General features: G+C 37.5%; 56 protein-coding genes. 10 read left to right on the top strand and 46 right to left on the bottom strand.

What is annotated here, in order from left to right; all coding sequences use genetic code 11:
• Positions 1 to 124: 124 nt before the first annotated feature.
• The 14 genes from H5S41_RS11950 to H5S41_RS04945 form a co-directional block, all read right to left on the bottom strand.
• Positions 125 to 259, bottom strand: a complete 135-nt coding sequence (locus H5S41_RS11950) for a hypothetical protein (RefSeq protein WP_259395079.1) — start codon at positions 257 to 259, stop codon at positions 125 to 127.
• Between the two features lie 189 nt (positions 260 to 448).
• Entirely contained in the window at positions 449 to 1,474 is a 1,026-nt protein-coding gene (locus tag H5S41_RS05005) for a sugar kinase (RefSeq protein WP_182602561.1), read from the bottom strand.
• A gap of 18 nt (positions 1,475 to 1,492) precedes the next feature.
• Positions 1,493 to 2,998, bottom strand: a complete 1,506-nt coding sequence (locus H5S41_RS05000) for a UxaA family hydrolase (protein WP_182602560.1) — start codon at positions 2,996 to 2,998, stop codon at positions 1,493 to 1,495.
• A 40-nt stretch (positions 2,999 to 3,038) separates the two neighbouring features.
• Positions 3,039 to 3,695, bottom strand: a complete 657-nt coding sequence (locus H5S41_RS04995) for a bifunctional 2-keto-4-hydroxyglutarate aldolase/2-keto-3-deoxy-6-phosphogluconate aldolase (RefSeq protein ID WP_182602559.1) — start codon at positions 3,693 to 3,695, stop codon at positions 3,039 to 3,041.
• 18 nt (positions 3,696 to 3,713) lie between these two features.
• Positions 3,714 to 4,595, bottom strand: a complete 882-nt coding sequence (locus H5S41_RS04990) for an aldose 1-epimerase family protein (protein ID WP_182602558.1) — start codon at positions 4,593 to 4,595, stop codon at positions 3,714 to 3,716.
• Between the two features lie 13 nt (positions 4,596 to 4,608).
• Positions 4,609 to 6,093 carry a UxaA family hydrolase gene (locus H5S41_RS04985; protein ID WP_182602557.1) on the bottom strand — a complete coding sequence of 495 codons (1,485 nt, stop codon included), beginning with the start codon at positions 6,091 to 6,093 and terminating at the stop codon, positions 4,609 to 4,611.
• 5 nt (positions 6,094 to 6,098) lie between these two features.
• Entirely contained in the window at positions 6,099 to 7,520 is a 1,422-nt protein-coding gene (locus H5S41_RS04980; protein ID WP_182598225.1) for a tagaturonate reductase, read from the bottom strand.
• Positions 7,521 to 7,806: 286 nt separating this feature from the next.
• A complete protein-coding gene (locus H5S41_RS04975; protein WP_153709614.1) occupies positions 7,807 to 7,986 on the bottom strand; it encodes a hypothetical protein in 180 nt (59 codons plus the stop codon).
• Positions 7,987 to 8,286: 300 nt separating this feature from the next.
• The gene (locus H5S41_RS04970) at positions 8,287 to 9,498 is read right to left on the bottom strand and encodes a condensation domain-containing protein (RefSeq protein ID WP_182602556.1); all 1,212 of its coding nucleotides are present in this window, start codon (positions 9,496 to 9,498) and stop codon (positions 8,287 to 8,289) included.
• A gap of 69 nt (positions 9,499 to 9,567) precedes the next feature.
• On the bottom strand, positions 9,568 to 11,037 hold the full coding sequence (uxaC, locus tag H5S41_RS04965) for a glucuronate isomerase (protein WP_153709616.1): 1,470 nt from the start codon (positions 11,035 to 11,037) through the stop codon (positions 9,568 to 9,570).
• A 45-nt stretch (positions 11,038 to 11,082) separates the two neighbouring features.
• Entirely contained in the window at positions 11,083 to 12,561 is a 1,479-nt protein-coding gene (locus tag H5S41_RS04960) for a glycoside-pentoside-hexuronide (GPH):cation symporter (protein WP_153709617.1), read from the bottom strand.
• 225 nt (positions 12,562 to 12,786) lie between these two features.
• Complete coding sequence (locus tag H5S41_RS04955) at positions 12,787 to 13,797, bottom strand: LacI family DNA-binding transcriptional regulator (RefSeq protein ID WP_182602555.1); 1,011 nt, start codon at positions 13,795 to 13,797, stop codon at positions 12,787 to 12,789.
• Positions 13,798 to 13,939: 142 nt separating this feature from the next.
• Positions 13,940 to 14,863, bottom strand: coding sequence for a pectinesterase family protein (locus H5S41_RS04950; RefSeq protein ID WP_182602554.1), 924 nt, complete (start codon positions 14,861 to 14,863; stop codon positions 13,940 to 13,942).
• 70 nt (positions 14,864 to 14,933) lie between these two features.
• Positions 14,934 to 16,493: an MFS transporter gene (locus H5S41_RS04945; RefSeq protein ID WP_182602553.1), complete on the bottom strand. Its 1,560-nt coding sequence runs from the start codon at positions 16,491 to 16,493 to the stop codon at positions 14,934 to 14,936.
• A gap of 318 nt (positions 16,494 to 16,811) precedes the next feature.
• Here H5S41_RS04945 and H5S41_RS04940 point away from each other — a divergent pair, with 318 nt between their 5' ends.
• From H5S41_RS04940 to H5S41_RS04920, 5 genes are all read left to right on the top strand, one after another.
• Positions 16,812 to 18,071, top strand: coding sequence for a glycoside hydrolase family 28 protein (locus tag H5S41_RS04940; RefSeq protein ID WP_182602552.1), 1,260 nt, complete (start codon positions 16,812 to 16,814; stop codon positions 18,069 to 18,071).
• Between the two features lie 39 nt (positions 18,072 to 18,110).
• The gene (locus H5S41_RS04935) at positions 18,111 to 19,232 is read left to right on the top strand and encodes a glycoside hydrolase family 88/105 protein (protein WP_182602551.1); all 1,122 of its coding nucleotides are present in this window, start codon (positions 18,111 to 18,113) and stop codon (positions 19,230 to 19,232) included.
• A gap of 102 nt (positions 19,233 to 19,334) precedes the next feature.
• A complete protein-coding gene (locus H5S41_RS04930) occupies positions 19,335 to 20,225 on the top strand; it encodes an aldo/keto reductase (RefSeq protein WP_182602550.1) in 891 nt (296 codons plus the stop codon).
• Between the two features lie 150 nt (positions 20,226 to 20,375).
• Entirely contained in the window at positions 20,376 to 20,642 is a 267-nt protein-coding gene (locus H5S41_RS04925; RefSeq protein WP_182602549.1) for an ACT domain-containing protein, read from the top strand.
• 18 nt (positions 20,643 to 20,660) lie between these two features.
• Entirely contained in the window at positions 20,661 to 22,004 is a 1,344-nt protein-coding gene (locus H5S41_RS04920; RefSeq protein WP_182602548.1) for a PFL family protein, read from the top strand.
• A 44-nt stretch (positions 22,005 to 22,048) separates the two neighbouring features.
• Here the strand turns inward: H5S41_RS04920 and H5S41_RS04915 are convergent, their stop codons facing one another.
• The gene (locus H5S41_RS04915) at positions 22,049 to 22,573 is read right to left on the bottom strand and encodes a GNAT family N-acetyltransferase (protein WP_153709622.1); all 525 of its coding nucleotides are present in this window, start codon (positions 22,571 to 22,573) and stop codon (positions 22,049 to 22,051) included.
• Positions 22,574 to 22,731: 158 nt separating this feature from the next.
• Here H5S41_RS04915 and H5S41_RS04910 point away from each other — a divergent pair, with 158 nt between their 5' ends.
• The 3 genes from H5S41_RS04910 (at position 22,732) to H5S41_RS04900 (ending at position 25,345) form a co-directional block, all read left to right on the top strand.
• On the top strand, positions 22,732 to 23,580 hold the full coding sequence (locus H5S41_RS04910; RefSeq protein WP_182602547.1) for an alpha/beta hydrolase: 849 nt from the start codon (positions 22,732 to 22,734) through the stop codon (positions 23,578 to 23,580).
• Between the two features lies 1 nt (position 23,581).
• On the top strand, positions 23,582 to 24,226 hold the full coding sequence (locus tag H5S41_RS04905; protein ID WP_182602546.1) for an endonuclease III domain-containing protein: 645 nt from the start codon (positions 23,582 to 23,584) through the stop codon (positions 24,224 to 24,226).
• A gap of 189 nt (positions 24,227 to 24,415) precedes the next feature.
• The gene (locus H5S41_RS04900; protein WP_220483228.1) at positions 24,416 to 25,345 is read left to right on the top strand and encodes a hypothetical protein; all 930 of its coding nucleotides are present in this window, start codon (positions 24,416 to 24,418) and stop codon (positions 25,343 to 25,345) included.
• A gap of 58 nt (positions 25,346 to 25,403) precedes the next feature.
• Here H5S41_RS04900 and H5S41_RS04895 read toward each other — a convergent pair whose 3' ends face one another.
• Positions 25,404 to 26,222 (bottom strand): glycosyltransferase family 8 protein, encoded by an 819-nt coding sequence (locus tag H5S41_RS04895; RefSeq protein ID WP_182598300.1) that lies wholly within the window; start codon positions 26,220 to 26,222, stop codon positions 25,404 to 25,406.
• A 150-nt stretch (positions 26,223 to 26,372) separates the two neighbouring features.
• On the opposite strand from H5S41_RS04895, the gene H5S41_RS04890 reads away from it, so the two are divergent.
• A complete protein-coding gene (locus H5S41_RS04890) occupies positions 26,373 to 27,029 on the top strand; it encodes an HD domain-containing protein (RefSeq protein WP_182598301.1) in 657 nt (218 codons plus the stop codon).
• A gap of 91 nt (positions 27,030 to 27,120) precedes the next feature.
• Here the strand turns inward: H5S41_RS04890 and H5S41_RS04885 are convergent, their stop codons facing one another.
• Positions 27,121 to 27,762, bottom strand: a complete 642-nt coding sequence (locus H5S41_RS04885) for a hypothetical protein (RefSeq protein ID WP_182598302.1) — start codon at positions 27,760 to 27,762, stop codon at positions 27,121 to 27,123.
• Positions 27,759 to 28,637: a fatty acid kinase binding subunit FakB gene (gene fakB / locus H5S41_RS04880; RefSeq protein WP_182598303.1), complete on the bottom strand. Its 879-nt coding sequence runs from the start codon at positions 28,635 to 28,637 to the stop codon at positions 27,759 to 27,761. The genes H5S41_RS04885 and fakB overlap by 4 nt, the downstream gene beginning before the upstream one ends.
• A gap of 216 nt (positions 28,638 to 28,853) precedes the next feature.
• On the opposite strand from fakB, the gene H5S41_RS04875 reads away from it, so the two are divergent.
• On the top strand, positions 28,854 to 30,539 hold the full coding sequence (locus H5S41_RS04875; RefSeq protein ID WP_182602545.1) for an NFACT RNA binding domain-containing protein: 1,686 nt from the start codon (positions 28,854 to 28,856) through the stop codon (positions 30,537 to 30,539).
• 165 nt (positions 30,540 to 30,704) lie between these two features.
• On the opposite strand, the gene H5S41_RS04870 is transcribed toward H5S41_RS04875, so the two are convergent.
• From H5S41_RS04870 to H5S41_RS04735, 28 genes are all read right to left on the bottom strand, one after another.
• Positions 30,705 to 31,472: a hypothetical protein gene (locus H5S41_RS04870; protein ID WP_182602544.1), complete on the bottom strand. Its 768-nt coding sequence runs from the start codon at positions 31,470 to 31,472 to the stop codon at positions 30,705 to 30,707.
• Positions 31,473 to 31,631: 159 nt separating this feature from the next.
• Positions 31,632 to 33,068, bottom strand: coding sequence for a GH25 family lysozyme (locus tag H5S41_RS04865; RefSeq protein WP_182602543.1), 1,437 nt, complete (start codon positions 33,066 to 33,068; stop codon positions 31,632 to 31,634).
• Entirely contained in the window at positions 33,061 to 33,519 is a 459-nt protein-coding gene (locus tag H5S41_RS04860; protein WP_182602542.1) for a phage holin, LLH family, read from the bottom strand. The genes H5S41_RS04865 and H5S41_RS04860 overlap by 8 nt, the downstream gene beginning before the upstream one ends.
• A complete protein-coding gene (locus H5S41_RS04855; RefSeq protein ID WP_182602541.1) occupies positions 33,506 to 33,775 on the bottom strand; it encodes a hypothetical protein in 270 nt (89 codons plus the stop codon). Before H5S41_RS04855 ends, H5S41_RS04860 begins: the two co-directional genes overlap by 14 nt.
• A 14-nt stretch (positions 33,776 to 33,789) precedes the next feature.
• Positions 33,790 to 34,260, bottom strand: coding sequence for a hypothetical protein (locus tag H5S41_RS04850; protein WP_182602540.1), 471 nt, complete (start codon positions 34,258 to 34,260; stop codon positions 33,790 to 33,792).
• 12 nt (positions 34,261 to 34,272) lie between these two features.
• Positions 34,273 to 34,458 (bottom strand): hypothetical protein, encoded by a 186-nt coding sequence (locus H5S41_RS04845; protein WP_182602539.1) that lies wholly within the window; start codon positions 34,456 to 34,458, stop codon positions 34,273 to 34,275.
• A 12-nt stretch (positions 34,459 to 34,470) separates the two neighbouring features.
• Positions 34,471 to 34,938: an alpha-amylase gene (locus H5S41_RS04840; RefSeq protein WP_182602538.1), complete on the bottom strand. Its 468-nt coding sequence runs from the start codon at positions 34,936 to 34,938 to the stop codon at positions 34,471 to 34,473.
• A gap of 10 nt (positions 34,939 to 34,948) precedes the next feature.
• The gene (locus tag H5S41_RS04835) at positions 34,949 to 35,212 is read right to left on the bottom strand and encodes a hypothetical protein (protein WP_182602537.1); all 264 of its coding nucleotides are present in this window, start codon (positions 35,210 to 35,212) and stop codon (positions 34,949 to 34,951) included.
• Between the two features lie 13 nt (positions 35,213 to 35,225).
• A complete protein-coding gene (locus H5S41_RS04830) occupies positions 35,226 to 35,396 on the bottom strand; it encodes a hypothetical protein (RefSeq protein WP_182602536.1) in 171 nt (56 codons plus the stop codon).
• Positions 35,397 to 35,428: 32 nt separating this feature from the next.
• Complete coding sequence (locus tag H5S41_RS04825; protein WP_182602535.1) at positions 35,429 to 39,421, bottom strand: hypothetical protein; 3,993 nt, start codon at positions 39,419 to 39,421, stop codon at positions 35,429 to 35,431.
• 1 nt (position 39,422) lies between these two features.
• Positions 39,423 to 42,080, bottom strand: coding sequence for an NlpC/P60 family protein (locus H5S41_RS12100; RefSeq protein WP_182602534.1), 2,658 nt, complete (start codon positions 42,078 to 42,080; stop codon positions 39,423 to 39,425).
• A 20-nt stretch (positions 42,081 to 42,100) separates the two neighbouring features.
• Positions 42,101 to 42,976: a phage tail domain-containing protein gene (locus H5S41_RS04815; protein WP_182602533.1), complete on the bottom strand. Its 876-nt coding sequence runs from the start codon at positions 42,974 to 42,976 to the stop codon at positions 42,101 to 42,103.
• Between the two features lie 14 nt (positions 42,977 to 42,990).
• Positions 42,991 to 47,553: a tape measure protein gene (locus H5S41_RS04810; RefSeq protein ID WP_182602532.1), complete on the bottom strand. Its 4,563-nt coding sequence runs from the start codon at positions 47,551 to 47,553 to the stop codon at positions 42,991 to 42,993.
• The gene (locus H5S41_RS04805; protein ID WP_182602531.1) at positions 47,546 to 47,761 is read right to left on the bottom strand and encodes a hypothetical protein; all 216 of its coding nucleotides are present in this window, start codon (positions 47,759 to 47,761) and stop codon (positions 47,546 to 47,548) included. The genes H5S41_RS04810 and H5S41_RS04805 overlap by 8 nt, the downstream gene beginning before the upstream one ends.
• Before the next feature lie 23 nt (positions 47,762 to 47,784).
• Positions 47,785 to 48,141 carry a phage tail tube assembly chaperone gene (locus H5S41_RS04800; RefSeq protein WP_182602530.1) on the bottom strand — a complete coding sequence of 119 codons (357 nt, stop codon included), beginning with the start codon at positions 48,139 to 48,141 and terminating at the stop codon, positions 47,785 to 47,787.
• 98 nt (positions 48,142 to 48,239) lie between these two features.
• Positions 48,240 to 48,866 (bottom strand): phage tail protein, encoded by a 627-nt coding sequence (locus H5S41_RS04795; RefSeq protein ID WP_094536771.1) that lies wholly within the window; start codon positions 48,864 to 48,866, stop codon positions 48,240 to 48,242.
• 17 nt (positions 48,867 to 48,883) lie between these two features.
• Entirely contained in the window at positions 48,884 to 49,255 is a 372-nt protein-coding gene (locus H5S41_RS04790; protein WP_182602529.1) for a DUF806 family protein, read from the bottom strand.
• Positions 49,255 to 49,692 carry a hypothetical protein gene (locus H5S41_RS04785; RefSeq protein WP_182602528.1) on the bottom strand — a complete coding sequence of 146 codons (438 nt, stop codon included), beginning with the start codon at positions 49,690 to 49,692 and terminating at the stop codon, positions 49,255 to 49,257. Before H5S41_RS04785 ends, H5S41_RS04790 begins: the two co-directional genes overlap by 1 nt.
• Positions 49,676 to 50,056, bottom strand: coding sequence for a phage head closure protein (locus H5S41_RS04780; protein WP_182602527.1), 381 nt, complete (start codon positions 50,054 to 50,056; stop codon positions 49,676 to 49,678). Before H5S41_RS04780 ends, H5S41_RS04785 begins: the two co-directional genes overlap by 17 nt.
• Complete coding sequence (locus H5S41_RS04775) at positions 50,043 to 50,393, bottom strand: head-tail connector protein (protein WP_182602526.1); 351 nt, start codon at positions 50,391 to 50,393, stop codon at positions 50,043 to 50,045. The genes H5S41_RS04780 and H5S41_RS04775 overlap by 14 nt, the downstream gene beginning before the upstream one ends.
• A gap of 19 nt (positions 50,394 to 50,412) precedes the next feature.
• A complete protein-coding gene (locus tag H5S41_RS04770) occupies positions 50,413 to 51,630 on the bottom strand; it encodes a phage major capsid protein (RefSeq protein ID WP_182602625.1) in 1,218 nt (405 codons plus the stop codon).
• The gene (locus H5S41_RS04765; RefSeq protein WP_182602525.1) at positions 51,608 to 52,360 is read right to left on the bottom strand and encodes a head maturation protease, ClpP-related; all 753 of its coding nucleotides are present in this window, start codon (positions 52,358 to 52,360) and stop codon (positions 51,608 to 51,610) included. The genes H5S41_RS04770 and H5S41_RS04765 overlap by 23 nt, the downstream gene beginning before the upstream one ends.
• Positions 52,344 to 53,534 carry a phage portal protein gene (locus H5S41_RS04760; protein WP_182602524.1) on the bottom strand — a complete coding sequence of 397 codons (1,191 nt, stop codon included), beginning with the start codon at positions 53,532 to 53,534 and terminating at the stop codon, positions 52,344 to 52,346. The genes H5S41_RS04765 and H5S41_RS04760 overlap by 17 nt, the downstream gene beginning before the upstream one ends.
• A 17-nt stretch (positions 53,535 to 53,551) precedes the next feature.
• Complete coding sequence (locus H5S41_RS12155; protein WP_375139019.1) at positions 53,552 to 53,731, bottom strand: DUF1056 family protein; 180 nt, start codon at positions 53,729 to 53,731, stop codon at positions 53,552 to 53,554.
• Complete coding sequence (locus tag H5S41_RS04750; protein ID WP_182602522.1) at positions 53,724 to 55,598, bottom strand: terminase large subunit; 1,875 nt, start codon at positions 55,596 to 55,598, stop codon at positions 53,724 to 53,726. Before H5S41_RS04750 ends, H5S41_RS12155 begins: the two co-directional genes overlap by 8 nt.
• Positions 55,595 to 56,050 carry a phage terminase small subunit P27 family gene (locus H5S41_RS04745; RefSeq protein WP_182602521.1) on the bottom strand — a complete coding sequence of 152 codons (456 nt, stop codon included), beginning with the start codon at positions 56,048 to 56,050 and terminating at the stop codon, positions 55,595 to 55,597. The genes H5S41_RS04750 and H5S41_RS04745 overlap by 4 nt, the downstream gene beginning before the upstream one ends.
• 125 nt (positions 56,051 to 56,175) lie before the next feature.
• The gene (locus H5S41_RS04740) at positions 56,176 to 56,712 is read right to left on the bottom strand and encodes an HNH endonuclease (RefSeq protein WP_182602520.1); all 537 of its coding nucleotides are present in this window, start codon (positions 56,710 to 56,712) and stop codon (positions 56,176 to 56,178) included.
• A 295-nt stretch (positions 56,713 to 57,007) separates the two neighbouring features.
• Entirely contained in the window at positions 57,008 to 57,178 is a 171-nt protein-coding gene (locus tag H5S41_RS04735) for a hypothetical protein (protein ID WP_182602519.1), read from the bottom strand.
• Between the last annotated feature and the right edge of the window lie 493 nt (positions 57,179 to 57,671).

Raw genomic sequence — 57,671 nt, 5'->3', positions numbered from 1 at the left:
TTTAGTTAATAAGTTGTCATTGGTGAAATGATCCGTTTTTACGGTTACTGTTTTCCGTGCCTACAGTATCAGTATTCGGTTCTCCACTAACCTGAACATTGATAACTTTGGGTGCTTGTGGATCTTATTGCTTATCAGCTTGAGTAACTGGTGTTAAAGTCTGCGATGTTGTAACGTCTGCACTAATCGCCTGATTGTACAATGTAAGTCCCGCCAACACTGAGGTACTAATAAGTATCTTACTTTTCATTTTGGTCATAGCTAAGATTCCTCTCGGTTTTAGTTGTGGCTAAAATATCAATCGATAAATTTTCCAAATAAAGATTATAAAGAATTTCAAAAATAGTGTAAATAGTTTTGTGAAAATATTAATTTAAAAAAGGCAACAAGTAATAACCTAAAATAGATAATTACTTGTTGCCTTAGTTATTCTAAAAATATTTTTCTTTTACCTTGCAACCCTTGTACCGGCGCCACCTTGCATAACTGCTTCAACATCCTCTTTAGTAGAGATATTCAGGTCGCCAAGAACAGTTAGCTTAAGCACACTCGCCGCAATTGCATAGTCAATCGTTTCTTGTGGGTCATGATCATTCAAAATCCCGTGCATTAATCCTGCACCAAAGGCATCCCCACCAGCAACACCTTCAAGAACATCAATCTTATATGCTGGGCTTTCATAAATCTGTCCATCTTTTAACATCAAAGCCATCCACGTCGACTTATCAACCGATTGAATGTTTCTTAATACACTTGCAACAACCTTCACATTGGGGTACTGCTTAACAATTTCTTTCATTCCATGAATAAAGGTGTCTTTTTGATCAATTCCACGAGCCATGTCGCCATCAAAAGCATAAATGCCGAGACTTTGTTCAAAATCTTCGTCATTTACTAAGCAAACAGTAAGATACGGCATTATTTTCCGCATATATGCTTGTGCTTCTGCTGGGGTCCAAAGCTTACCCCTGAAGTTTAAATCACAGGCTACTTTAATTCCATGTTCTTTGCAATATTCGCAAGCCGTTAAAATTGTCTTACGCATTTCATCAGAGAGGGCTGCTGTGATCCCACTGAAGTAAAAATAATCTGCGCCCTTTAGCAATGTCGCCCAATCATATTCGTCAGCCTTTGACGTTGCAAAAGAACTGCCCGCTCGATCATAGGTAACCTTGGTTGAACGTACACTAGCCCCTTTTTCAAAAAAGTAAATTCCAAGACGTGGGCCACCATATTGCAGTAATGAGGTGTCCACACCATATTCACGTAATTTATCAGTGGCAGCTTTTCCTAATACATTTTCAGGGAACTTTGATGCAAAAGCTACTTGGTCGCCAAATAAACTTAATGAAACCGCAACATTAGCTTCCGAACCACCATAATTTGCATCGAACCTGTCTGCTTGCAGCATCCGTTTCTTGTCGGTTGGTTTGAGCCGCATCATCATTTCGCCAAAAGTTACAATTTTACTCATCACATATCACCCCTTTTACTATTCAGTAACACCAGTCTTGAAAATTGCGATACCGTGAACATTATATTTTTCATTATTAGTTTTTTTACCACTTGCGACATCAATGATAAATTGGATAAATTCATCCGCCAAATCATCCATTGATTCATTCATTAATCGTCCTGCGTCAAAATCAATCCACCGTGGTTTTAAGTTAGCAATATAAGAATTAGAAGATACTTTTACTGTTGGGACATAAGTAGCAAATGGTGTTCCCCGTCCAGTCGTAAATAGAACCATTTGACAGTCCGCCGATGCTTCGGCTGAAGAAGAAACGAGGTCGTTGCCGGGTGCCTGCAATAGGTTTAATCCCCTTGTCTTCAACTTATCACCATATTGCAGGACATCATTAACTGCTGATGAGCCTGATTTTTGTGTGCATCCCAATGACTTATCTTTAAGTGTAGAAATTCCGCCAGCTTTATTACCTGGTGAAGGATTTTCATAGATTGGCTGGTGAAAACTCTCAAAGTAGGCCTTGAAGTTATTAATCAGATTCACAATCTTGTCAAACGTCTCTTTATTCTGCGCTCGTGACATTAAAATCTGTTCTGCCCCAAACATTTCTGGTACTTCTGATAAAACGGTTGTTCCTCCCTGAGCATCAACAAAATCAGAGAGTCGTCCTAGCAATGGATTAGCAGTAACACCAGATAAACCGTCTGAACCGCCGCACTTCAAGCCGATTTTTAATTCGCTAAGTGGCTGCGGTGTTCGCTGATCGTCTGCTACCACGTTATTTAATTCTTCCAGCATCGCCAATCCATCAGTAAGTTCATCATCGCTATCAGCAGATGAAAGGAACTTGATTCGTTGGGTATTAATCGGTCCGTCTGCTTCAACTAGTGCCTGTTTCATTTTTTCTAATTCACTATCATCGGCACAATCTAATCCGCAAATAAGTACCGCACCAGCATTGGGTTGGCGGGCAGCATCAACAAGAATCTTACGAGCATGTTCATAATTATCTTCAGGCGTGTCAAAACCGTATGTGTGCTTTAACGGAATTACATTATCAAAATTACCATTATCAGGGTGTAAGGCTTTAAACTGCTCAACTAGCGGATCAAGGGTTTCGCTAATAGAACCTACAACCGGAATAATATATAAATCATTCCGAATGCCAACCTTACCATTCGGGCGCTTATAGCCCATAAAAGTCCGTTTATCTTTTTTTACTTTAGACTCTATTTCAATTGGATTATAGTGATACTGTAATTCACCGGATAAATTGGTTGCAATATTGTGAACGTGAACATGACTGCCACGCTTAATAGGTTCTGTTGCATGACCAATCGGATACCCGTATTTAATAATGTCTTCACCTTCAGCAATATTTTCAAGGGCAATCTTATGACCACGAGTAATATCTTCTAAAACGATTACGTCTCCATGCAGTTTTGTCTTCAGAACAGACCCTTTTTTGATGTCTTGGAGAGCAACGGCGACAGTGTCATGATCGTTCAGAATAATGAAATTGTTCACTAGTATCAAGCTCCTTTTTTATTGAAGCAAAGGTTATTTGTTACTTTGCTTCTTGTTGAATCCGTTCAAACTCTGCATGAAACTTTTGTGCGTTTTCCTTTACTTTAGAGTAATCACCATCGGCACCAGGACCAACTAAACTACCACCAGCACCAACAACAAATGCACCAGCCTTAAACCATTCAGCCATATTGTCCAGAGAAACGCCGCCACTAGGCATAATATTTGCTTGAGGGAATGGTCCTTGCAGTTCTGGAATCATCTTTTGGGTAGCAATTGCACCAGGAAAGATCTTAATAACATCAGCACCGGTACTTAGTGCTTTTTGAACTTCGCTTGGTGTAAAGCAGCCGGGCATATACGGAACGCAGTAGAGGTTACATAATTCTGCAACTTCTTCATTATAAGAAGGACTAACGATAAATTTTGCGCCGGCAATCATTGCCATTCGCGCCGTTGATGGGTCAAGAACAGTCCCCGCGCCAACGACTACCGATGGATCATCAGCATATTCTTCGCTTAAACGTTTGATCGTAACGTCAGCATTTGGCGAGGTGAAAGCTAATTCAATTGCCTTAACGCCCCCTTCAATACTTGCTTTTGAAATCTTGTAAGAATTTTCTTCGCTACGACCACGAACGACCGCTACAACACCTGCATTTTTGACGGCTTCTAATGCTTCAAATTTTGGTAACATAATTAAATAATCTCCTTTTTATGATAAATGAATTTCATATTGATATACTTGTGAACTACTTGGCTGCAAGAACAAATTGCCTTCTTTATCTAGCCAATCAACTGGGGCACCAAGTACATCAGGTAAGCCATTAAATGGTTCAATACATAGGAATGAACAATCTTCATCTTCTTTTGTCCATAAGCAAATATTATTAAACTGGTCAACATCTAATTGAATTTGGTGACTAGTTAGGGGTGAGAAGAGGCGAACACTTTTGACTCCTGAATTAGTAATGATTCGCAATCCTGGTTTAAACGTTTCATAGTTAAGTTCAAATAGGTTACCGTTTGAATTAGTTAACGATTCCTCTTTCCCCGTCCGATATGGAGCAGGTGTTTTTACAATTTCATAAACATTTAACGGATCTTCTGTACCATTAAATTCCACTCGGTAATTATCAAACTTACCAACACCATTAATTGGTACATTAAATGCGGGGTGAGAGCCAAGTGAAAATGGCATGACCTCCTCCGAATGATTACTAACATCGAAACTAAGCGAAAGACCCGTGCTAAGGAGCGTAAACGTAATCTTTAGTTCAAAATCAAATGGATACATTTCTTTAGTTTTATCATCCGCACGAAGACCTAAAGTAAGAATATTAGGCTCATGTGAAATAACCGAAAAGTCTTCATCTGCCACGAAACCATGTTGCGGCATAGAATAAGTATGCCCATTCAATACATATTCGTCTTTATTCGAGCGTCCAATTGCCGGAAAGAGAACTGGAGCATGTTTCCCCCATTCTTTTCCATTCCAAATATAGTCGAAATCAGCCGTTTTATTAATGAGGTGGGTTAATTGTGCACCATGTTCATCAATCTCAGCCCGAAATTCTTTATTTTCAATAACCTGCATTTTGATCCCCCGCTTATTCGGTGACACCAATCTTGAAAATAGCCAACCCATGAAGCCCGGCTTTTTCATTACTTGTCCTGGTACCATTAGCAACATCAATAATATAGTTAATAAATCTTTCAATCCCCGTTGGATCATTTACGGCTTTCTCACCATCAAAATCAATCCAGCGGTTCTTCTTTTCTGCAAGCGCTGAATTAGAAGAAACCTTAATTGTCGGGACATAGGTTGAATATGGCGTCCCTTTACCTGTGCTGACAATAACCATTTGACAGTCAGCAGACGCTTCTGCCGAAGAATCGATAAGGTCATTATCAGGGCTTTCAATTAGGTTAATCCCGTTCCTTGTTAATTTATGCCCATACGGTAAAGCGTCATTCACTTCACCATTACCAGCAAGGCGAAGGGTCATTAACGCTCGTTCTTCAGCAGTTGAAATACCAATTTTATCTTCTGCATCACTTGGTACTTTGTTCATTTGAGCATCAAAATGAGCATAATAATGCTTAAAGTTATCAAAAACTTTAGTCACATGCTCGGCAGCTTCTCCATCCGATGCACGCACAATGATTTCCTGCTCTGCTCCAGACAGCAAAGGAATCCCGGTTAATGCAACCGTCCCGTCATTAGCAGTAATATAGCTAGCCGCATCAGCAATTAAGCGGTCAGCGGTAATTGCACTTAGCCCATCAGGACGAACATTTTGCAATCCTACTTTCAGTTCGCTCAATGGTACCGGCGTCCGCTTATCATTAGCTGCTACCGTATTTAACTCCTCTAGTAGCTGCTGAGCATTCGCAAATTCATCTTTTACTTCCTGGGCAACAAGGAATTTCATTCTTTGGCTGTCAATTCCTGCCATTTTTTCAATTTCAGCTTTCATTCCGTCCATTTGGTTGTTCTCACAGCCAAGGCCAAATACTAGTACACCACCAACATTAGGATGTAAAGCCGCGTCACAAAGAATATGACGAGTTTGTTCAAAATCATCACCTAGTTGCGAACAACCATATGGGTGCTTAAGCAAAATGATATTATCGAATGCTCCATTATCAGGATGTTTTGCTTTAAACTGTTGCACCATCACATCCATTAAAGGCGTAATACAACCAACTGTTGGCACAATATAGAGGTCATTGCGGATTCCAACTTTGCCATTTTGCCGACGATAACCCATAAAAGTTTTTTGATCTATATCGGGAAAATCAACTTTTATGTTGGGGATCTTAATTTCGTTATTATTTTGGTTTGTTACAAGATTTTGTTTACTAATCATTGCACCAGCAGTCACGCTTGATGTTAAGTGCCCAATCGGTTGCCCGAATTTAATAATATCAGTCCCGCTATTTAAATCAGTCAGCGCAATCTTATTGCCAACGGGGATATTATCACTGATAACAATCTTTTTGCCATTAACTTCAACGGCTGTTTGTGCAGGAAGATCAACGGTCGCAACGGCCACGTTATCATTAGGGTTTAAGATAAGTAGCTTTTCCATAAAACTTACTCCTCCACGTTAATTTCTTGAACGATCTCACGTGTTCCCTTTTTGCCAATTTCGTTATAATACTTGGTTACTAAGTCCTCGAGTCCGGGAATCTTAGTTAAATCTTCACCCCAGAAATCAGGATTAGAAAGAGCCGCATGAATGTAATCATCTGTACCCTTAATCTTTGCAAAACCATCAACAATATCAGCGGTGTCGTTAATCTCAAATTCAGATTTGCCGTTATAGATCCAAAGGTAAGCTGCTAGGGCAAGGGTCATCCGTTTAGGAAGCTTGCCATATTTTTCATAATAGCGCTTGTAATTTGGTAATAACCGTGCACGGTACTTTGAAATACTATTGAGGGCCAAAGCGCTTAATTGGTGCTTAACATATGGGTTTTCAAACCGTTCTTGAATTCCCTTAGCGTAACTTTCCAATTCTTCTTTTGGCAACGGTACAACAGGAATAATTTCTTTATGCATTTCATCATCAATAAACTTATAAAAGTCCTTATCAGCCATTACCTGTCCGACTGTTTGCAGACCGGCTAAACGGCCTATTGGCGACATCGTGGTATGAGGTCCGTTAAGAATTGATACTTTCCGATTACGGTATGGTTGCATATCGTCAGTTACGACAAGGTTAATGCCTGCTTCTTTAAGCGGTAATACTTTTTCGATATCCTTATCGCCTTCAATTACAAAGATTAAAAATGGTTCTGTTTTTACCATGTTCTGGTCTTTATAGCCCCATTCCTGTTCAAGGTCTGCTGCTCGATCACGTGGATAACCTGGTACAATGCGATCAACTAATGTGGAATAGAATTTATTATCTTTGTTAATCCAGTCAACAAAGTCTTGTCCTAAATTCCAAAGATCCGCATATTGTAAAATAGTCTTCTTCAATGTATCACCGTTATGGTTGATTAATTCACACGGGATAATATGAAATCCCTTCTTGCCAAGTTCAAATCGATGGTAAAGTAAAGCAGTTAGTTTAGCAGGATATGAACTCTTTTCACCATTTTTAATTTTCTCAAGAGTATCGTTTTTATCAAAAGCGATTCCTGCCTCGGTCGTGTTAGAAAAGATAACTTCAATATTGTCATCTTCAGCTAAGGCCATGTACTTATCATATTCGGTGTAAGGATTAACAGTTCCATTAACCGATTCAATAATTTCATGACTTTGGATTTTCTTGCCATCTAAAATTCCTTCAAGCAATACTGTATACAAGTCATCTTGTTCATCAAGATCTTTTACCCGACCAGTCGGCAATGGTTGGACAATTTGTACCCCGCCTTTAAATAGACCTTGCTTATTCATTTGCTGAATTTGCCAATCAATGAATGCACGTAAGAAATTTCCTTCACCGAACTGAATAACCTTATTTGGATATTGTGGCAACTTACGAAAACTATTATTTAGACTCTCCATCCTAAAAACCTCCAAATCAAATTAACTACTGTGCGCCCGGTTTGATTTGCTAAATTTAACCGCATCTGTGAGAGGATGATGTGCAATAACTTGCAAACTAAGCCGATATATTGAATACGTAGTCATATGTGCAACTACAGCAATTAATGAATGCGCTATCAATCTATTTGTATTATAAAATGTTAACGTGAAAATTTCAATAGGATTAAATAGATTGTTTAGGATTGATCAAGTCATTTTAAAATTAAGAGACCAACACAAACTGCCGGTCTGCTAACGGTTTGCATTACTTATTCATTTGATAGTCAACTGTTTCCTTATTCTTTGTTACAATATTTGTCATCTGGTAACTTAGATTATGACTATTCATATTTTGCTTGCTAGTATAAATTGAACTGGCACTAACACCACCTGCTAAAAGAATACTAGCAATAATAACAACAATAATGCTTTTAATTAGGTTCATTAAAAGTCTCTCCTCTCACTCTTTTTAATTTTCATGTTCACGTGAACAAGAGATTAGCCAAACAGTATTTTACTACAACTTTACTGAGATGCAAGGAGAGTAATTGAAAAGACCTTTTAGCAGTCATACTGACAAATGTTTGTAAAAACAATATGCCAGCTGGCTGGAGTACCATCTTCTTCCATTTATTAGTAACTGATGTATTAGTATATTAGAATTGTAATCGCTTTTAACTAATTAGTCAATATCAACTAACCTTGAAAATATAAAAAACGGCCACTAAATAGCCGCTTTAAGTTACTAATTAAATCTTAAGAAATATTCACGCAATAGGTCCCGCATGGTTAACACTACTGCCCTGGCCATTCGTTCTTCCGCATCACTACCGATCATTGCAAAAGATAGGTTAATCTGTCCGCAATAAGTGCTAATTGCCACTTGAAACATTGGGTATTTCCGATATGTTCCCAGCATTGAAAAATCTGTAATTGCACAATCAGCAAAAGTAAAGCGTTGCGGATCAATAATACCAAAATTTGTATATGAAATATTGCGAACATGATAATTATCCTCCACAATCTGCTGTAGTTCAGCAAGCGGATACTGGTCATACTTATCAATTAATTCTTTAATTGACTGAAAGCATTGAAATTTCTGCTTGTTGTTTGCCATTGTTTGATGGACTGCCTTGACGACCGTTTCAAATGGTTGTCGCAAATCTGATTTGATTGCAATATTATACCGTGAAGTATGATTAGCAATTCGTAGCTGTTCAGCTCCTGGAATAAATTGCCGCATATCAGTGGGACATGCTAAAGCTATTTCATCAGTGTCGGCATAACGCTGAACTGCCTGCCCAAACGCAGCCATAAAGAGGTCATTTAACGTTACGTGCTTATGATGAGCGGCTTGACACAATTGCTTTGTTTCGTCTTTGCTTAATCTAACTGTTAGCGTTCTTCGCTTTTTTCCTTGACCATCAGCGAGAGCAGGCATTGTTAATGGCTTTGCAGGGTGATCTACCTGCCGATTAGTCTTAACCGGATGTTCTTTAAGCAATTGTCGTAACCAATCAATATCCTGATGGTTCACCTCATCAATTTTTTCTGTATTATATGCTGATGCCAATAAATATAAAAACTGTTTACCACCGGCTCCATCGGTCAAAATATGGCTAAGGTAAATAGTAATCTTATAACCGTCTTTTGCTTCATTTAAATAAATTCGTAATTGAGGGTCTGCAAACAAATCCCAGCGTTCACTGTCAATATCGGGATCAAGTCCCATAAATAAGACCCCTTCCAAATCATCGGTTACCGGAATAAATGAATTATCTTCAAGCACATACTTTGAAAAAAGCTCTGGAACAACCTCATTGCATTGTATTATTGCTTTTTTAAAGCGCTCCACATCAAATTGATCATCAACCGAAAAGCTGATTCGGATAAGCGGATATAATTCTTTTAGTCCGATTGTATGCAAAATGTTTAATGGCTCGCCTGGATATTTCATTATCAGATTTCTCCTTTACCAAAAAGGAGTCATGACCTCTCTGCCATCACTCCTCGTATTACTTAAATTTTAATATTGAAATGGATTTTCATGCTTAGTAAATAATTCGTCAGGAGTGGCATCATTAAAGAAGCCAAAGTATTCATAAGCATTGTTGTAAGCAATATCTTGGACAATCTTACCAAGGTATTCTTTATCTTCAGGTGCCCGCCCTTGTTCAACCAAGCTACCAATAAAGTTACATAATACCCGTCGGAAGTACTCATGACGTGGGTATGAAAGAAAACTCCGCGAATCGGTTAGCATCCCGACAAAGTTTGGCAAAAGGCTTTGTTGAGCAAAATCACGTAGCTGCGTAGTCATTCCCTCAGCAGTATCATTGAACCACCAAGCAGCACCTAATTGCATCCGTTGCTTACCACCTTCAAGGAAGCAGCCCATTAATGTAACTAGCTGCATCCAGTCATTTGGATTTAATGAGTAGAAGATGGTCTTTGGAATATCATTTGTATCACGCATCTTAGTGTAAAGCTTTTGCATATGAGAAACAATATCGGGTTGAGTTCCCATTGCATCATAACCAGTGTCTTGACCAAGCTGTTCAAACATTGGGTGATTAAGATCCCGAATTGAATTAATGTGGAATTGCATTGTCCAATTGTATTTAGTATTTAACTTCATCATTTCTTCAAGGAACATCGTAAGCCATTTATCATATTCAATTCCTGTCACTTCTTCATTTGCTTCTGCCTTCTTCATAATGGCATCAAGTTCATCATCAGTAGCTTCTGCATAATGGTAAGTAAGAAGTGAATGGTCAGAGAGACGACCACCCATATCATTGAAGTATTGGAAACGTTGATCCATTGCCTTGATCAAATCACGGAAAGAGTTAATTTCGACACCGGAAACTTTACCTAGCTTCTTAAGGTATTCGGCAAAAGTTGGCTTATTAATTTGAATTAGATTGTCAGGCCGCATTGCTGGTAATGTTCTAAAACCGTTTTCCCGTTCATCTTTCTTCAACAGTTTATGATAATGAAGGTCTGATGCCGGATCATCGGTTGTGCAGACAGCCTTAACATTGGAAAGCTTAATCAGGTTACGTGGTTTAAAATCATCCGTTTGAAGGAGGGCATTAGCTTTCTTCCAAACTTCTGGAGCATTCTTCCGTGTCAAGGGTTTATCGATCCCGAAGAAACGCCGTAACTCAAGATGGGTCCATTCATAAACCGGATTACCAACAGCTTTTTCAATCGTTCCTGCCCATGCTAAGAACTTTTCGTAATCATCAGCGTCTCCAGTAATTAATTCTTCCGGTACACCATTTGCCCGCATCAAGCGCCACTTGTAATGGTCGCCATAGTGATCTTCGTTGATCCACACCCTAGTAATGTTTGCATAATTTTTGTTCTCATAAATCTCTTCTGGGTTCAGATGACAGTGAAAGTCAATGATTGGCATATCTTTAGCATAGTCAAAGAATAACTTTTTACCCCATTCGTTAGTTAGTAAGAAATCTCTATCAAGTAATGTCATGATTATTCCTCCTATAATCTTTATCTTACATCAAAACCAATCAGTTTAGTCCTTAACGTCTTCATCACCAATGACACCGTGCTCCCACTTACCATTATCAAGGTCGGTCGCAATTTGTTTAAATTTCTTATCACTAATCTTGTATAAGAAACCAATAATAATTGCAGCCATGATCAAACAAAAGCCAGGATAAAGGGTCATTGCGGCCTTGATTCCTTGCAATGTACGGGCAGTCTGATGAGCATTAGCAACATAACCGGTAACTGCTAATACACCAGCACTAACCAGCGCGGCAATTGATTGCGCAATCTTTCGCGAGAAGTTAAAGGCAGCGTATGTAATACCTTCCTTCCGCATTCCAGTGTGCCATTCACCGTAATCAATGGCGTTAGAAACCATAGCCCATGTAATCCCGTTTGGAATAGCCAAAGCAGTATAACCAATTGTTACGAGCACAATAAAAGTGATTACATTGCTTGGTAAGAAGAAGTTTAAGATATTAGCAATTGCACCAACAACAAATGACCACATTGCAGTTCGCTTTTGGCCAAAACGTTTAGTCAATGCTGGAATCATGAATACCCCAACAATTGAGCAACCCATCATTACAGCATTGATAACTGGCTGTAACCCAATGTTTCCTAAATTATATTGAGCATAAAAGACCATCATTTGATTATTCGTATTCATGGCTGAAATCGTGAACAATGTCATCAAAATTAACGCCCCAAGCGGTCCGTTAGTAAAGACAACTTTAATATAGTCCTTAAATCCTTCACGCTTAGCATTTTTATCACGGTGAACCTTAACATTTTCTTTTGTTCCAAAATAACAAACCGCAAACATAGCAACACCAATGACAGCAAACACAGCAGCTGCAAAGAAGTAACCATGAAGCTGGTCCTTACTGCTCATTCCACCGCCGACAAGCTCCATTAATGGAATAAACGCAACCCCAGCAATAAATTGGGCACCAACAGAACCAACTTGACGAGTAGTTGCCATAAAGCTTCGATCTTGCGGGTTCCGCGACATAACCGATGCTAGTGACCCATATGGATCGTTAGTAAATGAGTACACAACGCCCCAAATCATATAAACAGCATAAGCGTAGATAATCTTTTGTGTTGTTGTTAACCCCATTGGCATCGTAAACGTGATAACTGTCATAATACCAAGAATAATTGCTGAAATCATCATTACTGGACGGAACTTTCCCCGTTTACCAATGTTTTTCCGCCCATCAACAAAGGAACCAGCAATCGGATCCATGAAGGCATCAAAAATCTTAGTAAAAGCGAAAATTCCTGCAACTGCACCAGCACCAATTCCAGCTGCATCAATCCAGAATTTTGTCAAATAAGCTTGACCCAAATCAAACATAAAACCATTTCCAAAATCACCAAAGCCATAAAAAATCTTTTGATGAGTAGGAATCTTTTTATTAAAGTTATCCGTTTTCGTTACCGTGGTATCTTTCGCTGATCCATTTCCAGTATTGTCTTTAACAGATGTGGTATCCAACGGTATGACCTCCCTTAATATCTAAAGAGCAAGAAAACGCACACGTGAACATTTATCTATAAAATTAAAAGTTGCTCTTTCACAACTTCTTAACAGTAACTACTGTGAATGATTGCAATCGCTAAGGATAGTTCTATCATTTCATTTGATTGAAAGCGATTTCCTTAACAATTGTATAATACCACATATTTTTGAAAACGTTAACAATTTTTGTGAAAAAAATAACTAATTTATTTTTTTCACTGATTCCCGAACGACTAAAGAAGGTTTTATATTCATTGCTTGAACTGTTTCTGGACTTTCATTATTAATTAGGCTATTTAATGTTTTAATTCCATTGTTAGTAATTTCACGCACCGGCTTTCGAATGGTCGTTAGTCGCGGAATACAGTAATTTGAATATGCACTATCGTCAAATCCCATAAACGAAATTTGTTCTGGAATACTAAAGCCGTAATCTTCGCAAGCGCGCATTGCCCCCATTGCCATGTCATCATTTGACACAAACATACAAGTAGGAAGGTCACCGGAATTTAAGATTTTCTCCATTGCATTATAGCCGGACTGCACACTGTAATCACCAGTTGCAACCCAGTTATCATTACGAGTAATATTATGCTTTTGTAATGTATCCAGAAAACCCGCTAACCGATTTTGAGAGGACGTAAACTCCTCTTTACCGGAAATAATCCCTAGCTTGCGATGCCCCATTCGCAACAAGTATTCAATTGCCGTAACGGTTCCTGAATAATCATCAGAGGCATAGTTAAAAAGATCATCACGATCAATTTTTCTATTCAAGACTACTACCGGTTTTCCCGTTTTTGCTAACTGGTCAATATATAGGTCATCACTCACAGACTGACTGACAACTAACGCCCCATCAAATCGTAAATTAATTGATTGATTTGCCTGACGCAATCCGGCAAAACTATCTACTGCTATCTCATACCCAGCTGGTAACATTTCTTTTATTTGATGGAGCATTTCTGACATGAAGCTAGGAGATGTCCCACTATTTAGATCAGTAAAGTAAACGGCGATAATGAACGATCGATGCTCAACTAACGCCTTAGCATTTAAGTTAGGCGAATAATTTAGTCTTTCTGCAATATCCCTGATTTCCTTTTTAGTTTTCTCTTTAACCAAAGGACTATCATTTAAGGCTCGTGATACGGTGGTGTGAGAAACATTTGCAATCTTTGCAATTGTTTTTATCGTAACTTTATCGTTCATTAGATACTAATCTCCTTCAACCAAATGATTCGTTAGTGTAAATAATAGCAAAGACTGACGTAAGTAATCAATAATAACGACCAATTTTTATAGGATAATTTCAGTAGCACCATAATGTTCACGTGAATATAATTTATAAATATTAAAGACTAATATTAAAATATCTTTGTAATGAATCAATTAATTTGTCTTCAACAGAATCAGAAATCAATGTCCATTGTTGACATACCATCTTACCATTAGGCTGATAGACCCTGAAATCGGCTTTTTTCACTGAGACAGGATCATTCCCCCAATAATGCCAGCCCTTTTTAAGCAGATTTGACGACATCTTACAACTAATAAAATAAGCTTTGGCAAATTCTCGCCATGGCCGCCCTAAATAATTGGCTTGTTGGTTTCCTTTACTATTAATCATGCAATGGTAGAATATAAAGCCATACTTTCTACCATGATTAGTACAAGGCGCACAGATATAACTCTCACCCTCATTACTAAAAACACTATTTATCTTGCAGTTAAAAAAGAGTGCACTTCCTCCACCAAAAATGTAATCAATATTTCCCTGAACAGTACATCTGCGAAAAACATATCTAGCTTTTTTTAACTGGTGGTTCTTTACTGGGGTGCTGGTAATTGTTTTATCTCTATTCACTTGAATTACTGGACCTAAGCATAAAGTATCTTGGTAAGAAAGCATTATACAATCGTTCAAGTAAAACTTATCGCCATTTAAATATAATGCGATGCTTTGACCAACCTTATCACCCAAACCAGCATTATTAATAATAATCAAATTAGTTATTTCAATATTTTCTCCTTCACATAAAAAAGTAGCTGTATGAAATGTTTGATTATGTCCTATCTGCTTAGCTCCCAAACTGTTACTAATAACGACTATTCCCTGGCCTAAGATTTTAATATTACGTCCAATGACATGAACACGCTGGTTATAAATGCCTGCATGAATGATAATAACTGTTTTTTCAACTGCTTCAATGTCTTTTTGGTACTTATCTAAAACACTTTGAATGTTTTGATTAGGAAATATATTAATTATTGGCATAGTTCCACCTCAACTATAAAAAAAGCTGAGTTTTCTTTCAAACTCAACTTCTACTGTTCTAACATTTAAATTAGTGGGTCGTAGAAACCCGCTTAGCATGATCTGTTTTCTCATGATACCCAACATTATTGTTGCCATAACATTGGTCGTACTTAAATCCAGTAAGATCTTCTACAACGGCTTTAGTCTTTGGATCAACATCTTCTGGTCTTCCACCCTCATGACGACGTTTAGTTTCATCATTCAGAATCTTTAATGTATCACGGTTAACATGCATATGTTTAGAACTCCAAATACCAAGAAGTTCAAGACCACAAACACCGACTAAGAGAATTAAAACAATTCCCCATTGAGCACTTAGCGGTTGAGTTGCACGTCCCTTAACAAATCCAGTTTCTGTAAGAACAAATCCTAGAATAAGCATAATCGTAGCACGCATAATTTTCCCCATCATTGTCATGGCACCGGAATAAATACCTTCTCGACGACGATTAGTAATTGCTTCATCAACATCGGCCATGTATGAATAGTTAGCCCATGGAATATAGTAAACAGCACCAGTTCCTAAACCGTAAACGATACTAATAGCAAAGATTAACCAAGTCATTGAAGTTGCACCAGCAAACCATACGCAACACCAAGCAATCATTGAAACGATAACCGTCGTCAATGCTAACATGTACGGCTTAGAGGCTTTACCATATTTTGCAAAAACCCACATAATAAAGAATGTCGAAATTAATTGTAAGATATTATTAATTGAGTTAATTTCTGAAACAAACACATTTGTCTGTGCTAGTACAAAGATAAAGAAGTATGTATTAGTAGCAGCAAATAGCCATTCACCACCGAATCCAAAAGCATACATCCCAATATGCCAACGGAAACTCTTATTACGCATAGTGGAAATAATATCTACAAATATCTTCTTAAAGCCATCCCAAAAGCCATTAACGTGTTCTGATTTAACTTCACTAACTGGCAGTTCCCAAGTAACAAGGTATACACATAAAGCAGCAAGTGCCATTACGGCAGCATATGTTAAAACAGCCATTTGGTAAGATCGAGGATTATTTTTACCAAGTAAAACAAAAAATACACCTGGTAATGCTGAAGTTACAAATCCAGCAACTTTTCCAAAAACAGACATAAATCCTGTCAGTTGTGACCGCTCAGTATAATCTTTCGTCATCTCAACCGGCAATGTCTTGAATGGTACATTAAACATTGTATAAAACCATTCATAAATCAAGTAGGTTATTAAGTAATAAGCAAAGGACTTGCCTGTTTGCCACAATAACGGATACCAAAACATCAGCGGTACTGTTAGTAGAATGAAAAATCGACGGCGGCCAAACTTTCGACCAGTACGTGTGTTATTAAAGTTATCAGTAATATACCCCATTAGTGGGTTTTCAATAACATCGAGGTAAGTTCCAATTGTAAAAATTAATGTTCCTTGCCAGACCGGCAGATTACAAAAAGTAGTATAGAAGAATAGCAGCCAGGCAGAAGAAATTGATAATGCCCCACCACCAATAAAGTTACCAAAACCATAACCCAGTTTTGTGATAAGCGTAATCCTATGTTTGCCAGATGGTGAACTAGGAGTAGATTCGTTTGAAGCCATATTTATCCCTCCATAATGAATAAATAAAAACAATTACAGAAATTGAATAAGGAAATATGGAATAAGGAAACGCAAATGTTAGCGTTAACATCTACAACTTAAATATACATCTAACTTTTTTGTTAATCAATGAATTTATGAAAGCGGTTTCTGTTTAATTGTCATAAACGTTTTGATATCAACGTTACGCAAAGATAAAAAATATTTTTATAAGTCATATATACTAAAATTGACATACTATGATCAATTATTTACAATATTATTGAAAGCGCTTTTATGTTATATAATGTTAACGATAAAATTATGGAGGCTGGCAATATGACTGTTAATGAAAAGCCGCTATTCCTTTTTGCTAAAAGTCAAAATAAAGATAAGCTATACGTACAAAAAGCAATTGATCAACTAAGAAATACTGAAGGTGGTCACTTAATTCTCTCCGGTGGAACCTTTTACACTGGATCACTTAATCTCTGCAGTAATCTTCATCTTACAATTGAAGCAAATGCAAAATTAGTATTTTCTGATGATCGTCATGACTACCCAGTTATCATTTCTAGGTGGGAAGGACGGGAAACATCTTTATATCGTGCTTGCATTTTTGGCAACCACATTAATAATGTTGTTCTCGATGGTTCAGGAACCATTGATGGAAATGGTTTTTCATGGTGGAAAGAATTCCATGAGAAAAATAAACAGATTGATCATGCGCGTCCTTATCTTCTCTCACTTGAACACTCTCAACGCATTAAAATAAAGGATTTACATTTCATTAATTCCCCATCGTGGACACTTCATCCTTTTGACTGCAATGATTGTTTAATTGATGGCGTTTCTGTAAAGAATCCTTTTGATTCTCCTAATACGGATGGCATTGACCCCGAATCTTGCTATGATCTTCGCATTGTCAATTCCATATTTGACGTTGGTGATGATTGTATCGCAATAAAAGCTGGAACAGAAGATGCGTCGCAAAAGCTTTCCTGTGAAAATATCGTCATTTCTAATTGCAATATGCTGCATGGACATGGCGGGGTTGTGCTTGGAAGCGAAATGAGCGGTAGTATTCGTAATATTGCCATTAATAACTGTACTTTTATGAATACCGATCGAGGAATTAGGTTTAAAACCCGTCGTGGCAGAGGCGGGATTATCGAGAACATTACAATTGATAATATTTCAATGAATAATGTCCTTTGCCCGATAGTAATGAACCTCTATTATTTCTGTGGAGAAAAAGGCATGGATAAGATAGTCTGGGATAAAGCTCCCTACCCTATCTCAACAGCAACTCCTGCTATTAAGCATATCCGTATTTCCCAACTCAGCGTTATGCATATAAAATCTTGTGTTAGCTTGATTTATGGGCTGCCTGAAATGCCAATAGAAGACGTAAATATTTCAAATAGTTCTTTTTGCCTTGATGCTAAATGTCCCCCAGTAAAACCTGCAATGTTTGCGGACGCACCAAAATTGACACAGAAAGGTTTCTTTATTGAGAATACAAAGAACTGCAAACTATCTGATATCAGTGTTTCAAACAACAATGGGAAAAAGGTATTCCACAATATTAATAATTAGAATTTAACTCTTAACCTGTAATTAAAGGAGATCTAAATTATGACTAAAGAATATGGTAACCCTGCAGATGATTGGGCGGTACGAACGGTTGAGACCTTATTAAAACGAGAACCAGAAGTAAACTTAAAAGGCAAATGGGAATATGAAGATGGCTTAATGCTAGACGGGGTTATGAGTGTTTACGAAAGGACACACAATAAGTCCTATTTAGACTATATTAAGCATTATTTTGACACCTATATCAGCGAAAACGGTGCTGTAAAAGGCTACGATCCGTCGCTATTCCGTTTAGATGATATTAATAATGGAAAAGTACTACTAAAACTTTATAAGTTAACTAATGACAAAAAATATAAGAGAGTATTAGATAGACAATTTCAACAGTTACAAAATCAGCCACGAACGGCAAGCAGCCTATTCTGGCACAAGAAGAGCTATCCTAATCAAGTTTGGCTTGACGGAATATATATGGGCGATGTTTTTTATGCTGAATACTTAGAAAACTTTCAAGATAATCCTTCGTACGATGATGTTATTCATCAATTCCTTAAGTCATATGAAATTGCTATAGATGAAGAGACTAAGCTTTGCTATCATGCTGTTGACGAATCGAGAAAAATGTATTGGTCAAATAAAGAAAATGGTCATTCACCTCATTTCTGGTTACGAAGTCTCGGTTGGTATGTAATGGCAATGACTGATGTTATCGAACATTTGCCTGAAGATAATACTGGTCGTGAACAAATTCTACAAAATCTTAATAAACTGCTGACTGCTTTAAGAAACGTTGCTGATCCCAGTACTAACCTCTGGTATCAAATACCTGATGAAGGCAACCGCCCGATGAATTACCTTGAATCTTCTGGTAGCTTAATGATCCTCAATGCAATTGCAAAGTCACTAAGAATGGGTTACTTAAACGATGATAGCTGGCAGGAGTTCTTAGTTAGCGGATGGGAAAATGCCTTAAAACAATTTATCTCTATTACTAACGAAGGATTTGTGAATGTTAATAAAATTGCGCACGTTGGTGGATTAGGCGGCCCTAACCACCGAGATGGTTCTTTTGCTTATTACATGAGTGAGCCAATCGTTGCAAATGACCATAAAGGCACTGGTCCTTTCATCATGCTCGCAAACGAAATGCAACTATATTACTAGCAGTATAACTAGCCCCTGACTTTATCAACAAGTAGTGGCTAGTTTTATTCTAAATAATAAATCACTGCTATAATTACTTATTAGAAAGGAGTATGTAATTAAATGAATCAAGATCTTCAATCTAAAATCAAATTAAATAACGGCCTGCTTATGCCGCAGCTTGGTCTGGGCGTCTGGAAGACATCGCTAAACGAAACCCGCCAAATGGTAAAAGAAGCTATTGAAAACGACTATGTTCTAATCGATACTGCCAAACAATACGGCAATGAAGAAGCAGTAGGAAAAGGAATTCAGGACGGTCTAACCTCCACAGGCCGAAAAAGAGCAAGCATCTTTTTAACAACTAAAATTTTTAATGGCGATCAAGGCAATTATGATAAGTTACGCAAGGCTTTTTCCGCACAACTCCAGAAACTGCAAACTAATTATGTTGACCTACTCTTACTTCATTGGCCGGTAAACAATAAATATAACGAAAGCTGGCGGGCACTACAAGATATCTATGCCGATGGTGAAGCAAAAGCAATTGGAGTATGCAATTTTAACGTCGAAAGAATGACAGACTTACTTGATCATGCCAAAGTTTTGCCGGCTGTAAACCAAATTGAATTTAATCCCCTCATTCATCAACCAGAGATTGTTGATTTTTGTCATCAAAAGAATATTCAGCTTGAAGCTTGGTCGCCCCTTGGCAATGGACGATTGTTAGCAAATGATGTTATTGCTAAAATCGCTGAGCATCACCAGAAAACTCCGGCCCAGGTTATTCTTCGCTGGGAAATTCAGCAAAACTTTATTGTCCTTACTAAGACGACTCATCCGCAACGAATGCAAGAAAATGCAGATATTTTCGACTTTACCCTATCACCAAACGAGATTGAGCAAATTGACCAGCTAGATACGGAAAAACACTCTATCTGGTATGATAAGTTCAAATGGTCGGGTAATCCTGACGGTGTTGATGACTACATCGCTAAGCCAGGCGCGTTTTAGGATATATTACCTGTTACCCAAAAACGGCATCCCACATTTGAGGTGCCATTTTTTACTATCGACATTTTTAATTAAATCAATTCTTTTTATAGAAATGTCAGAATCATTATATTACAATTAAAATCATTAAAAGAAAGCGAGGATATTTTAATGAAAGCTGTAGTAACTGTATTAGGAGAGGACCAAGTTGGAATTATCGCCAAGGTTAGCGCCCTCCTTGCTGATAAAAAGATCAATATTTTAGACGTCTCGCAAACTATTATGGATGGAAACTTTGTCATGATGATGTCGGTAATGATCCCTAATGATCTTGATAGTCATCAATTAAACAACGATTTTACCGCTCTTGGTAAAGAGATTGGTGTTGAAATCAACCTACGAAATACCAAAATTTACGATGCAATGCATAATCTTTAATTTAAGGAGCAAATTTTAATGAATTCACAGCAAATCTATGAAACCAGTCATATGATTTCAAATGAAAATCTCGATGTTCGGACAATTACAATGGGAATTTCATTACTTGACTGTATTGACAGCGATAGTGATATTGCTTGCCAAAAAATTTATGAGAAAATTACCGCCAAAGCAAAAGATTTAGTTAAGGTTGGCCATCAGATTGAAACCGAGTACGGAATTCCGATTGCTAATAAACGGGTAACTGTTACCCCTATCTCGCTAATTGCTGCTGCTTCTCATGATCATGATTATGTTAAATATGCAAAAACGTTGGACAAGGCTGCTAAGACTCTGGGAATTGACTTCATCGGTGGATATAGCGCTCTTGTTCAAAAGGGCTACCAAAATGGTGACCGCACCCTTATTTCCTCATTGCCAGAAGCACTAGCTGAAACGGATTTCGTCTGCGCATCTGTAAATGTCGGCTCTACCCGTAGCGGAATTAATATGGACGCGGTTGCGCAAATGGGCGAAGTAGTCGTTGAAGGATCCAAGCTCGATATGATGACTAACGCTAAACTAGTTATCTTCTGCAATGCTGTTGAAGACAATCCTTTCATGGCTGGTGGTTTCCACGGCGTTAGTGAACCTGATGTTGTAATTAATGTTGGTGTTTCCGGTCCGGGGGTTATTAAAACAGCCCTTGAAAAAGTAAAGGGTGCCTCGATGGATGTCGTCGCAGAAACAATTAAGAAAACAGCATTCAAAGTTACAAGAATGGGCCAATTAGTAGGAACCGTTGCTGCCGAAAAATTAGGAGTTCAATTTGGAATTGTTGATCTTTCGCTGGCACCAACTGCTGCAGCGGGCGATTCAGTTGCTGAAGTTTTAGAAGAAATTGGTGTTGCTCAGGTTGGAACACATGGCACGACTGCCGCACTAGCAATGTTAAATGATGCCGTTAAAAAAGGCGGAATTATGGCATGTAGTCACGTTGGCGGATTGTCGGGAGCATTTATCCCCGTTTCTGAAGACGCCGGAATGATTAAAGCCGTTAATGCCGGAACTCTAAATATCTCGAAATTAGAGGCAATGACTGCGGTTTGTTCAGTCGGTCTTGATATGATTGCAATTCCTGGTGATACACCAAAAGAAACTATCAGTGCAATGATTGCTGATGAAGCTGCAATTGGAATGATCAATAATAAAACAACTGCGGTACGCGTTATTCCAGCACCTGGCAAAAAGGTAGGCGATACCGTTGAATTTGGCGGTCTATTAGGTCATGCCCCAGTAATGGCCGTTAATAAAGCAGCAAGTACGGCCATGATTAACCGTGGTGGTCTTATCCCTGCCCCAGTTCATAGTTTTAAAAATTAAAAAAGCGAGAGGTTAAGGAATGGTTCCTAATCCCTCGCTTTCTATTAGTTACCTGTTAATAAAGCGTAAACGTATGAATTCTCTTCAGGTCTGTAAACGCCATGAAGCTCCCCGACTTTAGTAAAGCCGTTCTTGGCAATCAAATGTTGCATGATTTTATTATCAACATGCGTATCAATCCGAATTGTTTTAATTTCTTTTCGATTGTTCTTGATATAGTCGATTACACTGGTAAACAACTGGGAAGCATACCCTTTACCGGCATGGTTTGAGTGAATTGCTACTCGGTGAATAACAACATATTTATCAGTATCAATTAACCAATCCCCATGAAGTTCGTCATATGAGTGGTCCGGTGCTTCAACAATTGATAGTGCCCCAACAGTCTCATCATCGTCAGATTGAACAAGGTACGCAAAGCCTTTTTCAATATCTTCTTTAATATGTTCTTCGTTCGGGTAATCACCCTGCCATTGATCGATTCCTTGCTCAGCTAATTGGTTACGACCATCTCGCAGAATTTCCATAATTTGATTTAAATCATCCATTTTAGCTTGTTTGATTTCCATCGTATTACCTTCCCTTCTCATTCCATAATTAATGTGTTATTCGTTTGACAACCATAATACTGTAACATATTTTACATTTTAAATACAAGCATTACCTCTTAAAAGTTAGTCCTTCAATATGCTATGATATCACTAAATAGTAAAAGAAGGCTTTTTTTATGACTAAACCAAAAAAATTTAACCTAATATCATTAATTACCCTCCTAGTGGCAACCATGTGCTTTAGCCTTATAGGAACAGGAGTCCATGCTGATATCTCTAACAAATATGTTCATTCTACTACACCTACCCTTTTCTTTCATGGGTACGGGAGTGGTGCCCACGCTGAAGAATACATGGTCAATGGTTTTGTTAAGGCTGGTGTCTCAAAAACTGTTATTACAGCAGATGTAGCAAGCAATGGAACTGTTACGCTTAAGGGAAAGATTGCCCATAACGCAATTAATCCTTTAGTGATGGTTAATTTTGATAATAGTCGAACAACAGACTACGTGCTCCAGGGACAGTGGGTTAAAAATGTCCTTGAAGAATTACAAGCACAATATCATTTTAAAAAAGTAAATATTGAAGCTCATTCAATGGGAAATATGGCTGTTATGTATTACCTGCTTGCTAATGCCGGCAATCATAATCTACCGCAAATTCAAAAACAAGTAGCGATGGCTGGAACATTCGACGGCGCAATTGGCTGGAATGAACCGGCTAACCTGACAACCAATAAAAAGACTGGGAAGCCATCTTCAATGAACGATACTTATCAAAAACTGCTGCCCCTTCGTCACCGTTACCCAACTCAAATCAAACTCTTAAATATATACGGAGACTTAAAGGATGGCAATGATAGTCAAGTATCAAATGCTTCTTGCCAATCGCTTAAATATCTCGTCAATAACCGTACCCGTTCTTATCGTGAAATTAAGATCACCGGGCCAGATGCTAAACATGAACTGCTTCACCGTAGCCCACAAGTCAATAAGATTTTAATAAAATTTTTCTGGGGAAAGTAAAATGAAACTAACTGTTCAAGAACTTTATTGGAAAATGCGTCAAAATATGGGGCCTTCCGGGTGGTGGCCTGCTGACTCCAAAGAAGAAATTATTATCGGTGCAATCTTGATTCAAAATACAAACTGGCGAAATGCAGATCGCGCACGACTGTTATTTAAGAAACAAACTGATTTTAAACCTTCTTTAATCCTTGCAATGACAACCGAAGAATTACAAAATGCTGTTCGCCCGGCTGGCTTTTTCCGTAATAAGAGCAAGGCCATTTATAACATTTTTTCATGGCTCGATAAATATAATTTTGATTATTCTGCCATAAAAAATATCTTTGGCGCTGATTTGCGTCACCACCTGCTCCAACTACACGGGGTCGGCGAAGAAACGGCGGATGTATTGCTAACTTATGTCTTTGAAGTCCCAACCTTTATTAGTGATAAGTATGCCCGCACCCTTTTTACCCTTCTTGGGATTCAAAACTTAACTGATTATCGTAGTCTTGCTAAACTGTATCAGTTAAATAATGATTTTACAGTTGAAATGGCAAAAGACTTTCACGGATTAATTGATGAATTTGGCAAAGTTTACTTTCATCCCCTCACTAAATTTAACGAAAGCTTTTTAGCTCATGATGAGTTGCTTTTGAAGTAGCTCTATTAATCGGCTAAACACAAAACTAGTACTCCTTCAGTGCTAAAACGATTATCTAGTAATATGCTATAATAAGCCGATTAATAAGTTTAGAAGAGGATTACTATCATTAAACCATTTAAGTATTTAAAAATAATCTCCCTTACAATATTTATTAAATTATTGACAATCCAATCAGCTTTCGCATCAATGGGCTCGACTGGCGGTGGTAGTCATCATCATACTTCTACCGGGGGCGGAACGGGAAGAAGCTATTCTGGTAGCTCATCTAATGGTGCAAACAGCATTATTATCTTTATTTTTCTCGTTGGTGTCATTATTTATCTTTATTCATTCGTAAAAAGGCTAATTATTAGCATTCACGAAACTAGCGATACCCGTAAAGTTGCCGGATTAGCTAAATGGATGCTAATGCCTAATATGACTATTTCCAGATTTAAAAATAGTTTGGAAGAGCATCAAATTAACTTAGCATATGCCCACCAGTTAGACGATGAATTAGTTCAAAACTTAATTGATACCTATGCTAAAGCTCAGTTTACCTACGGACAATCAATTCGTCGCTGCTTTACCGGTAATCATGATTACTTAAACATTCTCAAGCAACAGTTAGGATATACCTTCCTTAAGACAATGCAGGTTGAAATTAAAAATAAGGCTGCGGAAGGCATTATTGACGATGTAATGGTAAATCGTGGTAAGATGTTAGCTGCTAAACAAGTATCAGCTAACGTTATAATTGCAAAAGTACAAGCATTTGGCTTAGACAATGAAGTTAATGTTTTATCACAATTCAATTCTTCATTTAAGCGTCAACAATGGACCGATTACGTTGTCTTTGGACGAGAAGCCGAAAACGGTGAATGGAAGATCTACAATATTGTCTATGGCGCTCACTTCCACCTCAACGGAAAAGATTATAATAAGCAGGCTAGCCTAGATAAAGCAAAAATTACTGAACAGCACTTAGAAGTTTCTCCTGAATTGGTCAAGCAGGCAAAGGCCTATAAGCGACGAATCACATGGCAGAAAAGGTGCTTAATACTCATCCCCTTAACATTGATTATACTAGCGCTCCTTTACTGGATTACTGCACCAGCTGCCGTTATCCTTTACTAAGTCGTTAACCAGTAAAAGCATCGTGTTATGAAACTCATTCATTAGCACGATGCTTTTATTAGTTATTCAAGATTCGGCTGGTCATCTGAAAGTAGTTTTTGTAAAGCGCCGTATAGCGTCCCGTATTCTTGTCGGTTAACCATGGCTTATCATGACCGCAATAATGTAAGATAACCGTATTTTTTAACACCCAATCAGTCGTCCACTCCCCAAACGAGATTGTTTCATAAATTGTTCCTTTCCGTGTATCAAAATTATATAACTGGTCTGGAACTGATTTAATATCGCGTCCATAGAGAGCATTGAGGACGTCTTGATCCGGCAATAAAAGCGTGTGGCTTCGGATATAGGCAAAAATATCCTTTGCTTGTACTTTTTTACGAATATTATCCAAGTTCATCAATAATACTCCCGAATTGTAATAGCCGTCTGCATCAAAATTTTGCAGTCTAATCTTGTTAATCACATCAGTCGTATTAGTAAGATTAGTGTGAATTGCGGAAGCATATAGGTAGTCATCTAATGGAATATTATAAAGACTCGTCAGATCATTTACACATAAAACATCGGCATCGAGGTATAAAACCTTATGTAGACTTGCTGGCAATAGTTCATGCGCAAGCAGACGATAATAAATGGTTGTTGGATAACGATCAGTGACCGGTGCCTTGCTAAACAAATCATCATTTACTGTTACCGGGTGGTAGTGCATATTAAACCTACTACAAATTCGCTCTAACTCCGCAGCTCGTTGTAGTTTTTCTTTTTGCAGTACATAAACATTAAACTCCTGCTGTTTAGTATTAAGCTTGATTGAAAGCAGGACAGTCGCCAACTGCGCAACAAATTTATCGTTAATTGAAAATAATAAGTTCACTATTAATCCCCCTCCCTCATATAAGTACTATTTTACAAGAGATTTTCAGGAGATGCGATGCCCTATTTTTGACTATGGGCTTTTTAAGAATTGGCACCTCTTTGATTAGGTATTAAAATAAAGTAAGCAAAAGATAAAAGAGGTAACAAAATGAATCAAACAGAACAATTAGCAGCGGTCAAAGCATATACGATTAGCAAGCTCGGTCAGGATAGCACTGGTCACGGGATGGATCACATCAACCGAGTCGTTAGAATGAGCAAACGGCTAGCAAATGGTGAGAATGTGGACCCGTTTTTACCAATTGTTGCTGCATACTTACATGACACGATTGATGAAAAACTAGTCAAAAACATCAATGCCGCCAAAGAAGAATTAATTGCGTATCTCAACAAAAATGAGTTTTCTCCTGACCAAGTTCAGCAAATAATGGATGTAATCGATAATATCTCCTTTGCCCATACCCTCGATGGTGAACAAATTAATCTATCAATTGTTGGTCAAATTGTTCGTGATGCTGACTGGTTAGATGCAATCGGCGCAATCGGGATCACAAGAGCAATCTACTATGGCGGTGGTCATCACGAAAAGATATATGATCCTGCAATCAAGCCACGGTATAATATGTCTCGTGAAGAATACCGCAACCTTGCTAATGAAACAATTATTAACCATTTTGATGAAAAGCTACTACATCTAAAAGATATGATGAATACGGCTACTGCTAAAAAAATAGCAGCCCATCGGCAACAAGTAATGCTTGATTATCTTGCTGAATTTCATGCCGAATGGAATGCTGAAAAATAAATAAGATAAAAACGACCAAGCTCAGCCTTGTTAGCGGATTTTGGTCGTTTGTCTTTAGTATTTTTAGAAATCGGATTAGCTCCCGAAATCTTTATTTTTTATCATCTTTATTTTTAGAATTTCTCAAATCAACAATTATTGATCCTTGGTGCTTAGTGCCCGCAGAATTACTAGAATCATCATGGTGGTTATCAATATGTAAAGCTTTTCGAGCAACCCAGCGAAAGATTAAAGAAATTGGTGCAACTAAAAAGCCATATAATAATCCTGTAAGCAACGCATTGGGAATGATTAACTGCACGAATGTTAAACCACCTGTTGGGCTGCCGGTAAGCACTAATCCAATTAATCCATAGAAAGCTGAAATAAAAAATAATTGTACTAATCCGGTAAAAATTGCCAACCATAATAATTGCTGATGGTTTAGATCAATAGTTAGCGGAACCTGTTTTTTTAGAATCAGTCCAACAACGATTAAAACAATAATAAAATCAACTAAGATAACCCAGTCAGCAGTTCCCAAAACGAACATAATAATTGTACTAATAATAGTAACAATAAATGAGATGTTAATTCCTAACGCAACCGCCGTACCGACTGCGATTACCCCAGCTAATGGCATAAATGCCTCGCCCGTTGGCAGGACAGTTTGGAATCCGGTAAATGAAACTAACAGCATTAAAATACCAGCAGCAATTGCCAATAATGTTTTAATTAAAGTCTGTTTTTTCATGCTAAAGGCTTCTTTGCTGTATCTTGCATCCACGCCAATGCTAACGCGCCCTTACCTAAGTGAGCTCCAATAACTGGACCAAAGTAGCTTAATTCAAAAGAAATATCTGGATGGTCTTCTTGAAGCTTATCAAGCCATTTTTGCCCTTCTTCAGGAACATCAGCATGAATGACCATTGCGCGAACCGGGTAGTCAAGTTTGGCAATATCTTCATCAAAGATTTGCTCACAACGCAGCTTAGCTTTCTTCATTGAACGAACCTTTTCAAATGCTTCAATTGCATGTGTTGGCGTATGCATTGTTAATAATGGCTTGATTTTTAAAATTGAACCAACAAATGCAGAAGCGTTTGACAGACGACCACCACGAACCAAGTTTTGTAAATCATCAACTACAAAAACATTATTGAAAGTATCGCGATATTCCTTTACTTTCTTAACGATATCGTCTAAATCATCGCCCTCATTGGCTAATTTTGCTGCTTCTAAAGCTAAATAACCCATCATCTTAACAGTTAGATGCGAGTCAATCGGAACGATCTTAATAATATCTTTCATTTGTTCAGCGAGCTGTTCGACGGTATCTAAATAACCTGTAATTGCCCGCGTTAAATGAATACTAATCACAGCTTCATATCCATCATCAGCCAATCCCTGATAAACTTCCATCAACTGACCAATTGGTGTCTGCGATGTACTAGGAAAAGAGCTTGAATTTGCCATCTTTTCATAAAAATCACTGGTGGAAATATCAACACCTTCACGGTATGTTTGACCATCCAATGTTACTGGGATTGGGACAACATGAATATTATTAGCCGCCGCCTCTTCTGGAGAAAGGTAGGCAGTGCTGTCAGTAACAACAGCAATTTTCATCTTATCAACTCCATGTTCTAAAAATTGTATAATTTTAAAATAATTGCGTTTTTACGCGGATTTTACCCACATAATACAAAAAGCATACCACATTGACGCTTCTAAACCAACTAAAAAAATGTCCACTAAAGTAACATTACTTTTCATTAATGATTCAAAACTGTATAATTAATAGTGCTATTTTCGTTTTAACAATTAATATAGGAGGTTTAACTAATGTCTTTTGATGGTTTTTTCACTCACGCAATCGTCCATGAGTTAGATCAAAAATTAACCACTGGGCGGGTAGCCAAAGTTAGTCAACCTTACCCTGCCGAATTAATTATCACCATTCGCGCTCATCGGCATAATTACCCATTGCTTATTTCCGCTAATCCAACTTATCCACGAATTCAAATTACAGACATTCCATACAAGAATCCGGCTGTGCCAACCAATTTTACCATGACGATGCGGAAGTACCTTGAAGGAGCAATTATTAATAAGATTGAGCAAGTTGATAACGATCGAATTATCAAGATTACGTTTGATACCAGGGATGAACTGGGTGATAGTCAGCAATTGGTTCTGATTAGCGAAATAATGGCTCGCCATAGTAACATCTCACTAGTTAATCGTAAAACAGGTAAAATCATCGACACAATCAAGCATGTCGGCTCAGACCAAAATCGTGTCCGCCTCTTACTCCCAGGTGCTACATTTGTGATGCCTCCTAAACAAGATAAAGTAAATCCTTACCTTCCAAATCAAATTTACTCTGATCTTGTAAAACAGACTTCTGATTTAACAGAATTAGGGCATCAGCTACAGCAACACTATCAGGGATTAGGCAAGGATTCAGCCAAAGAGTTTGCGACTGAACTATTACAAAGCGATAACTTACCAACTGCTTACCAGCAATTTCTTAACCATTTTGAAAATCCTGATCCGGTTATTATTACAATGGCTAATGGAAAAACACAATTTGCTGCTTTTCCTCCCGTCAATACTCCTGAAGAACAACTACAGCACTTCAATTCAATATCAGCTCTTCTTGACGCTTTTTACGCTAACAAAGCAGAACAGGACCGTTCAAAAGAATTAGCGGGTCAAGTACTAAAAGTGTTGAAAAATGAACTTAAAAAAGACCGGCGAAAAGTTAAAAAACTCCAACAACAGTTACAAGATGCCGCTACTGCAGATCAATACCGTATTTGTGGTGAAATCCTTACTACTTATCTTAGTAAATTAACCCCTGGAATGAAAGAAATCGAACTTCCAAATTTTTATGATGAAAATAAACCAATAAAAATCAAACTTTCTCCCGAGCTATCCCCATCTCGTAATGCGCAAAAATACTTTACTAAGTACAATAAGCTTAAAACATCTGTTGACTATGTTAATGAACAGCTCAAAATAACAGAAGACGAAATTCGGTATTTTGAAAGTATTGAAAATCAAATTAAGCTTGCGGCTCCCGCTGATATTCAAGAAATAAAACTTGAGTTGCAAGAACAGGGCTACATTAAAAAGAAACAGCATGGTAAAAAACAGCGAAAAGTTAAAGTAAGCGCTCCTGAAGAATTTCATACTAGTGATGGTACAGCAGTCTTAGTCGGTAAAAATAATCTTCAAAATGACCGGCTAAGTTTTAAGATTGCTAATAAAAATGAAATTTGGCTTCATGTTAAAGATATTCCCGGTTCCCACGTTGTCGTTCGCTCAACTAATCCAAGTGAGGAAACGATCCTTGAGGCTGCCCAATTAGCCGCATACTTTTCAAAAGGTCGTGACTCCGACAATGTGCCCGTTGATTATCTTCCAGCAAAACGACTCCATAAGCCAAATGGTGCTAAACCCGGTTTCGTTACCTTCACAGGGCAAAAAACCTTGTACGTAACCCCGCATAAATTAGGGAAATAGAGAGATAATACCCATGACCGTGACCAATTCGTGACCACTTTAAAAACTTTCTTTCCTATTATATATACTCATAAAATCCCTAGTGGACGTTACAAAAATGCAACAACCACTAGGGATTAATTTATACTATTTAAACTTCAGACTAATCAAATCATTATCACCCTATTATTTGAGCTTTTTAAGATCATTAATAGCTTTAGAGAATGTACTAATGATTTCTAATTTATTGTTATCATTATCCATAATTAATCGCTTTTTTACTGTATCAAATGTTTCTTGATTAATTGAATCAGAATTAACTGCATCTGCAAATGTTTCCTGAAGATTTGTGAACACATTGTTTTTAGCGATTTCTTCTAGCACTGTGCTTAATTGAATAATAATATTTTTTCGATAATCTTCGACCAACTCTTGGTATGTAATATCATTTAATAAATCATATTTACTAACTCTAGCTTCTTCAACTAACTTTACAAATTCTTTTAATCGCTTTGGGGATTCATATTTTTCTAAAAACATAATATTAAATGAAGATTGCGTTAGCTTAAACTGCTCAAATTCTTTATGAAAATCTCTTTTATCAGGAGATACTAATGTTTGTTTCATATCACGCATATTTAATTCAAGTTTTTTTATCTTTTCATCTAATTTATTTAATTGATTATGTATTGACTCGTTGCTTGATTCAGTATTAGGCGCCTTGAGTTTATCATGAGTTGACGCAATTTTTATTCCTAGAACACTTATTTCTTTATTCTCAAAAAATGCCGCTAAATTAGCAAAAACAATAATTCCCCAAACAACAAAAAATAAGAATAAAATTAATAATGTTTTCCAGTCCAATTTTTTAGTTGCCTCTAAATAAAGAACAACAGCTATATAGACAGTGCCGAGACCTATTCCTATAGAGTTGCCAATTTTCTTTGATTTCATAAAACATTACCTCGAATCATAAAACTTACTATTAAAAATTATACGAAAAAGAGCCAGCCTTTTCCACGACTGACTCAAGTAAGTTTTATGATTACCTATATTATACAACAAAAATCCCAACTAAGCTAAAAATTAAAAAGCCTAGTTGGGATTTGTATATTATTTGAATTTCAAACTAATCAAATTATTCGCAGCTTTTGTTGCTGAAAATTCATGAACTAATACTTCTGTTTCAGATTTACCATCTAGCACTGGCATTGTTGGGCCTTTAATTGGGTCAAACCAATAATCAATATGATTCCCCTCGCCTTGCTCATTATCCGAATAGCGAGCAATTACTTGCAACTGACGACCGACTAAGTTTGGCGAGTAATCAAATTGACCGCTAAATCCTGATAAATTGCTATTGAAAATAGCTGGATAAGTCTTTTGCACATCATCACGTTGAATTGATTCGTACTTAACTCGTTGAATTTCACATTTATTAGCTACATCATACAGAATTAAGTAACAGTAATTTAAGCCCAGTGACATATCACTAGCAAACCACCCATTTACTTGAAGTTTATTACTAAAGACTACTGTATCAACATTATCAAGACTAGCGGCACTCTTTGTTAGGTCTAACAATGATACATAATCCACAAAGTTACCATTGCCAGCAGAATCATCCGTATAGCGGAAAATTAAATGTAATTTCTGTCCTTTCATTTGATTAGTGTAATCAAAGCTTGCACTAAAGCCTGAATTAGCGCTATTTGGAATATCTGGATAAACTTTAGGAACATCTGGTCGATTGGTGATATTAACTTGTGTTCGGCCATATTCCTGATTACCTTGTTCATTAGTTATGATGGCGTAAGCGTATGGCTTCCCTTGTGCTTGCGCTGAGGCAAACCAACCACTAACGATTAACTTATTACCATCAAAGCGGACAGAATCTAAATTCCCACCACTTGTTATTTTTTCTTCCATTGTAAACACTCCCGTAAAATCTACACTAATATCAATTTGTTCGCCCCAGGCATTGCTACTAAACTGCCAAGCGTCCGTATGAGTACTAATAGCCGGGAAATATTCATAATCGGGTTGCGTTACGCCTGACATTGTTGGATAAGAGGCAATCCATAATTTAGCACCGGTTGCTTTATAGATAGCTTCATAATCCCACAGGTCACGCATACCAGAGTAAGAATAGAAAACAGGCACAAAGCCGGCCTGCTTAACAGCATTACAGAAAATAATTGCTGCTAAAGTGTTAGCTGATTGATAACCTGCTCGTTCCTCATAGTCAAGGACTAATGCACTCCCGTGTTCTAATCCCATTGAGTTAGCAGTAGCAATCGCAGTATTAGCTTCTAAGCGTGCACGGTTACCATCGCCAATAAAGCGACTAAAGTGGTATCCACTAACTTTAAGACCCATGTGCTTAGCAGCTGCAATTTGACCGGCACCGTAAGCATTGCGCCAATAAGTGCTTTCAGAAAGCTTAATAATTGCTCCCCTAACGCCACGTGCTTTCCATTTCTCCCAAAACGCATAATAAGTTGCCTGTGGTTGATAGGCAGAAACATCAATTACATATGCTCTAGTCATTTGTAATCACACCAGTCTTAATTTGTCCGGCTGAAATATCCTCAATCTTATCGGCTGGAATAGTTGCATTAGTGACTGTTATACCAGTTTTAACCTGGTTGGGTTGAGGATTAGTCGGCGTTAAATCACTCTTTTCGTAAGCCGATTGAATAGCATGTTCAACGGTTGTTTGACTTACATTAAATCCTTTATCAACCAGTGTGCCGCCAACAATCTTAGTTGCTTCCTTGAATTTATCGTGACCAGTTAAAGCTTGATTACTTACTAAACTTGTGACGGTCGTATCAGCAAGTTTTTCAAGAACATCTAATACTTCTTTTTCTTGAAGTGTTTTTGCATGAAGCTTTTTAACTTCCAAAACTGGTTTAAGATATTTCCAAGCAAAAATAAAAAGCACCGTTGCAGTGCCTGAAGAAATAAACCAATATACAATATCATTAATCATTTTCATGCTTATGTTCCTCCTCTAAAATTTTTAACCTTGTTTCATGTGATGTCAATTTCATATCATGTTTCGATAGTTTATCAAGAATTTCTCTTATTCCACGATCACGTTCTTTATTATCAGTGTTCATTTGGTTAATGGTTTGGCGTAATTCTTTAATGGCGGTTTCTAACGGACCAGTTAGGCCAAATTTCAACACACCCCAGAGAACTAACCCAATACTTAAAATGCTAGCAGCATCTTCAATTGTCAAATGTACCAAATTATCACCACCTATTAGTTAGTTGTGAGGTAATGATTGTAGTAACTGACTAATGTATTAGCTGGATATTTTCCTGAGTGAACCTCAATATCAACATCAGTTCCAGAATGGTGCACATAAGTACCTTCAATATTAGTTGCACACCACATTTCGATATTCTGATCAGGATTAATAATATTAGGTAGTTTGATTGCATGAGCTAAGCCACCTGTAACGTCTTTATTTAAAGCAAACATTAACCGTAGCTCTACTAACTTGAACCCACCCAAATCTGCAATTCGGTAACAACAGTTCCAACCATTGTTAACATGGTCCCAATCATAGGCGCCATTAACAAATTGAATGCCGTCTCGTTGTTGACCAGTTAAAGTTGGTAACTGATTTGATGTTACTAAATTATTAGGTTTACCTTGGATAGTTGCCCAGCTCGTGGCAGGCAATATATCATTACCATCTTTGTCTTTTAAATAAACGTTGTACCCCATATTCTATTCCTCCTAACGGTTAATCTTTCGCTGTAATTCCCAAATTTGTTTTTGCAAGTCTTCAGTAATATCCGCCATTGTGCTGCGGTATTCATCAAAGTCAACAATTGAATGAAGATCAGTTTCCGGAAAGACTTGATGCTTACGTTTTTTGGCATCTTTTTGAAATAACTTAACTCGTGTTGGAAAAAAGCCCATTTATCTCGCCTCCTAAGCTGTTTGTGTATGCAAGTCGTCTATAAAACATTCAGCATAACCGTATTGCGGAATAATTTCTTCAACGGTTCCAAGCTTACGGTAAGATAAACCAGAACTATTTTCCGAAAGGTCAAGTATCTTTAATATTGCCCGTGTAGTTGTTCGATCACCCTGACGATTAGTATCGACTTCCGCTTCAACAGAATTAACTTCAATTGCATCTAAGTGTTGCTTCAAGGTTGGGTAGCTATGACCTAGAACGTCAACCCGGGCATCAACTATTTCACTTGGCTGTGGCGTCTTATTAATTTGCGCTGCCCAACGGACTTCCCAGCCATCAGTTACGCCTTTTAGGTATGAGCTAACATAATTACCGTAATTGCGGAGTACCGACCAATTGTGATTTTTCTGCTCATAGGCTTGGGCATTCTGAAAAGGACCAGGTTCGTCCCAAATATCTAATCGTGGAAAGTCATTCATAATTGACCTCCTATTCTTGCTTAGTGCCTACTTCTTCTTGTTTAACTTCTGGATTAATATACTGCATCCATTTTCGCTTAGCTAATTCCGTAATATCTTTATTTGATACATCATCAAAAGTTTTACCGTCACCAAGCATTTCTTTAGTTACTTTAATAGTAGCCATTGCTGTTTCGCCGGTATCATTTAAGCCGTTAAACCCGACCATTGCATCAATTGTGTTACCTTGTGAATCAAAGTCATAGCTAAGACGGTTTCGATAAATATTCATCATAAGAAATTACCTCCTACTTGTTTGCTTTCATGGTGTTATTCTTTTTAGATGTAGTTAATTCATTAATCTTATTTTGTAGTTTCTTGACTTGAAGCCGCAAAACAGTATTATCAAATTCCAATTGACTGTTTTTCTCTCTATACTCAGTAATTACATCGTTAGCTTCTACTTGTAAATTTTCCATTGTAAAGTTCCTCCTAAAATAAAAAGCCACGATTAACTCGTAGCTTTCATATGATTTAACTTACTATCAACATTTTGTAAACGAGTATGTTCATAGCCTTTACGCTTAGCCTTAATTTCCCAACCAAATTTAACGTTAGGTTGGTCTGATTTAACCATGAACCGATCGCATTCGCGTTTTTCAACCCATAGCTTACCCTCGCCATAAGTCGCTAAAAATACTTGATAAGGAATATTGGTATTAATAAGTTCATTAAATAATTTTTCAATTCCTATATAAGCAATTCCGTTACTATTAGTTTGTCCTTCACCAATATCGCCAAAATAATACTCAGCTGTCTCATAGGCATTTATTGCAACAGTTCCTTGGCTAGTCTTAACAACAGAGTTTTTAGAGCCATCTACTCCTAACCAGTTTGTTACATGTAAATCTCTAACAGTTAATCCGTGATTTTGAATATTAACCTCACTATTAATATCAAAATTATTAGCAATAAAATGAATGCGATTCCCATCACCTGCTGTAGTTATGTTTAATTCATTTCCATGATCTCCTGATCCGAAATAAGCACCAATTTTATTATCCTTTTGAATACTAAATAGTGCGCCTTTACCGTCACCCCAATCAGGAGCTAGTGTTGCTTGAATTACACTACTTGAAATTGTTAAGTTTGTTCTATTTATCATAGATAAATTTGTATTATGAGTAATTCGGTGATTATTATCAGAATATAAAGCGGCCTGGCCTATTATTACTTCTTCTGAATCTAATATTCCTAGTCCATGGTGTTCCTCTGCACTGCCATTATTCCAGGCAGTTGACATATCAACCGGCATAATAGAAGAATAATGATTACCATTGGCACCATGTAATTCAATTGTGCCATTTTTTAGTTTTACCCAATTCTGCGTGGCATCATTAACACTATTTAAGGAATTAGAAGCTAGGTTACTAATAGAGTAAAGGTCAGCGCCTAAGATTTGTCCTTGATATATTGAACCATTATTAACATGTATACTGTTAGCAACGACATTGCCGTTTGAATCAACAGTAAATTTACCATTTCCGTTATTAATGGAAATAGAATGTAGCGTACCAGTATTTATCTTGTCGGCACTCAAATTAGTAATATAAGCACTTGGGATAAATGCTTTTGCTTGTGGTCCTAATACAAAGCTATCAGCGTCAAAGTAGATTTTCTTAGCCTGAAAGAGCTGTCGTCCTGCTTCAAGATTAATTTGACTAAGTAATTCACCACTCTTAACTCGTAAATTAACAGCATCACGTAACTGGGTAATTTCCGATTCTTCGACACCAGTTGACCAACCAGTCCAGTAGTTACCAAACCAACGACGAAAGGCATGTTTAGTACCGCTATCCTGGTAAACATCTTGACGAATTCGATTGTTAGCATTACCAGTAACATCAACATAGACCCAGCCGCCAATTGGATTACCAGTTAAATTACGAACAAAATAATGACCGGTCATTTTCATGTCATTGATATTGGCACTATCTAATGTTTGAACATTAACTTGATTGTTTAATCGGTTAAAGTCACTCTGACTAACTTTAGTCTGAACAACCCCTGCCAATTGGGTATATTGAGATTGATCAACTTTATTTTTGACAACACTCTGCAGGCCATCTATTGAGGCTTGAACGTCTTGAATTGCTGAAACTGTTGATGCATTCTGTCGTCTAATACTTGGCTTAGCTATCCATGATGAATTTTCCGTATTATTTACTGGTTTTTCCATCTGATACCAAGGCTTGGCAAATGCTGCATTAGCAGGGGCTGTTATAGTTCCAGTATAATGTTTCCACTGCCCTGACTGATCAGAACCTATTCCTTGCCAATTCCAATTTGCTTTATCTTTATCTACAAAGACTAAACCAAATGTAGTGTGAAATACCGGTGAAGGAGCACACCAGTAATCAACATCAAACTTTTCACCAGGCTTAACAGAATACCAAATACCATTTTCATAACCATCACGTGTATTAGTTTGCAAGACTTTCATTCCTGATTGTCCTAATTCAGCTGGTGGCGCTGGATTAGTTGCTGATACTACCGCATGGACCGTCCAGTTACCTTTACTACCATCTTCAAAGTCACTTTTTCGAACAAGTTGAACGCTATTCTCCATTCCTGTTTTGAATGTTGTGTCTAACTGTGTAATCGTTTCACTTAACTGCCCAGCTTTCTGATTAACTATTGATTGAGTATAACTTTGAGTAGCAAAACCCTTTCCATTAATAATGTCATTAACCTTTGATTCAGTGACCATGCTCTTTAATTGATTACTAAAGAGATTAATTGAAGCAGAATGAGAATTAACCATTCCCTTTAAGTTATTTACTTCTGTTGAATCAGCTTTTAACTTTATGGCCTTACTGTTTTCATCAATTGCTGTTGAATTCTTTTGAATGTTTTCGATAAAATCATCTGTCGAATCTTCCCAAGCTTGTTTATTATTTCCTTCATAAAGGGAAATTTTGGCAATAAATACCGAACCAGAACCCGCATTCCAATTACCATGACCTTCAATACGAAATGTCTCTAATTTTCGTCCTTTCTTTTTTAATGGTAGATAAACACGTCTAAATCCTTCATTATTGCTCTGTTTTGGAAATCCAGTTAAATCAACATCATCTGTCAGTGCTAGTCCAGTTCCATCTAAAACCCCATACGCTGTTATTTCAAGGCCACTCCCATTACCACTATAAATAGCAATATCCGCGCTAACCATATAATTTTTATTAGGATCTAACTGAATAACTTGATTATTTTTAAAGCTATGCCAATCTTGCCAACTATGAATTTCCTTAGTTGACTGATCTGCGGGATTGTCTGCTAATGCAGTATTATAACCACTTTGATACCAATACTTACTATTAAAGTCACGAGTGCCTTTTAAGAGGTTACGTCCACCCCCGTTAAGACCATTGACTTTATCTTTCAACGTCTGATACTCACTAGACGATGCTTTTTGCTCAATTTGGCCGGCCATTACTTTCTGCTCAGCAGATAATTGGTTAATTAAGTTTTGCGCTTGATTAATTACTGACTTATCAGCCTTTTGAAGTAACTGGTCTTTCGTTTGCTGCAAAATAGTTTCAGTAGACACAACTCGGCCACTAAGTTTTTTGGTATCTCCTTCGATGCCATCAACTCTAGTAGTCAAACCATTCATAGATAACTCTGCTTTTGTTGCGGTACTAGTTGCATTTGTTGCTTCAATTGTTGCACTAGTAGCAGTTTGCTTAGCAACGACTGCATTACTTTTTGCATCCTGTGCCACAGTAGTAGCGGCATCAGCTGTTTGCTTAGCAACCGTAGCATTATTCTGAGCATCTTTAGCAATCGACTCAACTTGACCATTCGCAATCTTTAATTCATTAATAGCATCTGACGAATTCTTAGATTGAACTTTAACGGCATCATTAGTCTTAACAATAGCAGCACTATTAGCTTGGACGCTAACTTTTAAATTAGAAACATCACTCGCAGCACTGGCAATATCAGCTTTAACTGATGAAACGTTATTAGCAACATTAACAACTTGATTTCTAATAGCTGCCGCTTCGCTTGTTGCATTTTCTTTTACAGCTTGGGCTTTACTTGCTGCATCATCAGCCGCCGCTTTTGCTTCACTAATTGCCGAACTTTGAGCAACAATTGCATCACTATTAACCTTAGAAGCACTAACAGCCGAGTCAGCATATTTTACCGCTGATTCGGCTGAGTTTTTAGCTTCAACAATTCCTTTTTGTGCTTCGACAACCTTCTTGTTGACCTTATGCATATCATATTTCATGTTAGCTTGGTCATTAGTATCATTCACGTTAATCCATTCACCGTCAACCATGACCATTGTTTGTACCAATTTATCGTGGTTACTAATTTTGTGAGGGACAATTGCATTTTCATGATTCCCAATACTCATTGAGACAACATCAGATGATGAAGTATCCGTTGAATTACTTTTCATTTCGTCTGAGAGCTGACTATTTTCTGCCATTTTATGTCTCACCTCCTATCTTTGGATTTTTGAAATTGGTATCATTTGAAGTCTGGTCAATAATCGGTTTTACCCAAATCGCTCCATTTTTTACAGCTTGGTTAGCAGACGGATCATGTTGACCATAAAATACTTGTGGCATTCGGTCAAACATCGCATTAGCTAACTGTTCTAATTTACTTAATGATGTTTGTGAATGAAGCAAAGTAGCTGGTAAGTTTTGATAAATATTATCGGTCCCCTGTGATGGATCAAACGGATACCAGGTATAACCAACAAGTGTTACTTTAGTGTTATAAGCATGTTGCGTATCCGTTTCACCTAATAAGGACCGATCGTCAACTTTCGGAATGGTTAAATATACCTGCTCACCGGGTATAGGCATATCATTAGTATTTAAAACAATCTCAATAGAAACTGATGGCTCAAGCACAAATTGAGTCCGTGCATATTCTCTCATTGAGTTAGGATCCTTAAAACGATCATCTTGTAATATGGCACTTGCTGGATGTAGCCCCCATTCGTTTTTAGAATGTTCATCTGTAAGCGTAAATGGTTGGAAATAATAATGTGTTTGTGAAGAACTTGTGTCTGGTGTATAAGTACCACCACTATAATTAGCAACTAACTTAATGGTTTCTGTTGGTGCCATCTCAACCTTTTTAGTGCTAATCTTAGCTTGCATATCATCATTTCGCCCATACCAATCTGGCGGGAAGCTATCAATTGTTGCCGTTTTACAACTTTGACCTGGCTCTGGTTCATAAATCTGAGTATTTTTATCCAAAATCAAACAAATGTGATGTGTTTCACCATGCGGACCATAGAATCCAACATCCCCAGGCCTTATTTCAGATCGTGGTATTTCTCTAAAATTATGTTCCATTGCAACTGTGTAGGCAGGAATCTCAATACCGAAATCATGATATACCTGTGAAACATATCCTGAACAATCCATTCCAGCAAATGGGTTAGCTTTATTATGACCACCCCAAACATAAGGAACACCTAAGTATTTTTTCGCATCTGATTGAAACGCTGCAGTGTTATCTTGACCACTTTCCATTGCAATAGTACCATCTTGCACTTCAATTCCACTGGAGCTAGTTGCCTCAGTAGAACTTCCGCCACTTGAATCATCAGTTGAATAGGAACCCCCAACACAAGTAATTTGATTAACGATTACTGTACTATCCTCAATTAGCTTCATATTAGTAGAGTCATGATTATAGACAATTCTTCGCTGATAATTTCTAGTAAACTTATCAGGAGCATAAACATCAATTCGCATACCAGATGGTTTAACAATTGTTCCTGGCCATGTTGAGATAATTTTACTAATCATATCTTTTCCAGAACAGCCACCAAGATTTTCAATTTGTTGTTTTGAGAACTCACCAAAAACATGATAAGAAAAGCCAAATGGATTAGCTGTTTGATCATTCAAAAAGAAATCAAGTACTTCATCAATCGTATATGTCAATGTGCCATTTCGGATATTTTTCTGAAATACACGTCCAATTTCACTATTAACATATTGCATAGCAGTCACTGTATACAAAGATGTTCCAGCGCGATCCTGTTCAATATTTTTAATGATATATAAGTCATTATTAAATTGAATTGTCGACTCATTAGCAATCAACGCAAATGATGGACTGCCATCGTTATAAGCAACAAACTGGAGTTGATTAGTTTGGTTATTCTCGTACTGCACCTGAAACGATGATTTAAGAAAACAAGTTAAAGGAACTGGTTTTGAGGTATGAATTCCTTGAATTGTTATACTCGGATTAAATTTAGGTGCATGATTAAATTCCACTGGTACCTGAGCTGTTATTTTATTATTTACTAAAATAGACCCGTGACGCATTTTAAATGTTGCACGAGTCTTTTCTGTATCAGTCCAGTTAAACATATCATCCAGTGTTGCCGATCGAAATACTAATCCGTTACCTTCTGTTTGATCAGCGAATAGTCGGATACTATTACCATCAACAAACATATTAGGTCCTTCTAACCAGCCGGCAATTCCACTAGTATGATTACTATATTTTTGTGGTGTTGGTGCAAAGTTAACTGGGAACTTCTGATAAGGTCCTAAGTATTTATCTGAACTAAAGATATAGTTACCACCAATACTTAGATAATAAATACCATTCACAACACAAATGTCAGGATCAATTCGGTAACTATTATCAATAGCACCATCTACAAAGCTAATTGTTTGATTTTCATTAGTAATCTTATTAGTTTTCGGATCAAAGTCAGCAATATAATCATTTAGAATTCCTGCTTCAGCATCCCCTGCACAGTAGACAATATGATACTTGCCATTCAAATCCTTAAAGATTTCTGGTGCCCACACCTGCTTATAACTTGGATCTCCTTTTAAGTAATCAAGTTTATCAAAGCTATAAAAATCAGTCGTGACATAAAATCCACCGGTACCAATGATGTAATAACGATTTTCTATTTTCTTAATGAATCCATCACGTAATCCATCAAGCTGCTTGAATTTTGATACATTCGTCCAGCTAACAAGGTTATCAGAATAAGCCATGGTAGGTGTAGCCTGCCAAGGTTCCTTTTCGGTAGGATGTGATTCAAAGCCAAAATAAATATAGCGATGTTGTTCTATAGCTTCTAATGGAGACATTGTTCTTATCACACCTCTTTTTAATTAAGATAAACAAAGCGAAAATGAAACCTTATATCTACTTTGTTATAGCCATAAATCTTGAAATTATTCCAACCTGTGGCTAATCGCATCCATGCTAAATTAGTTGCATCAGTACACAGTTCACCATTGCAATAACAATACATATCATCCCAAACTAATTGATCGCTTGGCTGCAGACCATTAACATAAACAATTTCATCCCCAGTAGTTTGATTAACCATATCAAATTTACCAGTTTGACCAGTAACAATAATCTTTAATCCATACTTTTGTGCTGGATCAATCATAATATCACTAGCATTCCAAATCTTAAAATAATGCTGATTTACAAAATGATATTGTAAATCTACTCCATTAGGTAAGTTCATACCATATTGCCATAAGTTCTGATCATAAGTCATTAAATCATCACTATATGGCAATGACCATTTGACACCGGATGGATTATCAAATGGAATTGTAAATTGAACTACATGGCTGCGATCTTCTGGATTCCTTATAGTAAAGTTCCCAGCTCGCACAAACTTAACAATTCCCGGTTCTGCATCGCTACGAATTCGATATAAACCTTTTTGCATAAAGAATTGAGCGATTTCGTGTTTCTTCATTTTGTAATCATACCAATCACCGTATGTAAGATAGAAACGAGCATTAACTACATTCTTACTTATTTGTGACGTTGAATATACAGAACCATCTACACCAGTATCAGTAGTGTATGTAGTTGTTAAAATCGGGTCTGAATCATCATCAAGAAAGTGAAGTCCTGATGTAATAGTTTCTGCATCTATTTCATCCCCCTTAGGCGGCTTAATGAATAGCTTGGGATAATTGTATTGATAGCCTACAATATCTAAGTCTTTGCCTGACACACAAAATCACCTCCTTACATTCCTGTTAATGATTGTGCCTGCGCTAAATTAATGTCACGTTGAGTTCTTCGATAACGTGCAGTAGGGTTATTAGCTGAATCAGTAACACCAATCAGTCGTTCTATTGCATTAATTAATGCAGTATTTTGAGCTAATACAGTATCAAACTTCTTTTCAATCTTTGATAAATCCGTAAGGGAAGTTGAATTATTTGTAACTTGGCCTCCGGAATAAAAATTAACTACTTGTCGCAATAATTGCCATGCTCGAGTAGACTTCATGGTATCTAAAGGAATAGCCATTTCAGCGCCTGCTTCACCAAAGATAGATGGTTCAGTTGCAATACCTCCGTTAGCATATCCACGAGGTGCACCGGTTGGACCCCATCCGCCTAAAGTCAGGTCTGAGCGCCAAGTAGAGTCATTGAACATCGCTAAAATCTGGTCAAATGGTTTCCAAATATTATGGTGACCTTTAACAGCGTACTTATTAAAAGTTCCATCAATAAATTGAAGGACCCCTTTAGATGGATGACCTTCTTGAGCATTAATATCCCAATTATTAATAGCTCTTGCATTACCACCAGATTCGTGTTGGACAACATTAAGGATATGACTAATATCACCTGCTGAAACAGATACTTTCATCTTTGCTGCAGCCTTCTTAATCATTTCAGCAGTTACGGAGCCACTATTATCATCTTCCATTTGTTCTAATTGTTTCTTTAACCAATTCTTCAAATGCTCAGCATAGAAGCCAGGTAAGTTTAGCTTTAATCCACTATTAAGCTTATCTGTACTCTTAGGAGTGACACTGGCAATAAAGTGGCCAAATAACGACTTACCAAAACCAACTACATTCTTTAACGCATCTTCAGCAATATCTTCAAGTTCTTTTGCTCCATTCCATAAGCTACTAAAGAAATCACCTACTGCACCATTAGCATGTGGAATCGGCATTTGCATCATAGTAGCTAATTTATGCGAGCGTTCACCATCAAGAACTTCATCCCCTTTTTGAAGAGGAAATACCATATTACGTTTAGCTGGTAACATAAATGTTTCACCAGTCGAGCCACGATGCACCATTTCTTGATAATGAGAACCAGGCGCATCATTCAATAATGCTAACTGATCTTTTTCTATTGGACCATTAGTACCAGTAGCAAAAGCTTGAAACTGAAAGCTACCAAGTTTACCATCTCCGCCAACATGATCAAGAATCCAGTTAATCCCTTTGCCAATACCATTAATCAGTTCTTCAAATGGCTTAGCCAAATTATGAAGTAGATTAGTAAACTGATTAAAAATGTGGCCGCCAGAGTTAGTAACTACTTCTGCAATTGATTCTAACCGATTATGCCAGGCATCATGCATTTGTCCCAATCCGTTATTGGTAAGGTCATTTAACTTAGAATGCATGTTAGAAAACTTATCAGTTGCATCCCCGCGTAAATTATCAGCAATGCTACCAATTTTGCCACGAGTATCGCTCCAAATATTTGCCATATCACCACGCCAACCAGACGTATTAGATTTAATATCTGAATATCCTCGTTGAAAATGGTTTCTAGCATCATTCATTGCTTGTTGAGCACGCTGACCTACAGTAACTTTCATTCGGTCAAACTCATTATTAATATTATTAGTCCCATTCCTGGTTGAATTACGCAGATCATTCCAACCTTTGGTAAATGCTTGTCTTGAACGAGTCCAAAGTTGGGTGTTAAATACCGCAATTCTTGTAGCCATTGTTCGATGTTGCTGAATCTGTTGTTGAACTCCTTGACGCGTTAACCGATTATTTCGATTCCATCCTTGAAGCCATGATCGACTCAACCTAGACCACATTTGTTGAGCAGCACGCTGATTACGTTGTGCCATTTGATTGTGAAGCCTAATTTCTCGTTGACTTGACTGCTGAGAAGTACGATTCATATTATTCCAACCGCGCTTGGCAGATTGTGCCATTCGATTAATATGCTTACCAGCAGAACTAGCCATATTACCGAACCAACGACCAACTTTACCAGCCATAGACTTAGCGGCATTAGCAATACCATTAACAAATTTACGGAATTTAGCTGAATGTTGATAGAGTAACTGAAATCCCTGAATAACTAACATTATTGCTCCAGCTGGTCCACCAATAAGACTTAATCCGGTTGAAGCAATTTTTGCTGAGGTCCCAATTAACGTAAACGAGGTTCTTGAGAGAGTAGCTGCCGTTCGAGACGTGGTGCCGACACGTGCAATGTTAGTAACAGCCTGTGTAGTATTAGCATTGACACGAACGCTAATTGTTCTAGGAACACGCTGAGCTTGTCTCTGAACTGCTCCTAAATTTCTATTTGCTTGTGTAGTAGAAGCTTGTACCATCGTACGTTTTGTTTTTGGTATTCGTTCTAGCCGATTATTATAGGACTGTAAGTCTCGTGTTGACTTTGCTCCATCAACTTGTATCTTAGTAACCTTTCTATTGGGAATATTCTTAATCTTTTGACCAAACGTTCCGATTACTCCACTAACTGTCTTAATAGTTTCCAATCCCTTAATTCCTGCTTGAAGAGTTTTAACCGCTCTTGAAGCCAGAAGAAAGCTTGTTATTAAGGCAGCGCTAGTTTTAGGAAACTTAGCCATTGTATCAAGCACAGGAAGCATCACTTTTGATAGGTCCATAAAAACAGATGCAAAGATTTTAGCTTGAGCAGCTGAACCAGACTTAAACGCGCTAAAAAAGTTAGCAATTTGAGCATGGTGACTAGAAATGACGTTTCCTAATTTGTCAACTCCACGTGTAGCAGAAGCGAGAGCATCATCTAAATTTTTCGTACTAAATTTAGAACCACCAAAAGCACTAATTATTTTATTTAAGTTATCTGCCAGATGATTACCAAACTTCTTAAATTCTTCGTCTGTACGATTATCATTAATCCACTTACTTGTTGCTTTAAGCAATGGATTAGTAGCTGTCATGAATGGTGCTTCTATATCACCTGCTAGTCTTTTAATACTAGAGCTAATAGTACGGAACATACCAAAGTATGAGTTCATCATGTTTTCAACGGCTGTTTTATAGGAATTTTTTCCGTTCCCATTACCCATCTGTTCAAAAACTTCTTGTAGATCTTTCGAGGTAATCTTCCCTGCAGAGGCCATTTGACGCATACCTGCAACAGTCGTATTAAAATGTTTAGCCATTCGCTCATCAATCATCGGAAAATACATACCGATTTGGTTAAGCTCACCTTGTGTAATTTTCCCTGTAGCCATACCATGAACCATATCTTGTTCGACAGCCTTTAACTGATCTCCGGTTAAACCAACAGCATCCCCCATATTGAGAAGAGCACTTGTCATTCCGTCAGCCTGCTTTTTACTTGAATTTAAGTGGTAAAAGCCTTGTTCAAGTTCATTTACAACATCTACAGATTGTCCAGCTGCTTTTGACATGTTATTAATGGAATCCACTAATGGACCAGCTTTTTTAGCAGAACCGGTAAGAGTAGTCCATGTAGCAACCATTTTATTTTGCTCAACATCATACTCAATACCTGCTTTAGTTAAGTCGCCAATTCTAGCCTGAACAGAACCTAAAGCTCCGGTAAACATATTAGCTGCAGCAGTAGCACCAAAAATTCGTCCAAAAGTAGTGGAAACTCTATCTGCTTTGCCTTGAATATTATCTAAACGAGCAGATACATTGCCTAGCCATCCATGAGGAGTACGGTTCATTGTTTCATTCAACTCATTAAGTTTTGAACGAGTTTCTTGAATTTTTGTACCAAGTTCTTCAACACGAGTTGCTTGTTTCAGATAGGCTTCTGATGTTTCACCAGTTCGTGCTTTAGTACTTACTAATAATTCTGTTTCACGGGCCTGAATTTGACGTAAACTATCAAGTTTGGCACGTAAACCATTTATTTCAACACCCATTGCTTGATAGCTATTACCTTCCGAGCGCAGGCGTTCAGCAGTGGCCACTGATAATGCTGCTTGAGTTCTCATTGATGCGGTTAGTCGGATAACCCCACTATTTTCAACATCAATTTGCTGAGCAGCACGTTGTTGTTGAGCTTGTAAGCTTGCTAATTTTGCCTTCGCACGATCAACTTGCTGTCCATATTTAAGAAACTGTTCAGCAGATTTAACTGTACCAGTATCCAAGTCATTTAATTGTTCCTTAGTTTTTGCAATTTGTTCAGCAAGCTCTTTTGAACGTGCTTCTCCTTTAGCTGTGGTGGTATCAAGTTTATCCATTTCAGAACGATATTGATTAAGCTTTGACCTTAACTCCATGTATCGGTCAGCAGTCTTTTTATCAATATTATTCATTTCAGCTTGTTTCTGTTCTAGCGCTTCAATTTTATTACGTTGAGCGCTAATTGCATTACCAAGTCCTTCATACTTGGCTTTAGCGGCTCCGACATAGTCACCTGCTGATCGTAAAGCTGCAGTTTGTGCTTTCCATGCTTGAGTATGACTATTAACTAATGTTGTTAGATTTTTAACAGCAGTACTTGCTTCCACCATATCAAGGGCAACTTTAGTCGCCATAGTATTACTTACTTTAGCCACGCTTTACGCCTCCTTTCCTCCTTGCTTGGGCCATACGGATTCCCATGATTGCAGAAAGCGGATCAACTGCCCGTTCTTTCTTCTCCTTAGCAGCCATAATTTGATTAAAGCGGTAATAATCAGCATTATCAAAAGTTTCAATACTCCATCCAAACTTCTCAATCGCTCGTTTTGCATTTAAATCAAAATCTTCTATTTGATTCTGCAATTCCCATTCATATTTTTTCCAATTTACTTTTTTGGGTTTTCACGAACCCGCTTCTTTTCTTCAGCAATTTGCTTATCGGTTTGTCCCATCAACCGCTGACATACGTAATCAACAACATCAATTGTTGCATCATTACCTTTTTCGTTAACTTCACTGTCTAGACGATCAATTTCCTTATCTTTAAGATTTAAGACAACTTTTAAAAACTTATCCGCTTCGTCCATTGCTTTAATTTGTAAGTCAAAAATTTGTTCGGCAGTTTTTCCTTTAACATTGTTCATTGAAGCAAAAAACTTTTGCATAACAAGAACACGGCGCATATTCTTATGGGAGGTTGGTACATTAAACTTCCGCTTTAGTTGTTTAACATAAATTTGCATAATATTTTTCCTTTCTAATAGCCGCCCATAAGAAAAGCCCCACTCAATGAGCAGGGCTTTTCTTATGTATTGTGTGTTTCAAAGGCGGCATATGTTATTTACTTAGGTTGTGGTGTATTAATGGCGTTAGTAGTAGCAGTGTAATCTGGGAATAATTCCTTAAACATGGTCTGCTCATCTTTCCAATCGCTATCAGATGTTGAGTAAATCCGATACATGTCATTAATATTAGGATCATCAACAGCTGCGAATGAAAGTGAATCCGTTACTGGTGTCTTTTTGGAATCCGAATCGGAATCTAACTTCTTATCTCCCATTAGGAAGTTACCTGATGGGAAACAGAAATAAACAAAATCGTTAGTTACTAATGATGGAGCTTTTACAATCAATAAAGCTGTTGGCTTATTATCCATCATTTGCCAACCACCGCCCTGTTTCTCCATTCCGACAAGCTTAGCCAGAACATCCATCGAAAGACTGTTAACTGTCAATGCACATGTTGGATTTAATGGATCCGCATACGAGAACTGAATACTATTGTTTCCAGAAATTTTTTCTAACTTAGAACCATCAAGTCCTTTTAATTCAGCACTGGCTACACCTAGTACTGAGTGATCTAATTCTAATAATCCGCTTTGCGATAGTCCGGTATCACCTTTTTGCAAAGTTTTACCGCCCTGGCTCTTAATCCCAACCCAAGCAGTATTAATACCATGTAGTAGCATTACTCATTCCTTCTTTCCTAGTTTTCGATTTCAAAATAGGTGAAATAAAATGTGACCGTTAATTGTTGCGTCTCTGGATCAACAGTATGTCCACGATTATCAGTCATTACCCACCCATTATTTATAAATAAATGCTTTAATCTAGTTTCAAACTCGTCTGGATCATCTCCATCAAGTTTGTAATAAATTTGTACTTCAATTTCTTTATTTTGTGCATGAAAATCATCATTACCTGGTAGTGCTAAATCAGACCGAACATCGGTAATTAAGGCAACTGAACGGGTTGTGTCATCGACTTCTTCTATTGGTAAATTGTTCGTGTACACTTTATCCAGCAGACTATCTTTCATGTTCTGCATTAATTGCTGAGCACGTAATACAGCTAACATTAATCATCACCGCCATTCTTATCTAACAATTGTTGATAAGCTTCTGATTCAGCTCTAAGTACTGCATTAGAAATACCACTATCCTGAATAAGATTAGTAACGAAATGGTCGGCAGTATATCCTTTGTAGCCATCATTCAAACGCATCATATTCATTGCATGGTAATGATTATCCCATCCTACAGTAACAGCTCCATTATGGTCACCATCAACATCAGAATTCATAATTGATATATGGTCAGCCGCATGACCATGCTTTTTATCATTATGGTTGGAGTAGTGTTTTTGGCGGGTCATTTGAGTTAGCTTTTCTTTAAAAACTTTCCCGCCGGCAAAAGTTATTTTTTCTTGCTCCTTTGGCGTTAAATCGGTACTAATTTTCTTAACCTTTTTAAGCCATTTTTGTAAGAACTCATCCATCTCAATCCCGTTTGCCATTAGCTCCGCCACCACCTTTAGTATACTTTTCCAATGTTAATAAATCATAAGATAGGTAACTATCATTATTAGCTGAAATGTTAGTAATGTTATAAACGATCCCGTCTCCTAATTTAACTAGCATTGGTTCTTTAACTTTTGAATTATGGCGAATAGCGATAATTGTTGAATGCTCTAAAGTAGTACCAGCATTCCCGTATCGTTGTGAAATTGTTAGGTTTACTTTTGCGTAGTGTAAAGTAAAATCTGCAATAAACTTCCCAGAAATATTGACACCCATTTTATTTTGGTAGCTTTTGATTGAACCAAATTGAGCTTTATGCCGCATACGATAAAGAGGATAACGATAACTAATTCTTGCCATTATCATCATCCCCTTTCTCAGCAAAAGTATCATACAGTCCGCGCAATTGACCAAGAATACTATTTACCGTTAAATCAACAGTATAAGTTTGAACATCAGATAAAGCTAGACGATTTTGGTAATAAGTACCAGCCAATGACATTACCGCAATCTCAACTAGCGAAATTACTCGTGGATCTGCGTAAAAATCATTAACATCTTCACCAATTGCATTATGAACAAATGATCGAGCGGCTTTAACATACGAATCTAATAGTGGATCATCGCTATCATCATCAAGGTAAAGCATTTCACGGACTCGTGGGACTAGATCATCAAATTCGTTTTTCTCGCTCATGATAGTTACCTACTTTCAATTAAGCAGTTTTTCCAGAAGCTTCTGGAGTTGTTGCTGTTTGATTGGCTACTGTCTTAAATGAGCCGGTAGCAATAGCACCATCATCAATCATTTGTACATCAAAGCGGTCAATGCAACGAATCTTGGTTGTATTGTGTTCATAAGCACCAGCACCGATATTAGTAGTAAGCAGTGACATGTGTTCACGATCGTACAAGGTAATCGCTTCTTTGAAGTCACCAAAGTATAGTGGGTGAGAACCAGATACATCCGGTAACCACTTATCTGCAATTACCGTAATCGGCTTGTTATTAAGTAAATAACGATCAGCTTGAGTTACATCAGGCTGAATCATGTAACGACCTTCTGCATCTTTAACTTTTGAAAGAACATTATATCCAGATTGATTAGTTACAAAAGTAGATGTAGCCATAATTGCTGGGTCCAGCGTATTATTTTCAAGGTCTTTAATATCATCCATTTTTGTAATAGTTGGTTTCTTAGTTGCCTTATTCATTACCGAAATAATAGCAACGTTTCGAGTAACAGCTACCTTCTTAGCAATCCAGTTTTCCAGCCAAGACATAATGTTCTCAGCTGTATCTTTAAGAAGATTATTAGTAATTGTATTGATTGCTCCGTATTCCTTAATTAGGTATTTAATAAGGTGGAGCTTAGGATCATCACCATCAGGGATTAGTCCGTCTTCACTGTCCATCTGCTTCATTGGGGTAATATCAGATAACGTTTCATATACCCGTGAACCAGATGTAGTTGATACGCTTTCCACATTAACAAGGTTCTGAAGAGTAGCGAATTGACGAACTAATTCATGAATAGCAGTTTGCACATCAATTGGAATAGTTAGGCCAGCGCCACCATTACCATCTGCATCAATTTCAACAGAAGAAGTAATCGCATCGAAACGGCCACGAACCATATTCTTAAAGTCCCGAACGAATTGATCCTTAGTATTTAGTTCTTTCTTATTAAGTGGCTTCTTATCCTTTTTGCTCATATTAAGGACTTCATTTGCTCGTGCTTCATCAAGTTGGTCCTTGATTGCATCACGTTGAGCTGCTAAATTATCACGCTTTGTCTTTAATTCTGCAAATTTATCCTTCATAAAATTATCATCAAGAACTGCTGCATTAAGTTGAGCATTTAGATCAGATACTTTTTGCCCTTTAGCAATCCATGCATCGTTTAATTCATTAATTGTTAGCATTGTCATCATCCTTTCTGCCAAATAAGATAGCCAACTTCTGATCACGTAGACTAGGAGTTGGCTTTTCTTTGTTATCTTTATGTTGATCCTTGATTGCTGGCGTAGGCTTCTCTGAATCTTTGAACTCAGCAATCATTGTCATAAATTTTTTTACTGCATCTTTTTTTGGAAGTATATGGCCAAGAGCATTAGCTACCTGCAATTGTTCGTCATCATGAAACATAATTTTATCGGCAAAGCCTTTATCTACCGCATTTTGCGCAGTCATCCATGTTTCATTCTGCATCATCTGCAGAATAGTATCACGGTCAATTCCGGTCCTATCCACATAAGCGTTAACAATCGACTGGTCAATTGATGCTAATACTTTTGCTTCATGGTCATGATCATCAGCATTGCCTTCTTGATATGACCATGCCTTATGAATCATCATTTGAGCGGTTGGCGACATATTAATTGTGTTACCGGCCATTGCGATGACACTAGCTGCAGATGCGGCAATTCCTGTAATGTTGACAGTAACGTTGCCTGCATAATTACGTAGCATGGAATAAATCTCACTACCAGCAAAGACATCCCCACCACCAGAATTAATAATCACTTCTACGTCATCATTGCTTCCATCGTTTAAGACATCATCAATCATGTTTGGCGAAGTTGAATCCATTCCGAAAAACTGATAAAACTTTCCAGTATTGTTATCAACTACATCACCAGTTACTTTAATTGTTTTCATCATCTTCACCTCCTTCCGCTGATTGCTTCTCATCAGATGAAACCATTTGAACTGGTTGTACCTGAACTTTAGGCTGTTCTTTTTCTGGTAAATCATCTGGTAGGTAGCCAGCCTGTTGTAAAAGCCAACTAGCTTGATTAGCGCCAAGCGTGCCGTTCTTTTGCAGGTTAGCAATCGTTGAAGCATACTCATCCCCAAGTGGATCAATTGCAGAACGTAAGTCAAGAGTAATATCAGCGCTTAACTTATTATTCAGTTCACCAGTCACGGCCTTAGCATAGCGTGACAGTGACTTAATATAAGCATTTCCCATCATCTGAATTGATGATTGCTGGTCACCCTGACCATTGATAATGCTGTCAGATACACCATAAACTTTAGCGATTTGAGCACTCGTCCAGGTAACTTGATTAAGTAATTGAGCTACATTAGATTTAATCTCTAACGGCGTATATTCTTCCAAATCATCTAGAACAATTGGTCCGTTCTTAGAATCGCTCGTTTGCTTCATAAATTGACGTGACCGTGAAGCTTTTTCCTTATCACTTAACAGACCTCCATGCTGAATTCTTAAGACACCAGGTGCAATAATTGAACGTCCCAGAGCACTTAATGTCAGTTTATTTGACTGGTCCTTAATCTGTAATTCATTAGCTAATGCAGATAATGGACTAATACCAGTTTTTCCACCATTTTGTGAAAGCAAGCGAATATGAATTAAATCCGACTGTGGGACAACTTCCATCACGCCAATTTCCGGCTCATCAAAGTTAATGTTATAGATTAATCCGGAACCATCTTCTAACAAAAAAGGAGTTACTTGAGACGGTCTCAAATACTCCCATGTCATATCGGTTCCATTTTGATTACGCCAACGGTAGGCGAAACATTCACCACCTAATAGCAATTGAGCAAACATAGATTGCCAAAAGGCATGAGCATTACTGGTCTGAGTCGGATTATTTAGAATACCTTGTGCTCGTGGCATATTAGCCTGTAACTTTCCATTTGCTAAATCGGCACTTAATTGAAAGATGATTGAATAAATATCTGAATTTTTCAATGCAGTTCTAGCATCTACATATTTATCCGAACTGTCCGGATTAAGAAAATGGAGAATATCAGTATCATCAGCAATTGCTAGTCCTGAACTAACCTTTTGATTAAATAAAGGCAATAGCATTCACCTCCTTTCTAATGAAGGCTAGCTATCTTCTCCGATAGATAACCAAGAATTACTAAACTTACTGCAATACTAAAAACACCAGCGGTGAAGCTAAGCAAGAAACATCCCCACACTACAAATATCAGTGCAGCTAAAAAACATAAAACATCAAAATATTTCCATATGACTGTAAATAAATTCTTAATCATCAAGTAAACCACTATCCTTATTTTCAAACCACGCCTTAACCTGTTCTTCCGTCATTCGATCAACCTGCTTAGACTTATCGTTAGCAATCCCAAAGTCTTCAAAGTGATACATCCCTTGATATAAGGCATCAATAATTGCATCGACTACATCAATCTTCAAGGTTGCCTTAGCTTTATCTACTTGAATTCCAATTTTGTCCTCGTAGATTTCCGCATTAATTAAAGCTTTTTCCATAATTTTATCGTCTAGCCGGCTGCAATTTCCCTCTACGAAAATTTTTTGTAAAAACTTTGTTGGATCTTTCAACTCACTAGTACGCTGACGAACTGTTTCTAGCGGAAAGTTCGTATTAATATCCATCTGTTTAATAGCACTGGTGGCACCCCAAGCATCATATCCAAAGAAAATCACTTGTAAATTATTTTCTTCAACATAGGTAAGTAACCAGTTATACACTTGATCATCATTAATCAATCCTTGTGGGTGACTAGTAATTGTGCAGAAACCCTTTTTAGATAGCTCACGATAGTCAATACCATCTTGCTTTTCCTTAGCTTGAATTGATCCAGCCTTTTCCCAGGGAATAAAACTATGCTGTTGAATATGCCATTTTTGACGTCCATCACCGTCTTGGTAAGGATAAACAAATGCAATTGCCGTATTATCGCTAAACATTGAATAGTCAAAACCAATATAGACTTGGCGACCATAGATATTGAATTCAGGAATAATCGCTCTTTCAATGTCGGATAGTTTTAGATAGCTATTGGTAGCTTCTTGCAGCCAAAGATTTAAGTTCTTATTCTGAAAATCATCAACTGTTCCGGCTAACATATCAGCATCACGTTTATCGCGTAGTCCATCTAACAGTACATCGTGCTGACTAGGCAATCCTAAGAGTGGATTTGATTTAATCCACGTTTCTTCCTTAAAAGTCTCATCTAGACTATCTTGTGCCCAGATAAGTCCAAGTGTTCGATCTGCTTCACGATTAAAATCTTGTTCCATAGCTTGTTGAATCATTTTTTGCTCATCATGAAAAGGAACTGATGGATCAGGATAAGATGTTGAAATTTCAATGTACTGGTGATTAGGAACTTTTACTTGACCAGAGACAATCTTTTTAGTTCCTTCACGACTCTTAATATTACCAACCTCATCAAAAACCGCTGTCGTAAAGTGATAAGAGTCATACTTACCAGCGTTAAACGATAGCGGTCTTAGATTATTATTAAACTTTCTCATTGTAATTCCAGTATGCTCATGAATTACTAGATCATCTTCTTCAGCAAGTTTCTTAAAAACTGACTGCTGGTCGATAATACTTTTAAGCATATTAGCAATATACCCGTAGAGCTTACCAGTTTGGTCATAATTTTCAGCTGTAACCAGAAAATCTTGATTAGATAGTCCCATTGATTCAATTAAGAATGAATAAGCCATGTAGATTGCCATTAGGTAGGATTTACCTTGACCACGTGCAACTGATAGAATCACCCGTGTGAATCGTTTTGTATTTGTATCACAATCTCGCCAACCAAACAGCATCGCAAAAATAAATTTTTGCCAAGGCATTAATTTTGTTGGTTCACCAGTATCTACATTAGGAGCAATAGAAGCAAACTTCAGAATTTTCTCTACTTCATTAACATCATAGTAGAAGTTAAATTTCCCACCCTGAAATCGCTGTAAATCTCGTAAATGACGAAAACAAGCTAATTTCATAAGATATCCCGTTGTTACCTTTTCATCCATTACGTCCAATGCATACTTAGTAGCCGGGTCAGTGAATTCTTTACGTACACCGTTAAATCCAATGTTATGGTAAGCACCTAATACATCATGACTCTGTGTTAAATCAATCATACAAGTCCAACCTCCTTAAGTTGCTCTGCCATTGATTTTTCTTTCTTATGACTAGCAATTTGCATTAACTCTTGCCGACTCTTTGGTGATAACCCAAGCTGAATACCAATTGAATTAAGCTGATTAATTGCATCTTTCATCGTCGCTACCGCTGGATTCTTCCTAAAGCCCACAAAGTCTTTACCGATAATTTTTCCAGTTGAATCTTGTAACGAGTGAAATATCTTCACTTGAATTCCATTTTCGTTAATATCTCGATATGCATTCCGATATATTTCATAGTTAGCACAATATTGTTCAACCAAGCCAACATCAATTCGCTGCACTCGTCCTGTACTTTCTAAAAAGGGCACGATTTTACGCCAACACGAACTAGCGAGAGTACCCAAATAATACGGTGGTTTAGACGGTAAATGCCCGTCGTTCTGCTGATAATAGACCTTTTTAGCCAATCTTTGGGCCTCCTTTCGTTCCTGCTAGCCCCCCTAGGGTAAAAAATTAAAAATTGTCGCTTGCATGAAAGACGACGACATTGTGTGCCGCTCTCTTCTAAGGCCTATGGGGGCGGGGGGATGTTTTATTTTTTGCGCATTAAAATTACGATCCTTTGGATGTCGTGGATCTCCGGGACATCCTTTTTGGCTATGTTTTGGCCAGTTCCATAGTAAGATTGTTCCCATTGTGTCTTAAGCCGATGGCATTCTCGGCAGATTGTAGCAAGGTTACTGCTATCTGCCTTAAGCTCACTATTATATGCAATTGGCACAATGTGATCGACTGTCTTACTGTTCGGCGTTAGCTTGCCATATGCTTTGCAGTACTGGCACAAGTAATGATCATGATCAAGCGTGGATTCCCTTAGCCCAACCCACTGCCTACTTCGATAAAACTTATACTGATCACTACGTTCTTCATTGCGATTACGAGTTACTGTGTTGTAGTGCTTAGCATATCTCTTATCATGATGTTGGTACTGCTCAGCGTGTTTACGTGCCCATCGCTGCCGATTAGCTAGGTACTCCGCTTCATACTCAAAGTGTTTAGCACAGTAATGATTAGGATACTTAACCATCGCATGACATTCAGGCTGTCTACATCGTCTGTATCTTGGCATTGTTAATAACATCCCCTTCACTTACTTTTTATTATATGTATTATTTCTAATGTTATGTTGCCCTAGAGGCGCTTGGCTCGTAAGAGGCAAGCGCCTCCTTGGGGTCAGTCCTATTTCTTGACCTCAATTAGAATGAGTAATAGAATTAGTAGAGTAAAGTTTAATGAATTCATGGGAATCACCTCCTCATAATTTACTTGGGAGGTGATTCCCATTTTTGTTGCCTGACTGACCCCAAATAGTTTTACGGGGATGATTAGTGCATAATAAAAGACGGTAGCCAATTGCTATCGTCTTAGTCATTTAATCGTTTATATATTAGTTCTTGTAACTCTTTCAAGTCATCCTCATCAGCTAAGTCACGAATAAACTTACGAGCATATGAACGGTAACGGTATACACGGTTCTTATCCTTATTCTTATCGTCCCACTTCTTCTTTGCCCGTTTCTGCGCTTCACTAACCATAACATCGACCTTCTAACATTACTATGGTATACTGTGTATGCAAAGAGCCAAGAGATACCAGCTCTTGACTCCTTGCGTTCCGGAAATTGGTTTTGCCAGCTAGTCGCTACTTGCGATTAGCTTTTTTTATTATCGCGTAAGCTTTAGCGAAGTTAATCGCTGCTACCGACAATAAGAATATCGTCAGTGCGATAATAAGGCAGCCTCTCTTTCCGGTTGACTTTTGTTTCCATCAGTATCATCCCCTTTCCGGATTCAGGGAATCACTTCCGGAACGCTGTAGATTATTGATAAGGTCGCGACTCCTTATCTCATCTACGGCTACTATTATACCTTATTAATATATAGAAAACAATAATCATTCCAAATAAATTCAGAGGGACTGTGACATAAGTCCCTAATAATAAGCGGAGTTAGATGAAATCTTCGGATTTCATTTAACTCCGTTTTCCTTTAAAATATGTATTAGTAAAAGAAAAAGACACCGACCAGC

Source organism: Limosilactobacillus albertensis, assembly GCF_014145555.1.
GTDB classification, from domain to species: Bacteria; Bacillota; Bacilli; order Lactobacillales; family Lactobacillaceae; genus Limosilactobacillus; species Limosilactobacillus albertensis.
The sequence above is the reverse complement of the archived record's forward strand: the minus strand, read 5'-3'. Positions and strand labels throughout refer to the sequence as shown.

Coding starts and splice junctions, on each gene's coding strand:
- H5S41_RS11950 (WP_259395079.1), bottom strand. CDS start 259: ATGACCAAAATGAAAAGTAAGATACTTATTAGTACCTCAGTGTTGGCG.
- H5S41_RS05005 (WP_182602561.1), bottom strand. CDS start 1,474: ATGAGTAAAATTGTAACTTTTGGCGAAATGATGATGCGGCTCAAACCA.
- H5S41_RS04995 (WP_182602559.1), bottom strand. CDS start 3,695: ATGTTACCAAAATTTGAAGCATTAGAAGCCGTCAAAAATGCAGGTGTT.
- H5S41_RS04990 (WP_182602558.1), bottom strand. CDS start 4,595: ATGCAGGTTATTGAAAATAAAGAATTTCGGGCTGAGATTGATGAACAT.
- H5S41_RS04985 (WP_182602557.1), bottom strand. CDS start 6,093: ATGGAAAAGCTACTTATCTTAAACCCTAATGATAACGTGGCCGTTGCG.
- H5S41_RS04980 (WP_182598225.1), bottom strand. CDS start 7,520: ATGGAGAGTCTAAATAATAGTTTTCGTAAGTTGCCACAATATCCAAAT.
- H5S41_RS04975 (WP_153709614.1), bottom strand. CDS start 7,986: ATGAACCTAATTAAAAGCATTATTGTTGTTATTATTGCTAGTATTCTT.
- H5S41_RS04970 (WP_182602556.1), bottom strand. CDS start 9,498: ATGAAATATCCAGGCGAGCCATTAAACATTTTGCATACAATCGGACTA.
- uxaC (WP_153709616.1), bottom strand. CDS start 11,037: ATGACATTACTTGATAGAGATTTCTTACTAACTAACGAATGGGGTAAA.
- H5S41_RS04955 (WP_182602555.1), bottom strand. CDS start 13,797: ATGAACGATAAAGTTACGATAAAAACAATTGCAAAGATTGCAAATGTT.
- H5S41_RS04950 (WP_182602554.1), bottom strand. CDS start 14,863: ATGCCAATAATTAATATATTTCCTAATCAAAACATTCAAAGTGTTTTA.
- H5S41_RS04945 (WP_182602553.1), bottom strand. CDS start 16,493: ATGGCTTCAAACGAATCTACTCCTAGTTCACCATCTGGCAAACATAGG.
- H5S41_RS04940 (WP_182602552.1), top strand. CDS start 16,812: ATGACTGTTAATGAAAAGCCGCTATTCCTTTTTGCTAAAAGTCAAAAT.
- H5S41_RS04935 (WP_182602551.1), top strand. CDS start 18,111: ATGACTAAAGAATATGGTAACCCTGCAGATGATTGGGCGGTACGAACG.
- H5S41_RS04930 (WP_182602550.1), top strand. CDS start 19,335: ATGAATCAAGATCTTCAATCTAAAATCAAATTAAATAACGGCCTGCTT.
- H5S41_RS04925 (WP_182602549.1), top strand. CDS start 20,376: ATGAAAGCTGTAGTAACTGTATTAGGAGAGGACCAAGTTGGAATTATC.
- H5S41_RS04920 (WP_182602548.1), top strand. CDS start 20,661: ATGAATTCACAGCAAATCTATGAAACCAGTCATATGATTTCAAATGAA.
- H5S41_RS04915 (WP_153709622.1), bottom strand. CDS start 22,573: ATGGAAATCAAACAAGCTAAAATGGATGATTTAAATCAAATTATGGAA.
- H5S41_RS04910 (WP_182602547.1), top strand. CDS start 22,732: ATGACTAAACCAAAAAAATTTAACCTAATATCATTAATTACCCTCCTA.
- H5S41_RS04905 (WP_182602546.1), top strand. CDS start 23,582: ATGAAACTAACTGTTCAAGAACTTTATTGGAAAATGCGTCAAAATATG.
- H5S41_RS04900 (WP_220483228.1), top strand. CDS start 24,416: ATGGGCTCGACTGGCGGTGGTAGTCATCATCATACTTCTACCGGGGGC.
- H5S41_RS04890 (WP_182598301.1), top strand. CDS start 26,373: ATGAATCAAACAGAACAATTAGCAGCGGTCAAAGCATATACGATTAGC.
- H5S41_RS04885 (WP_182598302.1), bottom strand. CDS start 27,762: ATGAAAAAACAGACTTTAATTAAAACATTATTGGCAATTGCTGCTGGT.
- fakB (WP_182598303.1), bottom strand. CDS start 28,637: ATGAAAATTGCTGTTGTTACTGACAGCACTGCCTACCTTTCTCCAGAA.
- H5S41_RS04875 (WP_182602545.1), top strand. CDS start 28,854: ATGTCTTTTGATGGTTTTTTCACTCACGCAATCGTCCATGAGTTAGAT.
- H5S41_RS04870 (WP_182602544.1), bottom strand. CDS start 31,472: ATGAAATCAAAGAAAATTGGCAACTCTATAGGAATAGGTCTCGGCACT.
- H5S41_RS04865 (WP_182602543.1), bottom strand. CDS start 33,068: ATGACTAGAGCATATGTAATTGATGTTTCTGCCTATCAACCACAGGCA.
- H5S41_RS04860 (WP_182602542.1), bottom strand. CDS start 33,519: ATGAAAATGATTAATGATATTGTATATTGGTTTATTTCTTCAGGCACT.
- H5S41_RS04850 (WP_182602540.1), bottom strand. CDS start 34,260: ATGGGGTACAACGTTTATTTAAAAGACAAAGATGGTAATGATATATTG.
- H5S41_RS04845 (WP_182602539.1), bottom strand. CDS start 34,458: ATGGGCTTTTTTCCAACACGAGTTAAGTTATTTCAAAAAGATGCCAAA.
- H5S41_RS04840 (WP_182602538.1), bottom strand. CDS start 34,938: ATGAATGACTTTCCACGATTAGATATTTGGGACGAACCTGGTCCTTTT.
- H5S41_RS04835 (WP_182602537.1), bottom strand. CDS start 35,212: ATGATGAATATTTATCGAAACCGTCTTAGCTATGACTTTGATTCACAA.
- H5S41_RS04830 (WP_182602536.1), bottom strand. CDS start 35,396: ATGGAAAATTTACAAGTAGAAGCTAACGATGTAATTACTGAGTATAGA.
- H5S41_RS04825 (WP_182602535.1), bottom strand. CDS start 39,421: ATGGCAGAAAATAGTCAGCTCTCAGACGAAATGAAAAGTAATTCAACG.
- H5S41_RS12100 (WP_182602534.1), bottom strand. CDS start 42,080: ATGTCTCCATTAGAAGCTATAGAACAACATCGCTATATTTATTTTGGC.
- H5S41_RS04800 (WP_182602530.1), bottom strand. CDS start 48,141: ATGCAAATTTATGTTAAACAACTAAAGCGGAAGTTTAATGTACCAACC.
- H5S41_RS04795 (WP_094536771.1), bottom strand. CDS start 48,866: ATGCTACTACATGGTATTAATACTGCTTGGGTTGGGATTAAGAGCCAG.
- H5S41_RS04790 (WP_182602529.1), bottom strand. CDS start 49,255: ATGTTAGCTGTATTACGTGCTCAGCAATTAATGCAGAACATGAAAGAT.
- H5S41_RS04785 (WP_182602528.1), bottom strand. CDS start 49,692: ATGGCAAACGGGATTGAGATGGATGAGTTCTTACAAAAATGGCTTAAA.
- H5S41_RS04780 (WP_182602527.1), bottom strand. CDS start 50,056: ATGGCAAGAATTAGTTATCGTTATCCTCTTTATCGTATGCGGCATAAA.
- H5S41_RS04775 (WP_182602526.1), bottom strand. CDS start 50,393: ATGAGCGAGAAAAACGAATTTGATGATCTAGTCCCACGAGTCCGTGAA.
- H5S41_RS04770 (WP_182602625.1), bottom strand. CDS start 51,630: ATGATGACAATGCTAACAATTAATGAATTAAACGATGCATGGATTGCT.
- H5S41_RS04765 (WP_182602525.1), bottom strand. CDS start 52,360: ATGATGAAAACAATTAAAGTAACTGGTGATGTAGTTGATAACAATACT.
- H5S41_RS12155 (WP_375139019.1), bottom strand. CDS start 53,731: ATGATTAAGAATTTATTTACAGTCATATGGAAATATTTTGATGTTTTA.
- H5S41_RS04750 (WP_182602522.1), bottom strand. CDS start 55,598: ATGATTGATTTAACACAGAGTCATGATGTATTAGGTGCTTACCATAAC.
- H5S41_RS04740 (WP_182602520.1), bottom strand. CDS start 56,712: ATGCCAAGATACAGACGATGTAGACAGCCTGAATGTCATGCGATGGTT.
- H5S41_RS04735 (WP_182602519.1), bottom strand. CDS start 57,178: ATGGTTAGTGAAGCGCAGAAACGGGCAAAGAAGAAGTGGGACGATAAG.